The organism is Staphylococcus sp. GDB20D11A, assembly GCF_016893255.1.
GTDB lineage: Bacteria > Bacillota > Bacilli > Staphylococcales > Staphylococcaceae > Staphylococcus > Staphylococcus aureus.
Genome location: NZ_JAFEPJ010000007.1, coordinates 57,672 through 115,342, shown reverse-complemented (window position 1 = coordinate 115,342; position 57,671 = coordinate 57,672). Strand labels below are relative to the sequence as shown.

Sequence of the window (57,671 nt, the reverse complement as noted above, 5' to 3'; positions counted from 1 at the left end):
AAAAAGCAGCTACATGTAAATTAATATTGTAATTAACCGGCAATATAACCTGCACTTTACCTAAAATGTGTCTAACAACAATGGTATTATTTTCCTTAATATTTGCAGCTTTTGTTAAGTCAATATGTAGGTCGCCAATTCCATGTTGAATTTGCACATCTTCCCACTTATATACATAAACTGGTGTACGTTGCTCACCAAACCACTTTTGTTTAATAAAAGATGGTGAAGTCATAACCTCATCCGTCGCAACTACTTTTTTTGGTTTAAACTTGTGTATTAAATAACGCACAATAAGTAGTAATAAAAAGACGAACAAGATGATGATTGTATACTTATTAGACAATAATGTGAATGCAATTAATAGCGCGCCTATCCAAAACGCCAAAAGGCCACGTATTTTATGAAAATAAAGATATCCTACATAAACTAATACACATCCCAATAATAGAACGAGTAAAAAGCCAATTTTTTCAAAAAATATGTAGTAAAAATTGGCAATAATCATTAATGCAGTAAAAATGATCAACATTTGCGTTGATATATATTTGTGTGTCATGTTTCGCCGCCTTTCTATGCCACAGCGTTCATATAATTTATTAGATACGATGTTTTTTCTGTTTCTATTTTTTCAGTTGAAGTTTGTTGAATTTGAGTTTCAATTTGTGCATAATATGCTTCAACTTTATTCAACTCTGATTTAATATTTTCAATTTCTTGATTATTGATTTCTCTTGCACATTGAATTTGAAATGCTTCAGCAATATCAATATATTTATTTTCTAATGTTAGCATTAGACTGTCAATTAACTTGCTAAGTTGTTCTTTTTTAGTAATTAAATAACGCATATAGTCATCTAAATTTTTCATTTTTTCATCTAACATTAAAAGGTAGTGCTTGATATTATTTCTTACTGTTGCTCTCAAAAACTGTTCAATATAACGTTCAACATAGTTCATAACTATCACCTTTTATAATAAGTTTTAAAATACCAAATGCGCTATGTATCTTCGTTGATGTCGATGATATGTTTGCTTAAAAACTACTTTATTACAACATATTTTTGAAATGACGCATTGATTGTGTTCTTAATTATTATAAAACAGTTCCGAAACCAATATGAATAGGCTCCGGAACTAAATGATGTTCATACTTTAGTCTTAGTATATGTTGAACTATTCTTCTTCAATCTTTGTCGTTAAAATCGGACCATCCTTAGTCACGATAACCGTATGCTCAATTTGAGCGACAAAACTTTTATCGCTCGTTTCAAAAGCCCATTCATTTTTACCTTCTGTAACAAATGATGCATTTGATGAGATAAACGGTTCAATAGCTAATACCATACCTTCAGTTAATAATGTTTTATCTTTTGGATCAAAGTAATTAAGTACATGTGCTGGCGCTTCATGTAATGATAAACCAACACCATGACCTGTTAAGTTTTTAATGACTTTCAAATCATTTTGTCTAGCTGTATTATGCACCGCTTTACCAATGTTACTTAACTTAGTACCCGGTTTTACTTTTGCAATTGCATTCTCAAATGCCATCGTTGCTACGTCACATACTTTTTGTTTCATTGGATCGTCTGATTCTCCAACGACAAATGAAATGCCTGTATCTGCATAATAGCCATTCTTCAATGCCGATACATCAATATTTACTAAATCTCCTTCACGAATGACACGCTTACTTGGAATCCCATGTGCCACCTCTTCATTCACACTAATACACGTTTGACCAGGAAAATTTTCATCATGAATTGGCGCAGAAATAGCACCGTATTCTTCAAATAACTCTTTCGCAATATTATCAAGCTCTTTCGTAGTGATACCTGGTTTGGTTGCAGCTTGCATTGTATTGCGCACTTTAGCGCATATGTATCCAATTTCTTTTAACGCTTGTAATTCTTCTTCTGTTTTTACAATCATTTTATCCCGTTCCTTTTTTATATAATTATAACTTATTATAGCAAAAATTCTTTGATATACTAAAGATGTTACTTTAGTATTTTGGAAAATGAGTGGGACATTGTGTGATAAAGAAAAAATATTTCTTTATCGTCCCCAACTTGCATTGTCTGTAGAAATTGGTGTTCCAAATTCTCTATGTTGGGGCCCCGCCAACTTGCATTGTCTGCAGAAATTGGTGTTCCAATTTCTCTATGTTGGGGCCCACACCCCAACTTGCACATTATCGTAAGCTGACTTTTCGTCAGCTTCTGTGTTGGCGCCCCGGACTAGAATTGAAAAATGCTTGTTACAAGTGCATTTTATTTCAGTCAACTACTAACAATATAACATTGTGGAGCCCAGAGCTTTGATTAATGTATATGAAAATCAAAGTAATGCCTAAGCATGATTATTTCAAATGTTTTACATACATGAACTTTTCCACTGTACGATACTATTATTATAAAGCGCTCGCTAAGATTTTACGATGATTAGAGGTTAAAAAATGAACGATCAATGGTATAAACATTTAATTGGTGCCAGAACAATTAAAACTGGTATTGCCATTTTTTTAACAGCTGTCTTTTGTATGGCACTAGATTTAACTCCCATCTATGCCATTTTAACAGCTGTAGTCACAATTGAACCAACTGCCAAGGCATCACTTATTAAAGGTTATCGTAGATTACCTGCTACAGTAATTGGTGCAGGCTTTGCAGTATTATTTACATATTTATTCGGCGATCAATCACCTTTTACATATGCATTGAGTGCGACGTTCACGATTTTATTCTGTACAAAACTCAAATTGCAAGTTGGTACGAATGTTGCTGTACTAACATCATTAGCTATGATTCCGGGTATTCATGATGCCTACATATTCAACTTTTTGTCTCGAACATTGACGGCGATTATTGGACTCGTGACATCAGGTTTAATTAACTTCATGGTGTTCCCACCTAAGTATTATGGTCAAGTTGAAGAAAAATTAAGTAAGACAGATGCCTTGATGTATAAATTATTTTACAATCGCTGCCAAGAACTTATTTTATCAAGACTGCAATCTGATAAAAGCGAAAAAGCATATAAAAATATTTTCAATTTAAACAATCAAGTTGAAACGTTAATAAGTTATCAACGTGACGAATTAAGCTATCATAAGAAAAAAGAATGTGATTGGAAATTACTCAACCAATTAACTAAACGTGCATATACGAATCGTTTATTTATCACTCATTTATCAAATATCATTTACTTGCCTAAAAATACTCGTGTTAACTTTTCAGGTGACGAAAAAATGGCATTACTAAAAATTAGTAGTAGCATCAAAGATATATTTTATGATGGTTCATTTAAGAGAGAAGATGATTCTGTAGAAACTTTACGTTCGACAATAAAAGCACTTGAAATTAGTGGTGAAAATCAAATTAAAAGTCATATACTATACGAAGTTCTAATGATTTATCGACTGCTAGACAGCAGATATGCTTAATTTAAGCACCTTATGCTAATTGGCACCATTAGATATATTCTTACTTTATCAGTAACTTTATCGTATATAGCATGTCCCTTTTAAAAATTACAAGCATAAATATTCAGACTCAAATATAGCCACACACCTAAACTACGGAGGGATGTGGCTGTCTTTTTTGATTGTAATTATGTATCAGATTTAAATCATTAATGTAACGAGGCTAATTCATTAATAAATTTAGTAAAATCTGATTTAGTAACATTTATCCTTAATGAAATACCAGATTCTGTTGCCATGTTTGAATGCCTTAAACCAGAATCAAAATCAATATAAATACAAAGCAGTTCTTGATTAAAATCAATAATCATAAAATGTAAATCAGGTTCTATAAAATATATTTCGGTAACTGGATTATCGTATTCCATATGTTTTAAATTGTCCATGTCACTATCAAAAAGTGCAAATTCAAATTTAATTTCTTGATCTTCGAAAGTTGCACTAGTGTCGAAATAAAAAATTTTATTATCTTCTTCGATAACTACATCTTTTAAAATAAATGTTATCGATGTTTTACTATGTACATAAGATGCATCTCTTAAAATCACTTTAGTAGGCTTCATCGTCAAATTCCTTTCATCATTCATTTTTTCATGTTGCATAATCACCATTACTATTGATAATTCTAGGATAGATACTCATTGTATAATAATTATTCACTAGAACAAAAACACACACACATTATTTTGGTTGTTTCCATCCAAAATAATGTGTGTGTTTATACATATATAATTAATTACTAAACTTCATCGTTTATCAATTTTAAATCCATTGATGCGATGTTCAGAGTTAACGAGATTTCTTCTGTCTATTTGCTCTGTCTATTAATACTTGTTTCGCTTGCTTTTCCGCTTCATTATCTATTTCTTTAGGCTCAAACGGAATACCCTTACGTTCACAAGCTTTTTCTAACAGATAATCAGTGATTTCGTAATTTTTAGGTAAAATTGGTCCGTGTAAATAAGTACCTAATAAATTTTTATAATGAATGCCTTCTTTTTTATCTTCATCATTATTACCATAACCAAAAGTAACATGACCAAGTGTACCGAAATTATGATATGTTCTACCACCGTGATTTTCAAAACCTACAATAGTTCCAAAAGTATCACTTTCGATAACAATATCTCCTGTTAATCGGTTTGTCTTTGATTCAGTATAAAAGTCTAAAATACCTAACCCTTCTAATTCTGTACCATCAGGCGTGATATATTTTTTTCCTAAAAATTGATAGCCTCCACAAATCGTTAATCCCGGCATACCATCTTCAATCGCTTCTTTAAGTGGTGTCTTAATTTTACTTAATTCTTTTGTTGCTAATGCTTGTTCTCTATCACTTCCACCACCGATAAAGAAAATATCACATTCATCAAAGGTAATACCTTCTGTTTCATTGATTTCTACGACATTAACTTTAATATTTCGTTTTTTTGCACGTTGTCTTAAAGCAATAATATTTCCTATATCACTGTATAAATTCAATTTATCTGACATAAAATGATAAATAGTCAATTCATGCATATTATGATTGGCCTCCTTCAAACGAACGGTTTAATTGTTCAAGCATAGGCGCTAATGATGTATAGTTTGGTATTGCAACTGTAAAACCTTTATAATCCATAGTCTTTGCCGTTGCTTTATAAATATCACGCTCAACTATAATTGGTACTTCAACCTCTGCTAACTTCAATCGCAATTGAAGTTCTTCTGCTCGTGTACCTGTCACGATGATAGCTTCAATTTGTTGCTTAGATAATTTTTCAAAATCTGCATCATAAATCCATGAAGTATCTCGACCATCTGCAGCGTTATCATTTAGCGAAATAACATACACTTTTTCGCCCTCTAATTGTTCACCAACTGATAAACTTGCATTCATTCCTGCAGGGTTTTTAGCTAAATTAATCATCGCTTCTTTTCGTTCTTTTTTAAAGTACTGCATACGACCATTGTCTGATGTATACGTTTCAAAGCCATTTTTAATTGCTTGTTCATTTAACCCTAGCTCTCTTAAAACTGTATATGCTGCTAACGCGTTATAAGCGTTAAAGTCACCTGCAATTTTCATATCATATTTTTCATCATTGATATTTAAATGTAAAAACGGTGCCACATCAAAACTTGATATTTCATATTTTGCTTGCTCTCGTTTGAAACCACACTGACAGTGATAATGACCAATTTGATTATAATGAATATAATCGTATTGCAATAAGCGACCACAGTTTGGACAATATCTACTTTCATTCATCGTACTTTGCTCAAATTCATGTGCATGTGCTTTCATACCATAGTACACAATCGTATCACTTGCGATTTTCAAACGACTCACAAATGGATCATCAGCATTTAGCAATAATTTGATGCCTTTATTACTAATTGTCTCTGCAATGTTGTTAACCATAATATCAATTTCACCGAAGCGATCCATTTGATCTCTAAAGAAATTAGTAAATACCATCATTGAAGGTGTAACTTCTTTTAACACACGTGGAATCGAACCTTCATCAATTTCGATTACCGCAATTTTAGTCTTAGGTGTTGATTGCATGATGAATGCAGAAGTTATACCTGCAGCCATATTAGCACCTTCATTATTGTGTATAATTTGAATATTATTTGCTTGTAAAGTATGTCCAATTAAGTTTGAAGTCGTTGTTTTACCATTTGTTCCACTGATAAATACAATATCATCAACTTGCTCTGCTAATTTTCTTAATATATCTGTATCCACTTTTCTAGCGATTTGTCCAGGTAAATCTGTTCCTCTTTTACCTACTGCTCTACTTGCTTTACGCGCCAATTTCGCTAGATGGATTGCCGTCCACTGTCTCATGTGTTTCCTCCTCAAATTTCCACTCGCATCATTATAACATGACAAGGCAACTTCAAAAAAGTTTCTCAATCACAAATTGATACAGTGTTTCTAAATTATAATCATTCTCATTTAGATAATTAAAAATGATATTTATTCTCAATTAAATCTCGCTAAATGATACATTTTCTCAATTAGAACGCTGAAACCAGGCATTAAATTATAATTATTATTATTTACAATTGAGAATGAGTTTGTTATACTAAGTTTAATTCATAGTAATTTTAATTTACAAATAAGAGGTGTATCAAAATGTTAAGTAAAAATTTATTAGAAGCATTAAATGATCAAATGAACCATGAGTACTTTGCAGCACATGCATATATGGCAATGGCAGCATACTGTGATAAAGAATCGTACGAAGGATTTGCAAACTTCTTCATTCAACAAGCTAAAGAAGAACGTTTCCATGGACAAAAGATTTATAACTATATTAACGACAGAGGTGCACATGCAGAATTCAGAGCAGTTTCAGCACCAAAAATTGACTTTTCAAGCATACTAGAAACTTTCAAAGACAGCTTATCTCAAGAACAAGAAGTAACAAGACGTTTCTATAACTTATCTGAAATCGCTCGTCAAGATAAAGATTATGCAACTATCTCATTCTTAAACTGGTTCTTAGATGAACAAGTCGAAGAAGAATCAATGTTTGAAACTCACATCAATTATTTAACTCGTATCGGCGATGACAGCAATGCATTATATCTTTACGAAAAAGAACTTGGCGCTCGTACATTCGACGAAGAATAATTAAACATCACTACAATAGACAGATAAATATCATACGACATGATAGACATTTGGGTCACATACAATAACCCAATGTCTATATTATTTTGCTTTACGGAGATCACTAGATTCATTTTCTGAATCATTGATCTGCGTTTTTTCATTTTCAAGGCTAATTATTGTATTTTTAGTCATTTATTTTTTAAACTACTAATGTTAATAACTCTAAATTTAATGTTGAATTAATTTGACCGATTTTAAAGCATATCATCATTTACTTTTTAATCAGAGTTACATCCAAATGATAGATTTCACGTTATACCTTCACGTATAATATTATGTATCGTTTGTAAGCAAATGACTAAAAAGTCTATTAATATATACATTTAATTAATTGAAAGGATTGACTACATGATACAAGATGCGTTTGTTGCACTTGATTTTGAAACAGCAAATGGTAAACGTACAAGTATTTGTTCTGTCGGAATGGTTAAAGTCATTGATAGTCAAATAACAGAAACATTTCATACTCTTGTGAATCCTCAAGACTATTTTTCACAACAAAATATTAAAGTTCATGGCATACAACCAGAAGATGTTGAAAATGCACCTACGTTTGACTACGTATTTCCATATATGATGCAATTTATTGCAGATTTACCTGTTGTCGCACATAACGCGGCATTTGATATGAACGTCTTACATCAAAGCATTCAAAATATTGGTTTACCAACTCCAAATTTAACTTACTTTTGTAGTTATCAACTTGCTAAAAGAACCGTTGATTCGTATCGATACGGTTTAAAACATATGATGGAGTTTTATCAATTAGATTTTCATGGTCATCATGATGCATTGAATGATGCCAAAGCATGCGCAATGATTACTTTTAGGCTACTGAAAAATTATGAAAATTTAACATATGTAACTAATATTTATGGTAAAAATCTAAAAGATAAAGGCTAGGACTAAATAAAATACTCCCTTCAAAGTAAGCATTGTAAAAATGTAAACTTTGCAGGGAGCTTTATTTTATATAAAGTCATATATCGTCATATTTTTATAAGTCGATTGTTCTAAATTACCTACAGTGACACCAATAAGTCGAATTGGTACGTCAGGGTCTTTTAAATCGTTATAAAGTAAATATGCAATATTATAAATATCTTCTTCAGAACTAACCGAATCTCTTAAACTCATCTGTTTAGATAACGTTTCAAATTGATAAGTTTTAATTTTAACCGTTACAGTTTTAGCTGACTTCTGTAATTTATTTAGACGTTCAGCTGTTTTACCTGACAACTCCCATACTTTTCTTAAAATCTCTTCATCATCATTCACGTCTGTTGCAAATGTGCGTTCTGTCCCTACTGATTTTCTTACTCTTGATGATTTCACTTCACTATGGTCAATACCGCGTGCCTTGTTATATAAACCCCGACCTCTTTTTCCAAACAAACGTATTAATTCAAATTCCGTTTTCTCATATAAATCTCTACCGTTAAAAATACCATTATCATGCATTACTTTTTTGGAAGCTTTACCTACGCCTGGAAAATCTCCAATATCCAATGTCATCAAAATATCATGGACATTTTGATAATCAATCACAGTCATACCATCAGGTTTATTCATACCACTCGCTAATTTAGCTAAAAATTTGTTATAAGAAACACCTGCAGATGCTGTTAAATGTGTCTGCTCTAGAATATCTTTTCTAATATACTGAGCAATTTTCGAAGCAGGAAGGTCTGGTCTCACTAATTCTGTAATATCTAAATACGCTTCATCCAATGACATCGGTTCTACTTTGTCTGTATAACTTCGGAAAATAGACATAATCTGCGCAGATGTTTCTCGGTAAGCACCAAAATTACTTGTGACAAAGTATCCATTTGGACATAATTTATGCGCTTGTGACATAGGCATTGCTGAATGGACGCCGTATTTTCGTGCTTCATAAGATGCCGTAGAGACAACACCCCTACTACTTGCTTTACCACCAACAATGACTGGTTTCCCTTTCAATTTGGGGTTATCTCTCATTTCGACTTGTGCAAAAAAATAGTCCATATCTATATGAATAATTCGTCTCTCAGTCAAGTGCTCACCTCCCTCTAATTTTTACTTTTATAACGCACAAAAATATCTCAACATAATTATACGCTGTGTACGATTTTTTTACATAAATCTTGCACTTAGCGATAACTATATTGAGATAACTACAAGTTGTTATAAAATCAATTGCTATTTAAGCATGATGATGAAGACGATTGAGTAAGAAAACATAGGTAATCTGAAATAATTCAAGCAAATTCATTTTGTTGGTATCATCATATTTAAATTTATTATTGAGTCGGCTTTTGATGATACAAATAAATACTATCTTCATCTTGTTGAACATATTTAAAACTACTAGATATTGTTAATGCAACAAGCAAAATATCTATAAAGCAATAAGCGGTATGCATACTAAACATAAAAATAAGTGATGAATAACCAAATACCTTAATTAAAATAAGCAAGCCAGTACTTAATAGGATTAGTGGTGACAGCATAATAATTGAGAATTGCCATTTGTTGAAGCAAGCATCTGCTGTTTGGAATAAGATTCTGTCTTTTTTTATATTAAACATAGGTTTGCTATCTTTTTTAAATAAAAGAAATAATGCTCTATGGATAAGTTCATGTAAAATCAATAAAATAATGAATCCAGCAAACCCATATACAAGATTGATGATGATATTTTGATCGACAACCGCTGTGACACCTAACGCCCACTTATACGTAAATAAAATCACGAATAACGCAATAACAAGTTGCAAGATAATAAACCTTCGCATTTGAAAATTATTTGTCGTTAAATCAATTTTATGCATTGCCAACCCTCCTGATCATGACATTCTTATTCTTCTTTAAATATAGTATACAATGTCACATTTAATTTAAAAAGTTCATATCAAGAAAGTAAATTGGCTGTAATAAAATTTTAATATACGACTTCTTTCTTCACTTAATAAGGCGAAATTTTATCTCAAATCATGTGCGCTATTTCAAATTGAATAATGCAACTGTCTCAACATGTGTTGTTTGTGGAAACATATCTACCGGTGTTACCTCTTCAAGTTGATATTTTTCAGCTAATAATAATGCATCACGTTGCTGTGTTGCGGGATTACATGAAATATAGACAATACGCTTAGGTTCTAATGTAAGCAAAGTCTGAATAAACGTTTCGTCACAGCCCTTTCTTGGCGGATCAACCATTACAACATCTGGTTTAATCCCTTGTGCCTTCCATTGTAAAATAACTTCTTCAGCTTTCCCACAGACAAAAGTTGTATTATTGCATTGGTTTATAGTCGCATTTTGTTGTGCGTCTTCAATTGCAGAAGGTACTACTTCAACACCGTATACATGTTTTGCATGTGGTGCCATATATAGCCCTATTGTTCCAATACCACAATAGGTATCTAATACAACTTCATTACCTGTCAATTGCGCATACTCAATTGCTTTATTATATAATTTCTCTGTTTGTTCAGAATTAATTTGGTAGAATGACTGATCACTTATTTTAAATGTACTATCTGTTAATTGATCAATAATTGTATCTTTACCATATAGCGTTATAGACTGACGTCCCATAATAACATTAGAGTGGCTATCATTAATGTTTTGTTTAATGCTTGTCACATTAGGAAATGCATCTAATATCTTCTCAACAACAGCATTTTTTTGTGACCACTTTTTACCATTAGTTACAAAAATAATCATCATTTCGTCTGTATGATATCCTGTTCTTACAACCAAATGTCTCATTAAACCTTTTTTCAATTGTTCTTGATAAATACTTACATTTAAATCTTTTAAAATAGATTTAACTTCATTCATCACTTCTTGATGTTGTGAATCTTGTATTAAACAACTTTCCATGTCAATAATGTCATGGCTTCTTTGACGATAAAAGCCCATAATAACTTCATTCTGTTCATTCTTACCAACTGGAATCTGGGACTTGTTTCGATATCTCCAAGGATCTGTCATGCCAACTGTATCGTTAATCTTAGAATTATCAAAATGCGCTTTTCGCTGAAACAAATTAATCACTTGTTCCTTTTTCATTTCAAGTTGTGCTTCGTATGATAAGTGTTGAAGTTGGCACCCACCACAACGTTCATAATATATACATGGCGGTGCAACACGATTCTCACTTCTCGTATTTATATTAAGCAACTTACCTATCGCAAAGTTCTTTTTTACTTTGATAATTTTATATTCAATTTGTTCATTAATTAAAGCTTGTGGTATGAAAATAGGAAAGCGATCTATTTTTACGACACCATGGCCTTCATGCGTTAAATCAACAACTGTTCCCGTTTTAATGTCATTTTTAGCTATTGCTTGCAAAATTTTACCTCCAAAAGGAACAGGTTAGGAACAAAATTATGCGCTTCCTAACCTGCCATTATATATTTCACTACTTCTGTTTATTCTTCGATTAAATTGTCATCAACATGATCATTATTTATTAACTCTTCATTTACAATATCATTAGGTGCAAAGACATCTATATGACGTTCTAGATTCAAGAAATTCGCTGGTAATTTACCACCATATTCTCCATCTACATTTAGTTGTAAGTCTGTGAATGATGAAATATTAATTGCCTTTGCTTTTTCATAAATAACTTTAGGATGCTTAGTATGTTCTCCTCTTGAAGCTAAAGTCATAATATGACCAAGTTCTGCAAGGTTTGATTTTTCAACTATAATTAACGTAAAATAGCCGTCATCTAACTTAGCGTCCGGCACTAATTTTTCAAATCCTGCCATTGAATTTGTTAAACCTAAAAAGAATAATAATGCTTCTCCTTGGAAAACATTACCATCATATTCAATTCTTAAATCTACAGCTTTCATTTGAGGTAACATTTCGAAACCTTTGATGTAATAAGCAAATGGACCAACAATAGATTTCAATTTACTCGGTGTTTCATAAGAGACCTGCGTCAATTGTCCGCCTGCAGCTAAATTAATAAAGTATCGATTATTCATTTTACCAATATCTACTTTAGTAGAATGACCTTCAATGATGACATCAAGTGCCCCCATGATGTCATTAGGTATATGCAATGCACGTCCAAAGTCATTAACAGTACCCATAGGAATGACACCTAGCTTAGGACGATTAGGCTTTTCTGCGATACCATTAACTACTTCATTTAATGTTCCGTCACCACCTGCAGCGATTAATACATCATAATTTTCATGCATAGCTCTTTCTGCTTCAAGTGTGGCATCACCGATTTTCTCGGTTGCATATGCACTCGTTTCATATCCCGCTTTTTCTAATTTTATTAAGGCATCAGGTAATTCTCTTTTAAATTGCTCTTTACCTGATGTCGGGTTATAAATGATTCTAGCACGTTTCCTCATATCTTATCCCTCTACTTAAAATTCATATATTTTAACTTCATCTTGGTTTCGTCTAATAGGGAGTGGGACAGAAATAATATTTAACAAAAATTATTTCGTTCTACCCCAACTTGCATTGTCTGTAGAATTTCCTTTTGAAATTCTCTTTGTTGAGGGCCCCACCCCAACTTACACATTATTGTAAGCTGACAGAAAGTCAGCTTCTATGTTGGGGCCCCGCCAACTTGCATTGTTTGCTGAAATTGGGAATCCAACTTCTCTATGTTGGGGCCCACCCCAACTTGCATTGTCTGTAGAATTTCCTTTCGAAATTCTCTTTGTTGGGGCCCCACTAGAATTGAAAAAAGCTTGTTACAAGCGTATTTTCTTTCAGTCAACTACTGCCAATATAACATTGTAGTGCCTAGGACATTGAATTTATGACCCAGGCTCAGTCTTATTTCATCATTCTTAATATCGTTAAAGACCAACTTGTATCTCAAACAAATACTATCTCAATATGTACAAAGGTTGTTATTTATTCAGCATTTTTGCCGTTCTTCATTATATAGACTTCGTCAATTATGCTATTTTACCTTTAAAATGATGTTGTAAATATAATGTTGTCTTTATACAAAAATGTTTTATACCTTTTTATTATACAGTTTGCCTTAATATAATTAAAGCTAACGCATTAATAAAATTAATATTTTTACCAATAACATGTACAATGAATAAAGTTAAATGTAATATGACTTCTATAGATATAAATAAACCCTCGATTGCATCTAAGTCAGCAACCAAGGGTTCAGTGTTATATCATCATAGTCTGAGGATTAAAATTATCTTTTATCTAATTCTTGTTTTAATAGTTGATTTACTAATTGTGGATTAGCTTGACCTTTAGACGCTTTCATAATTTGACCAACTAAGAAGCCCATAGCTTTGCCTTTACCATTTTTGTAATCTTCAACTGATTGTTCATTATTGTCTAATGCTTCATTTACAAATTTTAGAAGTGTTGCTTCATCAGAAATTTGAACTAAGCCATTATCTTCCATAATCTGTTTAGCATTACCACCTTTAGCTGCTAACTCTGGGAAGACTTTCTTCGCAATTTTACTGCTCATTGTTCCGTCTTCGATAAGTTTAATCATACCTGCTAAATTTTCTGGTGTTAATTTAGTATCTAATAATTCTACTTGATTTTTATTTAAATATTCGTTTACGCCACCCATTAACCAGTTAGATGTTAATTTAACATCTGCACCGTGTTCAATTGTTGATTCAAAGAAATCTGACATTTCTTTAGTCAATGTTAATACGTGTGCATCGTATGCAGGTAAACCTAATTCATTTACATACTTAGCTTTACGCTCATCTGGTAATTCAGGAATTGTCTGACGAACACGCTCTTTCCAAGCATCATCAATATATAAAGGTACAATGTCAGGCTCTGGGAAGTAACGGTAATCATCAGAACCTTCTTTAACACGCATTAAAATTGTTTTACCTGTAGATTCATCAAATCGACGTGTTTCTTGTCCGATTTCTCCACCATTTAACAATTCTTCTTCTTGGCGTTTTTCTTCATATTCTAAACCTTTACGTACATAGTTAAATGAGTTTAAGTTTTTCAATTCGGCTTTAGTACCAAATTTTTCTTGACCATATGGACGCAAAGAGATGTTAGCATCACAACGTAAAGATCCTTCTTCCATCTTAACGTCTGATACACCAGTGTATTGAATAATTGAACGTAATTTTTCTAAATATGCATATGCTTCTTTAGGTGAACGAATATCTGGTTCAGATACGATTTCAATTAGCGGTGTACCTTGACGGTTCAAGTCAACTAATGAATACTCACCTTTATGTGTTGACTTACCAGCATCTTCTTCCATGTGAAGACGAGTAATACCAATTCGTTTTGTTTCACCGTCGACTTCGATATCGATATATCCATTTTCACCAATTGGTTGATCAAATTGAGAAATTTGATATGCCTTTGGATTATCTGGATAGAAATAGTTCTTACGGTCAAACTTAGATTCTGTTGCGATTTCCATATTTAGTGCCATTGCAGCACGCATTGCCCAGTCTACTGCACGCTTATTAACAACTGGTAAGACACCTGGATATGCTAAGTCGATAACATTTGTATTTGAGTTAGGTTCTGCTCCAAAATGCGCTGGTGATGGAGAAAACATTTTTGAGTCCGTTTTTAACTCTACGTGAACTTCAAGTCCTATAACTGTTTCAAAATGCATGATTTCCACTCCTTATAATTTTTCATAAACGTCATGTAAATTGTATTGTGTTTCATATTGATAAGCGACACGATATAACGTTTTTTCATCGAATGGTTTACCAATGAACTGTAAACCGATTGGTCGGCCATTTGATTGTCCACAAGGAACAGAAATACCAGGTAATCCAGCTAAGTTTACTGGTGTTGTTAATAAATCATTGGCATACATTGTTAATGGATCATCAATTTCTTCACCTAAATTAAACGCAGTTGTAGGCGCTGTTGGACCAACTACTACATCATAATTTTCGAATACTTTATCAAAGTCATTTTTAATCAATGTTCTAACTTTTTGAGATTTTTTATAGTAAGCATCGTAGTAACCTGAACTTAATGCAAATGTACCTAAGAAAATACGACGTTTTACTTCTTTACCGAAACCTTCAGATCTTGACATTTTATATAATTCTTCTAATGAATGAGCTTCTTTAGAATGATAACCATAACGAATTCCGTCAAAACGAGAAAGGTTTGACGAAGCTTCTGATGATGCAATCACGTAATATGATGGAATACCAAATTTAGTATTTGGCAATGATACTTCCTCAACGACAGCACCTAAAGATTTTAAAGTTTCTACAGCGTTTTGAACTGCTTCTTTTACGTCATCAGCTACACCTTCACCTAAGTATTCTTTAGGTAATGCAACTTTTAATCCTTTAATATCTTTACCAATTTCAGATGTAAAGTCTACATCATCAACAGGTGCACTTGTAGAGTCATTAACATCTGCACCAGAAATAGCTTCTAATACGATTGCATTATCTTTTACATTTCGAGTCAATGGACCAATTTGGTCTAATGAAGATGCAAAAGCAACTAATCCAAATCGAGATACACGACCGTATGTTGGTTTCATACCGACAACGCCACAATATGCAGCCGGTTGTCTAATTGAACCACCTGTGTCTGAACCTAAGCTAAATGGTACTAAGCCAGCTGCAACTGCTGCTGCAGATCCACCTGATGAACCACCTGGTACTGCTTTATGGTCAAATGGGTTAACTGTTTTTTTGAAATAAGATGTTTCTGTTGAACCACCCATTGCAAACTCATCCATATTTAATTTACCAATTAAAACGGCATTCTCATTATGTAGTTTTTCCATTACAGTAGATTCGTAAATTGGCACAAATCCTTCTAACATTTTACTTGCACATGTTGTTTCTAATCCGTTTGTAATAATGTTATCTTTTATACCCATTGGAATACCAAATAATTTGCCATCCATTTGGTCTTTTGCTTGTAATTCATCCAATTCTTGCGCTTTTTTAATTGCATTTTCTTTATCCAGCGCTAGAAAAGACTTAATTGTTGGATCAGTCTCTTCAATTGCATCATATATATCTTTAACAACATCAGATGGTTTGATTTTTTTGTCTTTTATTAAAGTTAATAAATTCTCAACCGATTCGTAGCGAATGCTCATCTTACGCGTCCTCCTCATTCATGATTGTAGGCACTTTAAATTGTCCATCTTCTGTTTCTTTGGCATTTTTCAAAGCTAATTCTTGCGGAATACCTTTAATTGCTTTATCTTCACGTAAAACGTTTTGTAAATCTAAAACGTGATATGTAGGTTCAACGCCTTCTGTATCAGCGCTATCATTTTGTTTTGCAAAATCTAAAATGCTTTCTAATGTGTTGGCCATTTCTTCCGTTTCTTCAGGAGAAATTTGAAGTCTTGCAAGATTCGCGATATGCTCAACTTCTTCACGTGTTACTTTTGTCATTAATAAAAGCCTCCTTTAAGTCATTCATCACTAAATTGTATCAAATTTCCAATTAAAAATCTAAGTATTTATGAGGTGCTACTTTAATTTCATATAAACTGTATAAACATTATCATTCGTTTACCAAATTATTTTTTATGAAAACAACACCCTTTAATATTAGACAACCCAATTCAATATTATGATTATGCAATTTTAATTATAAAAATTTGCCCATATCCAAAAAATACGAAAGCGCTTTCTATATTGGTATACAAGTATTTCAAAAAGAATAAATTTAATTTCCCTACTTTTCTAAACATTTATCTTTATGTATAATGTTTTCAAGTAACTAAATTATAAATTAAATAAAGGGAGTGTTTATCATGCTTACAATGGGGACAGCATTAAGTCAACAAGTAGATGCCAATTGGCAAACTTATATTATGATTGCCGTCTACTTCTTGATACTAATCGTTATTGGCTTTTACGGTTACAAGCAAGCAACTGGTAACTTAAGCGAGTACATGTTAGGTGGACGTAGTATTGGACCGTATATTACTGCATTATCAGCTGGAGCTTCAGATATGAGTGGATGGATGATTATGGGTCTACCTGGTTCTGTCTATAGCACTGGTCTATCAGCTATGTGGATTACAATCGGTTTAACATTAGGTGCTTATATAAATTACTTTGTTGTTGCTCCTAGACTTCGTGTTTATACCGAATTAGCTGGAGATGCAATTACATTACCAGATTTCTTTAAAAATCGTTTAAACGATAAAAATAATGTGTTAAAGATTATTTCTGGATTGATTATCGTAGTATTCTTTACATTATATACACATTCTGGTTTCGTATCTGGTGGTAAATTATTTGAAAGTGCTTTTGGATTAGATTATCATTTCGGTTTAATATTAGTTGCTTTCATTGTCATTTTCTATACTTTCTTTGGTGGATATTTAGCTGTATCAATTACAGATTTCTTCCAAGGTGTCATTATGTTAATTGCGATGGTTATGGTCCCTATTGTTGCTATGATGAATTTAAACGGCTGGGGAACGTTTCATGATGTAGCAGCTATGAAACCTACAAATTTAAATTTATTTAAAGGGTTATCATTTATAGGAATTATCTCTCTATTTTCATGGGGATTAGGTTATTTCGGTCAACCTCATATCATTGTAAGGTTTATGTCTATTAAATCACACAAGATGCTACCTAAAGCTAGACGTTTAGGTATTAGCTGGATGGCAGTTGGTTTATTAGGCGCTGTGGCTGTTGGTTTAACAGGTATTGCATTCGTACCTGCTTATCATATTAAACTAGAAGATCCTGAGACATTATTCATCGTGATGAGTCAAGTACTCTTCCATCCTCTTGTAGGTGGTTTCTTACTTGCTGCGATTCTAGCTGCAATTATGAGCACGATTTCTTCACAATTACTTGTAACATCTAGTTCATTAACGGAAGACTTTTATAAATTAATTCGTGGTGAAGAAAAAGCTAAAACGCACCAAAAAGAATTTGTTATGATTGGAAGATTATCTGTATTAGTTGTAGCAATTGTTGCCATCGCGATTGCATGGAATCCAAACGACACAATTCTAAACTTAGTCGGTAATGCTTGGGCCGGATTTGGTGCATCGTTCAGTCCACTTGTGCTATTTGCACTTTACTGGAAAGGTTTGACACGTGCCGGTGCTGTAAGTGGAATGGTTTCAGGTGCCTTAGTCGTTATCGTTTGGATTGCGTGGATTAAACCATTGGCACATATCAACGAAATATTCGGCTTATATGAAATTATTCCTGGATTTATTGTAAGTGTAATCGTTACATATGTTGTAAGTAAACTTACTAAAAAACCTGGTGCATTTGTTGAAACTGACTTAAACAAAGTTCGTGACATCGTTAGAGAAAAATAAAATTTTATGTCATATCTCGTGCATGAATGAAATATTAAATGCACCCTAATAATCGATTGTTGAAATAACCTGAAAGTTATTTCTCAATCGATTTTTCTATGTTAAAGTTTAATTTTTTAATTGCTATTCCATTAAAAATGTATCATCTAATTTAGAAGCTATTTATCACCATACATCCGACCGTATTTCTCCATCAAATCAATTAAGGGCAAGATATCTTTACCTTTGTCAGTCAAACTATATATAACTTTAGGCGGAACTTCTGCATATACTTCTCTATTTAAAATACCATCTGATTCTAATTCTTTAAGCTGTTTTGTTAGTGATCCTTGAGATATATTTGCGAAAAATTTCTTAATTTCACCAAATCGTTTTCCCTCTGTTTTTAAGTACCAAATAATTAGATTTTTATATCTTCCAGATAACACATTTTGTGTGTATGCAATGCTATATAGATTTCTATGTTCTTCAATAAAATTTTCATCAAATCCATCGTTACATATTTTAACCATTTAGCTCTACCTCTCCACATTAGTATGATTGTTAGTACTTAGTTAATTATTTTTGCCTACTTCCCTATTTATATCATATATACTAACGTATTTTATATATTTCGATTATAAAAGGAGGGTAATCATGGAAAATAGAGTTTCTAAAATTTTAAATATAGAGAAACCGATTATTCAAGGACCAATGAATGGATTAACCAATGCAAATTTTGTAGCATCAGTTAGTGAAGCAGGTGGTTTAGGCATTTTAGGTCCAAATGCAGGCGAAGCAAGAATTACGAATTCACCATTTGAAACCGCAGAAAAAATGAGATTGGAGGTAAAGAAAGTTAAAAAATTAACGAGTAAACCATTCGCCTCAACAATTATGGTAAGCGAAGATTTATCATATATTTCTTATCTTATCGACATGCTTATAGAAGAAAATATATCTGCCGTCTTAATTAACGGCATATTAGATCAAACTATCTTTAATAAACTTAAAGAAAATAATATTAAAATAATATTCAGACCACTAACACCTACAATTGAAAATGCCATTAAATCTGAAGAGTTAGGAGCAGATGTTTTTGTTGCTACAGGTTTTGATGAAGGCGGTACAGTTCCAGAAAAAATTATCGGTACTTTTTCGATTATTCCCATGATTGCTGATGCAATAAAAATTCCTGTAATCGCTGCGGGAGGTATCGGTGACGTACGAGGAGTTAGAGCTGCTTTTTGTCTAGGAGCTGAGGGCGTATTCGTTGGAAGTGTTTTAATCCCAACTTTTGAAAACCCAGCTGCGGAAAATGTTAAACAATATATTGTCGATTCAAATGCTGAAGATTTAATCTTATTTCGAACTATTCCATCCTATTATCGTTCACTACCTGGAAAACTAGCTAGAGAATTAGAAGAAATGGATAAAAATGGAGCAACTAATGAAGAATTAGCAAAACATATGGGTGGTGGTCGAAATATGCGTCTTGGAATGTTAAACGGAGATACAGAAAATGGGTATGTTTCTGTAGGTACTGGTATCAGTCCAATAAATTCTATAAGAAGCACTAAATCAGTAATTGATGACTTGATGCAAGATTTCAACTAGTTAATAATAAACGAACGTATTTATATTTATCCATGACTACTTTATTTAATAAACGATGAATATAATCATGGGTCTGTGACAGCATTCAATGACATGCTCCATTCAAAGTAAACTTTAAAGAAATCATTTTATAAATATGCCAGGCACTTTTATGGATTTATGTCCTAATCTCATCGATTTTATCATTTAACCACATTTAAAACTTTAACAAATTAAAAAGGTACTAATGTTAATCAAAATTCTGACTAACATTGGTACCTTTTTATTATCTTTAATTTACAATTAATTACTGTATATATGAACTTGCGGTTCTTTGTCATCTTTTGTCTTACTAATTAAAGCACGTGGTTGATTACCATCTTTAATACGAATTTCATAGTTATCGATTTTATCGAAATATTTATTCGCTTGTTCAGTAACGTACTGTGTAATACCAATTGTTTCAGCTTGTCCATAGTAATCGATTGGTAAATCTACTACTAATCGTTGTGGCTTTTTATCAATAAATTTAACTTTCCCTACTGCTTGTGTGAAATTAGAAAAATATGATTGCAAATTATCGTTAAATTGCTTGAAATTATTATTTAAATTTTCATCATAATCTGCTGCTGTTGAAGAAGGTAATAAAGCTGATTTTTCATTGATATTATGCCATTCATTAAGCTTTGTTTGACTCTTTTCTGCAGTCGCTTGAGTGATAAATTCACCTGGTGTGATTGAATCTTCACTTGATTGCTTATAAATTGCAAAATGAATTGGTATATCTTTTAAATCATCATTTTCACGTAACCTTGATAATATCTCACTAGCCATTTGTTTACCTTGCTTTTTAACTTCGCTATCATCTAGTTTTTTACTAAAAGTCGGTCCATCTTTTTCTTTTTTATAGTAATAAACACTATTCATAGCTAAACCAATCGTCATACCTTTAATATTCTTACCTTTTGTATCTCCACCACCATAAAAATCTTGCTCTAAAATGTTAGATAAATAGGCTGGTGACTTTTCTGCAATCTTTTCAGGATCTGTTTCACCTTCGTGTGATGGATTAAGTCCTAAATTTTCATTCGCTTTCTTGTCTTTTTTATCTTTTTCAGACATTTTATCGATTTCACGTTTTGTATACTTAGGATTTAAATAGGCATTAATTGTTTTCTTATCCAAAAATTGACCATCTTGATACAAATATTTGTCTGTTGGAAACACTTCTTTACTTAAGTTCAACAAACCATCTTCAAAGTCGCCGCCATTATAACTATTTGCCATGTTATCTTGTAAAAGTCCTCTTGCCTGGCTTTCTTTAAATGGTAACAATGTACGATAGTTATCACCTTGTACATTTTTATCCGTAGCAATTTCTTTTACTTGATTTGAACTATTGTTATGTTTTTGATTATCTTTTCCAGCCTGGTCATCCTTATGGTTACCACAAGCAGCGAGTATAAAGATAGCTGTAATCAATAATACTAATGTACGCTTCATCGACATACCCCTCTAACTATTTAATTCATTTTGCTTATCTACAAATTGTTGCTCTGTCCAAATTTCAATACCTAAACTTTGTGCTTTTGTTAATTTTGAACCTGCATCTTCACCAGCAATAACGACATCTGTATTTTTAGTAACGCTACTTGTAACTTTAGCACCTTGTGATGCAAGCCATTTAGATGCTTCATTGCGTGTCATTTGATGTAGCTTACCAGTTAGTACTATCGTTTTACCACTAAATTCAGGATGTCCTTCAATATCTGATGTTTTGATACCTTTATAAATCATATTAACATGTTTATCTTTTAATTTTTGAATTAAAGCACGAATATCTTCATTTTCTAAATAAGTAACTACAGATTGTGCTACTTTATCACCTATATCATGAATTTCTACTAATTCCGCTTCAGTTACCGTTAGTAATCGATCTATCGTTTCATATTTTTCTGCTAACACTTGGCTCGCTTTAACACCTAAATGCCTAATACCTAGACCAAATAATAAATTTTCTAAAGAGTTGTCCTTAGCTTGTTGAATGGCAGCTAATAAATTATCAACTTTTTTCTGCCCCATTCTATCTAAAGGTAATAAATCTTCTTCTGTTAAATAGAAAATATCAGCAACATCTTTAATTAATTCGCTTTGATAAAGCTGTTGAATAATTTTAGTGCCTAGTCCATCAATATTCATGGCTTGTCTTGATACAAAGTGAATCAATCCTTCAACAAGTTGTGCTTGGCATTTTGGATTAATGCAACGAAGTGCTACTTCGCCTTCAATACGTACTAATTCATGTCCGCAACTTGGACAATGGGTTGGCATATGATATGTGACAGCATCTTCAGGTCTACGTTCTGGAATACTACGTACAACTTCAGGTATGATGTCACCTGCTTTTTTCACTACAACACTATCACCAATTCGAATATCTCTGTCATGAATTAAATCTTCATTGTGCAAAGATGCTCTTGATACAGTTGTACCAGCTACTTTTACTGGTTCTAAAATAGCAGTAGGTGTGACTACACCTGTACGTCCAATACTTAATTCAATATCTAATAATTTAGTTACTACTTCCTCAGCTGGAAATTTATAAGCAATGGCCCATCTAGGAGATTTTTGTGTGAATCCCATCTCATCCTGTTGATCTAAATCATTAACCTTAATAACAATCCCATCAATATCATAAGGTAATGACTCTCTTTGGCTTGTCCATTTTTCAATATACTCTAAAACACCATCGATATTATTTACACGCGCTCTATTTTTATTCGTTGTAAAACCTAATTTATCTAACTCATCTAATGCTTCACTTTGCGAACGTGCATTGAAATCAGTGAAATCATTGACACTATATATAAATACGCTTAGCTTTCGTTTTGCCGTTAATTTAGAATCTAACTGTCTTAATGATCCCGCAGCAGCGTTTCTTGGATTTGCAAATAACTGCTCATCATTTTTTTCTTTTTCTTCATTTAATCGTAAAAATGAACGTCTCGGCATATATGCTTCACCACGAACTTCTACATTTAATGGTTCTTTCATTTTCAAAGGTATCGCATGAATTGTTTTTAAATTTTCGGTAATATCTTCACCTGTTGTTCCATCACCACGTGTTAAACCTTGAACGAAGTATCCATCAACATATTTCAATGATACTGCTAAGCCATCAATTTTTAATTCGCACATATATTCAACGTTGCCAATTTGTTCACGTATGCGTTGGTCGAATTTTCTCAAATCATCCTCATTAAATGCATTCCCTAAACTTAACATTGGCGTGTCATGGTTGACTTTATTGAAAGAGGCTTGGGCTTCACCGCCAACTCTAACTGTTGGAGAATCTACAGTCTTATACTCAGGATGCTCCTCTTCTATTTTAATCAGTTCATGAAGTAATTTGTCATATTCACTATCTGGTACAGATGGATTATCCTCTACATAGTATTCATAACTGTATTGATTTAATAAATCATGTAACTCGTTCACACGAGACGATAAATCAGCCATCCCTTAATCCTCCTTTTTTTCAATTGGTGCAAATTGCGCTAACAAACGTTTTGGCCCTTGTGATTTAAAGATAATATCTAGTTCGATTGAGCCATTTTTCTCGTTTACATTACTCACCATGCCTTCTCCCCAGGCTTTATGCATCACTTTGTCACCTACATTCCAATCAGATGACGATACTTGTTTTTTCGTTGACGTTGTTCGTTGACTAAATCCACGTTTAGCAAAAGGTTTTGCCTTAGGTTGTATCGTTTGTCGTTTGCCACTTGAATGATTTTCTAATAGTGATTCTGGAATTTCCTTTAAAAATCTAGATGGCATATTTGACTGAGGGCGACCAAATAACATTCTTGATGTCGCATGAGTGATATATAACACCTCTTCAGCCCTTGTGATTGCTACATAACAAATACGACGTTCTTCTTGCATTTCATGATCATCTTCACTCTTAATCGCTCTAATATGTGGGAATAAAGATTCTTCCATCCCCATTATAAAGACGATTGGAAATTCAAGGCCCTTAGCCGAGTGCATCGTCATTAGTGTTACGCCATTTTCAGTATCTGCCTCATCAATATCAGCTACTAACGATAAATCCGTTAAAAAGTTAATTAATGACTGTTCTTCTAATGGGGTGTTTTCCTCATAGTCTTTTGGTACTGACATAAATTCATCGATGTTTTCTAATCTACTTCGAGATTCTAGTGTATTTTCACGTTCAAGCATTTCTCGGTAGCCAGACTTTTGTAATACTTCATCAACTATTTCATGAATTTCTAAAAATTCTTGTTCTTTTATCAAGCTTTGGATTAACTCGTAAAAATTAAGACACTCTTGTGTCACCTTTTTTGACAATCCGATAAAATCAGCTTCTCCAAGTGCATCAAACATACTGATATTGTTTTGAAGTGCATAATTTTGAACTTTTTCAACAGATGAAGGACCTACACCTCTTTTTGGAACATTAATAATACGTTGCAAACTAATGTCATCATTACTATTGGCAATTATACGCAAATAACTTAATAAATCTTTGATTTCTTTACGGTCATAGAACTTTTGGCCACCAACCATTGTGTATGGCATATTAGATTTCATGAATGTTTCCTCAAGTACACGTGATTGTGCATTTGTTCTATATAAAATTGCCATATCTTGATATTTCTTACCATTACGTTGATGCTTCATAATTTCTCGTATTACAAATTCCGCTTCATCACGTTCTGTCATTGCTTCATAGTAATGAATTTTCTCACCATTCGTATTTGCAGTCCACAGTCCTTTTGGCTTACGTTCAGAATTATTTTTAATCACTTCGTTAGCCGCATTTAAAATCGTTTTCGTCGAACGATAATTTTGCTCTAGAAAGATTGTATTCGCTTCTGGGTAGTCTTTTTCAAATGATAAGATATTTTGAATATCAGCACCACGCCAACCATAAATTGACTGATCTGAGTCACCTACAACACATAAGTTTTTAAACTTACTTGCTAATAATTTAACTAATGTGTATTGTGCTTTATTGGTATCTTGATACTCATCTACATGAATATATTGGAATTTGTTCTGATAATATTCTAGAACTTCTGGTACACGCTCAAATAAGTTAATCGTTGTCATAATAAGGTCATCAAAATCTAACGCTTCATTACGTGACAATTGGCGTTGATATCCACTATAAACCGTTGCTACCATTTGCGAGTGATAATCTGTGGCTTCTTTTTGAGCATCTGCAGGTGTTTTAAGTTCATTTTTCAAATTACTGATTGCACCGATAAACATACGAGGTTCAAACTTTTTACTATCAATATTTTCATTTTTTAAGACGTCTTTAATAACAGATTTTTGGTCTGTAGGATCAATTATCGTAAAATTGCGTTCTATACCAATTCGATCTGCATCACGACGTAAAATACGAACACACATTGAGTGGAATGTTGACATCCAAATAACTTCTGCTTGATCACCTACTAATTTTTGAACACGTTCTTTCATTTCTCTTGCAGCTTTATTTGTAAAAGTAATAGCCAAAACATTGTATGGTGAGACATCTTTTTCGTCTAATAAATAAGCAATTCTATGTGTTAAAACACGTGTCTTCCCTGAACCAGCACCTGCCATAATTAACAATGGTCCTTCTGTTGTCTTTACAGCTTCACTTTGCTCTGTATTCATATGATTTAATAACGCATTCATTTACTAGACTCCTTTATTTTTACTGTTTTTAAAGCTTTTTTAATATCTTTATAAATAATATCACCGACGATAATTGTATCTGCAATAGCTGCCATCTCTGTCGCTTGTTGTTCTGAGGAAATACCGCCACCATAAAATAGTTGCGTTTCTGTTAGATGTTCTGAGACAGCTTGAACCTTTGATACGTCGCCATAAATGCCACTATACTCTATATACATAACCGGTAATCGATACATATGATTGACCATTTGGGCATATGCTTCTAAATCTTCTGTTGTTAAATCTGTATTTGCTTTGGTATGTTTTGCCACTTTGCTATCAGCATTGCACACGACATACCCTTCAAATATTACTTCTTCAAAATCTATACTATGTCCATATGTTTTAAGCGCTTCTAATAATGTACCATTGTGAAATGCAACATCTGTACTGTTCAGTACTGTAGGTACAAAATAAAAATCAAAACCAGGCATTACACTTTCGATGTTTGATATTTCAAGTACTAAAGGCAATGGGTATCTTCTTACTCTGCTCATTAAATGAATGACATTATCTTCAGTAACGTCATCAGTTCCACCAATCATAATTGCATCTGTTTGAGACATACAAATCGCATCTAAATCATCATCTGAAATATGTTTAGCTGGGTCTAATTTAAAAATATGGCGCCATTTTTTAATGTCATACATTTTCCGAAACTCCTTTTTTAACATACATATGATTATAGCATTTTTAAGTGTCGAGTTCTAAAGACTTAATATGAAATTTAAGTTCTTTTACTCTGTAAATTTTTTCGTGAAAAAACAATGATTATCTACCTTATTAGTGCAGATAGATAACCATTGTTTATCGTTCATTTATTATTCATTTGTTTCAATATTCATACGATCTAAAATCATTGTATAAGCATCATTACCCCATTGTAATGAACGCTTCACTCTAGAAATCGTTGCAGTCGATGCTCCAGATTCTTGTTCAATCGTTGCATAGGTATAACCTTGCTTAATCATTTTAGCAACTTGTAATCTTTGAGACAGTGATTGAATTTCATTTACAGTACACAAATCATCGAAAAATTGGTAACATTCTTCTCTATTTTCTAACGTTAGTATTGCATCAAACAATTCATCTAACGCTGCACCTCGTAATTTTTCAATTTGCATATCGAAACAACCCCTATAATTTTATTCTTTATGTCATTTTAACGCATTAACCTATTAAAGTGTAGCGATTTATATTTTATTAAATCTGAATCGTTACTTTATTTAATTTTATGCTAATCCAGCGCGTTCGAAAATAGTATCAACTTGATTCAAATGATGTTTAGGATCGAAACATTCATCCAATTCTTCTTTTGTTAAAACACTTGTAATAGACTCATCTTGTTCGATTAATTCACGGAAAGGTGTTTTCGTTTCCCAAGATGTCATCGCTTTTGGTTGTACTTTGTCGTATGCTTCTTCACGAACCATACCTTTATTAATTAATGCTAATAAGACACGTTGTGAGAAAATCAGACCAAATGTTTTATCTATGTTATTACGCATATTATCTTCAAATACAGTTAAACGGTCCACAATATTCGTGAAACGATTCAATGCATAATCTAGTGCTATTGTAACATCTGGTAACATAATACGCTCAGCTGAAGAATGAGAAATATCTCTTTCATGCCATAATGGCACATTCTCATAAGCTGTAGTAATATAACCACGAATTACTCTTGAAATACCTGTGATATTTTCAGAACCAATTGGATTTCGTTTATGAGGCATTGCAGATGAACCTTTTTGACCCTTTGCAAATGCTTCTTCAACTTCTCTTGTTTCGGTTTTTTGAAGGTTACGAATTTCAACGGCAAATTTTTCTAGTGACGTCGCGATTAATGCTAATGTCGCAATATAGTATGCATGTCGATCGCGTTGCAATGTTTGCGTTGATACAGGCGCTGTGCCAATACCTAAATGTTTACACACATAACTTTCTATTTCAGGAGGAATGTTAGCAAAAGTACCTACTGCACCACTCATTTTCCCTACTTCAATTTCTTCTCTTACTTGTTTGAAACGTTGTAAGTTACGTTGCATTTCCGTGTACCACAATGCCATTTTGACACCAAATGTAGTTGGTTCTGCATGCACTCCATGTGTACGTCCCATCATCAATGTATATTTATAATTTTTTGCTTTTTCAGCTAAAACGTCGATAAATCTTTCTAAATCTTTTTCAATAATGTCATTTGCTTGTTTAATAACGAAACTTAAAGCTGTATCTACAACATCAGTAGAAGTTAAACCATAATGTACCCACTTACGTTCTTCACCTAGCGTTTCAGAAACTTGTCTAGTAAAAGCTACAACATCATGGCGCGTTTCTTGTTCAATTTCTTGTGCACGTTCGACATTTACCTTTGCGTTTTGACGAATTTTTTGTACGTCAGCTTTCGGTATATGTCCTAATTCACTCCATGCCTCACATGCTAAAATTTCCACTTCTAACCATGCTTCATAGCGATTTTGATCAGTCCAAATATTAGACATTTCTTCTCTAGAATAGCGTTCAATCATTTTTTTAACTCCTATCGTATGTATACTCGAATTTTCAAAAACAGAACATTTTTAATAAAAATAAATAAAAAGTTCGTTTTTAACTCTACTCTTCACAGTTTAACAGAATTGGTTATAAATGTATAAAAAATTTCCGTATATTCTCATTCTATTTTATTTTTTACATTAATACAATTATCTATGGCAGATTAATACTGATTTCTAATTGCAAATGTTCGCAACACTTTAATCTAATTGGTATTTATAATGATCCATTAAGAATATATTATTACATTTTAGTTTTTCTCCCCTCACCTACACTATCCAACTTTTTATTACAATTAGGACAATCAAAAGCTTTAGTAATACCAGATAATATTCACTTTACTTCTCCTATTGTATGGAATTTTCAACAATCTACTTTTCCTAGTTTCATAATATTTCTTCTGACATTTCCATAATATGTTTTAAAATTATTCACTTCTAATATAACAAATTTTCTACTCACAAAAAGAATATATGTTCTATTGCATAGGTATAGCATTTTAAATATAAGCCATTATTATCGAACTCCAGAATCGTATAAATACGAAACTGTTTATAGAAAAATACGCAGAGATTTTCTTAATAGTAAATTTTTATAGCAAGACATAAATTGACTACGCCTCTTTCGAAATCAACTAATATATTTTCATGAAGCTTTCGATCATATTAATTATTGAATGAGATGTTTGCAATTTAGTAAATAAGCTACTAAATTATTACATAAACTGATAATGTGTAAAAATTAAATATTTTTTAAACATAGATTAAAAATTTATATTGAAACTCTTAACTAAATTTAATATAATTATTTTATAATAAAAGAAAGGAGTTTTTATATGAAAAGAAACTTTCCAAAATTAATAGCTTTAAGTTTAATACTTTCTTTAAGTGTTACCCCAATTGCAAACGCTGAGAGCAATTCAAATATCAAAGCAAAAGATAAGAAGCATGTGCAAGTTAATGTCGAGGACAAGAGTGTTCCTACTGACGTACGTAATTTAGCGCAAAAAGACTATCTTTCTTATGTTACTTCACTTGATAAAATCTATAATAAAGAGAAAGCCTCGTATACACTTGGTGAACCTTTTAAAATTTATAAATTCAACAAAAAGAGTGATGGTAATTATTATTTTCCAGTTTTGAACACTGAGGGTAATATCGATTATATAGTTACAATTTCACCAAAAGTCACTAAGTATTCTAGTTCATCTTCTAAATACACAATCAATGTTTCTCCATTTTTATCTAAAGTCTTAAATCAATATAAAGATCAACAAATTACTATTTTGACAAACTCAAAAGGTTACTATGTGGTTACTCAAAATCATAAAGCTAAACTCGTACTAAAAACACCACGTCTAGAAGATAAAAAGTTAAAAAAGACCGAGAGTATACCTACTGGCAATAATGTAACGCAACTAAAGCAAAAAGCTTCTGTCACTATGCCAACTAGTCAATTTAAAAGTAATAATTATACTTACAACGAGCAATATGTAAATAAACTTGAGAATTTCAGGATAAGAGAAACTCAAGGTAACAATGGTTGGTGTGCAGGCTATACGATGTCTGCATTACTAAATGCGACTTATAATACTAACAAATATCATGCAGAAGCTGTGATGAGATTTTTACACCCAAACTTACAAGGACAACGATTCCAATTTACTGGTTTAACGCCAAGAGAGATGATTTATTTTGGACAAACTCAGGGAAGAAGTCCACAACTTCTTAATAGAATGACTACATATAATGAAGTTGACAATCTTACTAAAAATAATAAAGGAATTGCTGTTTTAGGTAGTAGAGTAGAATCAAGAAATGGTATGCACGCAGGGCATGCCATGGCAGTTGTTGGGAACGCTAAATTAGATAATGGACAAGAGGTTATAATTATATGGAATCCATGGGATAATGGTTTTATGACTCAAGATGCTAAAAACAATGTTATTCCAGTATCCAATGGCGACCATTATCGATGGTATTCATCTATTTATGGTTATTAAAATTTGTATTTTAGAAAGGTAAATAATATTATGGAACAATTTGAATTATTTAGTATTGATAAATTCAAATGTAATTCAGAGGCTAAGTATTACCTTAATATTATTGAGGGAGAATGGCACCCTCAAGATTTAAATGATAGCCCTTTAAAATTTATTCTCAGTACCTCAGACGATTCTGATTACATTTGCAAATATATAAATACAGAACACAAACAACTCACATTATATAATAAAAATAATAGCTCAATTGTTATTGAAATATTTATACCAAATGATAATAAAATACTACTAACAATTATGAACACAGAAGCTTTGGGAACTTCTCCTAGAATGACTTTCATTAAGCATAAGTCATAAGACTATCTAGATATGATTAAGTAAACTATTAATCTTATTAAAGGTCTCTAGGAAGAAAAAATTTCATGCGATGAGATTGTTTTAGAAAAAGCGACGATATATATAATCTAACAATAATTTTAAAATATTAAGAACCCCCAGCATACGCTTTATATAGCTTGCTGGGGGTTTTTAATACAATATGGATTGAGCATCTTGCATGTATAAACACTTAGGCTATTCAAAGTAAAATTACTCAAACTTTGAATAGCCTTTCCTCTTCAAATAGTCTTTATTTAAATTGGATTATATTATTGGATTTTCTTACCTACAAAAATGATTTCTTGATGTGATACTTCAACCGTGCCATCTTTTTGCTCTTGAAACACGGGTTTTTCAATACGTTTTACCGGCATATACCCTTGCATTTTCATTCGTGACAAGCAATCAGCAATTGTTTCATTCTCATTTACTTTGAATTTCATGTTCTACTACACTTTCCAGTTCTTCTGGTTCATAATCTTTAAGCTTTCTACGACGAATGCCTTTAGTCCAGAATCCACCATGTATGTTTCGAGGTTCATACGCAATGATAAATGCTTTCGGATCTAAATTTTTTATCGTATCCATCAATTTACGTTCATATTTTCTTGGTGTTAAAATTTGCATCACCATACGACTACCATCTCTACCAAACGCAGCATAGTGCGTAACGCCATATCCTAAATTTCGAAGTTCATTCGGTAAATCTAACTCATATTCTGCTGAAGTTACATTTACAACTGTATAACCTAATGCCAGTTTTTCTTCTATTTTCATACCAACAATGATACCTATTGAAAAACCAAATGCGTAGGCAATAATATTTTGAATATGGTCTAAATTAGACATAACCAAACCTAAACCAACGATATAAACTAATACTTCTAAAAAACTAACTGATGCAGCAATATAACGATAACCTTTCAACGTTAAAATTGTTCGCATCGTTAAAAACGTTACATAACAAACGTTAATGATAAATATAGTTAGTACCATTAACCATGGATTTTCTGTTACGAATGACATAAGGCGCCCCACTCTCTTTCAATTACACTTTAAATACCAAACTGCTTCAAACTAACCTTAATGAATGCATATTAATATAATATAGTACGAAAACTCTCATAAATAAATAGCGAATTTGTCATAAATAAAAATTTATTCTTAAATGAACATACTTACTTTAGTTCATATACTTTCAATTTATATACTGAAGTAGCCTAGCTGAATGTGGTTTAACGTTATTAATTCTAACTCATATTTAATTTAAGTCACACGTTAGAAGAAAAATTAAATTAGGATTTTGGCCACGTGTATCTTGTATATGCAAGTTCACGTTTGTGTGCATTTCGTATATAATGATTTTCAATTACTTTTTGTTCTTCTGGCGTAACTGGCTTACCTTCTAAATAATTATCAATCGCCTCATAAGTTACACCTAATGCATCTTCATCTGGAAGCTGTGGTTTATCATCTTCTAAATCAGCAGTTGGCGTTTTTTCATATAATTCCTTTGGCGCACCAAGATACGCTAATAATTGACGACCTTGTCGTTTATTCAAACCAAATATAGGTGCGATATCTGCAGCACCATCACCGTACTTCGTATAAAAACCAGTTATATTTTCAGCTGAATGATCTGTTCCTACTACAATACCTTGTCGGTTTGAAGCAATTGAAAATTGTACTTTCATACGTTCACGCGCTTTTTCATTTCCTTTTTGGAAATCTGTAAGAACAATACCGGCTTCTTTTAATGATTGCACACTTTGATCAACTGCAGGTTTAATATTTACAGTAACTATTTCGTCTGGTTCAATGAATCGCAAAGCTTGCTCAACTTCATCAGCATCTTTTTGAACTCCATAAGGTAATTTAACTGCAATAAACGTACAATCAATGCCTTCTTCACGTAATTCGTTAACAGACATTTGTACTAATTTTCCAACTAATGTAGAATCTTGTCCTCCTGAAATACCTAACACTAAAGATTTTATAAATGAATGTGATTGTACATAATTTTTTATAAATTGCTTTAATTCCATAATTTCTTCAGCACTATCGATACACTTTTTCACTTTCATTTCTTGTACAATAACGTCTTGTAATTTACTCATTATCTTCTTCCATCTCCTTAACGTGTTCCGCAACTTCAAAAATACGTTTATGTTTATTATCCCAACATGCCTTGCTTAAATCGACTGGATATTCTTGTGGATTAAGGAAACGCTTATTTTCATCCCAAATAGATTGTAATCCTTGTGCTAAATATTCACGTGATTCATCTTCTGTTGGCATTTGATATACTAATTTACCATTTTCATAAATATTATGATGCAAATCAATGGCTTCGAAAGATTTTATAAATTTCATTTTATAAGTATGCACTGGATGGAATAATTTTAAAGGTTGTTCATCGTATGGATTTTCATTTTCCAAAGTAATATAATCGCCTTCTGCTTTACCTGTTTTCTTGTTTATAATGCGATATACATTTTTCTTACCTGGCGTCGTAACCTTTTCAGCGTTATTTGATAATTTAATACGATCACTATATGAACCATCTTCATTTTCAATAGCTACAAGTTTATATACTGCACCTAATGCTGGTTGATCGTATCCTGTAATTAGCTTTGTACCAACGCCCCAAGAATCTACTTTTGCACCTTGTGCTTTCAAACTCGTAATCGTTTCTTCATCCAAATCATTAGACGCGATAATTTTAGTTTCAGTAAATCCTGCTTCATCAAGCATACGTCTTGCCTCTTTAGATAAATAAGCGATATCTCCAGAATCCAATCGAATACCTACAAAGTTAATTTTGTCACCTAATTCTTTTGCAACTTTTATTGCATTTGGCACGCCAGATTTTAAAGTATGGAATGTATCTACTAGGAACACACAATTTTTATGTCTTTCAGCATATTTTTTGAAGGCAACATATTCGTCTCCATAAGTTTGGACAAATGCGTGTGCATGTGTACCAGACACAGGTATACCAAATAATTTACCTGCCCTAACATTACTTGTAGAATCAAAGCCCCCGATGTAAGCAGCTCTAGCGCCCCACAATGCTGCATCAATTTCTTGAGCACGACGTGTACCAAACTCCATTAATTTATCATTTGATGCAATTTGACGAATTCTACTAGCCTTTGTTGTAATTAGTGTATGGAAATTTACAATGTTTAATAAAATTGTTTCTATTAATTGCGCTTGAATCAATGGTGCTTCTACGCGTAACAATGGTTCGTTACCAAAGCATAATTCGCCTTCTTGCATCGAACGGATGCTGCCTGTGAATTTTAAATCTTTTAAATATGATAAGAAATCATCCTTGTAGCCAATAGACTTTAAATATTCCAAATCAGATTCTGAAAATCCAAAATGTTCTATAAAATCAATAACGCGTTTTAAACCATTAAAAACAGCATAGCCACTATTAAATGGCATTTTTCTAAAATACAAATCAAATACAGCCATTTTTTCATGAATATTATCATTCCAATAACTTTCAGCCATATTTATTTGATATAAGTCATTATGTAACATTAAACTGTCGTCTTCTAATTGGTACACCTGTATCTCTCCAATCGACCTAAATATTTTCTTACATTTTATCATAATTCATTTTTTTATATACATAAGAGCCCCTTAATTTCCATACTTTTAATTAAAATCAACCAACAATTTAATGACATATACATAATTTTTAAGAGTATTTTAATAATGTAGACTATAATATAAAGCGAGGTGTTGTTAATGTTATTTAAAGAGGCTCAAGCTTTCATAGAAAACATGTATAAAGAGTGTCATTATGAAACGCAAATTATCAATAAACGTTTACATGACATTGAACTAGAAATAAAAGAAACTGGGACATATACACATACAGAAGAAGAACTTATTTATGGTGCTAAAATGGCTTGGCGTAATTCAAATCGTTGCATTGGTCGTTTATTTTGGGATTCGTTAAATGTCATTGATGCAAGAGATGTTACTGACGAAGCATCGTTCTTATCATCAATTACTTATCATATTACACAGGCTACAAATGAAGGTAAATTAAAGCCGTATATTACTATATATGCTCCAAAGGATGGACCTAAAATTTTCAACAATCAATTAATTCGCTATGCTGGCTATGACAATTGTGGTGATCCTGCTGAAAAAGAAGTTACACGCTTAGCAAATCACTTAGGTTGGAAAGGAAAAGGTACTAATTTTGACGTGTTACCACTGATTTACCAATTACCTAATGAGTCAGTTAAATTTTACGAATATCCTACTTCATTAATTAAAGAAGTACCTATTGAACATAATCATTATCCAAAATTAAGAAAATTGAACTTAAAATGGTATGCAGTCCCTATCATTTCCAATATGGACTTAAAAATCGGTGGCATTGTATATCCAACTGCACCCTTTAACGGTTGGTATATGGTAACTGAAATTGGCGTACGTAACTTTATTGATGATTACCGTTACAATTTACTAGAAAAAGTTGCAGATGCGTTTGAATTTGATACACTTAAAAATAATTCATTTAATAAAGATCGAGCACTTGTTGAATTGAACTATGCTGTGTATCATTCCTTTAAAAAAGAAGGCATATCAATTGTCGATCATTTGACCGCTGCAAAGCAATTCGAACTATTCGAACGTAATGAAGCACAACAAGGTCGTCAAGTTACCGGAAAATGGTCTTGGCTAGCACCGCCATTATCTCCAACATTGACGTCAAATTATCATCACGGATATGACAATACAGTAAAAGATCCAAACTTTTTCTATAAAAAGAAAGAATCAAATGCTAACCAGTGCCCTTTCCATCATTAAGTTAGTAGAGGTGTAGCATATGCAATTATATTATTTAGGCCCTAAAGGTACATTTTCATATTTGGCTTGTCGTCAGTATTTTTCTGAAAATGAAGCAACTTTTCAACCAAAGTCAAATTTATTTGAAGTCATCAAGGCAGTTGCAGATGATGACACATCGATTGGTGTTGTCCCTATTGAAAATTCTATAGAAGGAACAATCAACATTGTGGCAGATGCACTTGCACAGCAAGATGTCTTTGCACACGGTGAAATACGTTTAGATATTAACTTTGCATTATATGGTAATGGAACAGATTCCATTTCTGATATTAAAAAAGTGTATTCTATTGCACCAGCGATCAGTCAAACAACAAATTACATACATCAACATCAATTTGACTATGATTATGTCGACAGTACAATTCAAAGTTTGACTAAAATTGAAAATGGCGTTGCAGCAATTGCACCTTTAGGTAGTGGTGAAGCTTATGGTTTTACACCTATTGATACACATATTGAAGACTATCCACATAACGTGACACGTTTTTTAGTTATAAAAAATCAGCAGCAATTTGATCAAAATGCGACATCATTGATGTTTTTAATTACACCAATGCATGATAAACCTGGGTTGTTAGCAAGTGTGCTTAATACATTTGCTTTGTTTAATATTAATTTATCTTGGATTGAGTCTCGTCCTTTAAAAACACAATTAGGTATGTATCGATTTTTCGTTCAGGCTGATTCAGCAATTACAACCGATATAAAGAAAGTCATTGCTATTTTAGAAACCTTGGATTTCAAAGTAGAAATGATTGGCGCTTTTAATTAAACTTTATTTTCTAGGTTCTACAATTTAAATAAAATAAAGAGTCAACCAAGGATTAAAATAGGAATCCATCCTTGGTTGACTTTCTTTTGTTTGTATTGTTTTTACACGATGCTGCGGTATACGTTTCGTTACCACTCGTTCAAGCAATTGCTAATGTAACTTTTTATTTTTCGTTCTAATCTGCAATTACTATTTCAATGGCAGTGGTTGATTTATATCAATACCTAAAACTATAGGCATTACATAATACACGACTAAAATAATAATTATTGCACTGATTAAGTTTACCCAGAATCCTACTGATGCCATTTGTTTGATAGATATTTTACCTGAACCAAAGATAATTGCATTCGGTGGTGTCCCTACTGGTAACATGTATGCACAGTTAGCCGCCATAGCTGCTGGTGCCATAAGTAGTAATGGATGCACTCCAACAGCAACAGACAACGTTGCTAAAATCGGTAAAATCATCGTTGCAGTTGCGGTATTAGATGTCACTTCAGTTAAAAATAAGACAAAGATCGTTATGACAATTACAATAAGAATCGGACTAACACCATTTAATGATTTCAACTGTTCGCCTAACCATTTTGCTAAACCACTTTCTGATATACCTTTTGCTAATGCTAAACCGCCACCAAATAAAATTAATACACCCCACGGGAGCTCTTTTGCAACTTCCCAGTCAATGATACGACGATGTTTTTCAGTATTTTTAGCTGGAATAACAAATAATAATATTGATATAAAAATAGCAATCGTACCATCTGCAACGGATGACGTAACTTCCCATTTTTTCAGAAGAAACTCTCTTGTAATCCATAATAAGCTGGCAAGTACAAAGATAGTTTGTACTACCTTTTCTTCATACTTCATTTTGCCAAGCTCGTCTAACTTTTGTTTAATTAACGTCTGACCACCAGGTAAATATTTCAAATCATGTCTAAACGCAACATATCTTAAATAGAGCCAAGTAATACCTAACAAAACAATGACCGTTGGAATCCCTACAATCATCCATTTAGCAAAACTAATTTCATGTCCAAAATGTTGCATGTATTGTCCTTTTAAAATAATTAGCGGCGGCGTTCCGATAAGTGTACCTAATCCGCCAATCGTACCTGCATAGCCAATTGCTAAAACTAGAGATTTTTCAAACTTTTGAATACTTGTTTGATTCGTATTGGCTTCTTGTAAATCATGTGCTTCCTTAATAATTGCTAAACCAATAGGAATCATGATCATTACAGCTGCAGTGTTCGATACAAACATAGATAAGAATCCTGTTGCCACCATGAATCCAAGTAATATTTTTGAAGTGCTTGCACCAATTAAATTAATAATTGTCAAAGCTACTCTCGTATGTAAATTCCATCTTTCCATTGCAATTGCCAAAATAAATCCACCTAAAAACAAAAAGATAATATCATTGCCATATTCGGATGATACTTGTTCTGGTGTAAGTATGTGACCTAATGGTAATAACACAATTGGTAATAAGCTCGTTGCTGCAATAGGAATTGCTTCAGTAATCCACCAAGTCGCAATCCATAAAGTAATCGCTAAGACATAGACGCCTTTCCAAGGTAAGTCTTGTGGATGAAAGAACAATAATGTTAATAGGAAAAGTAATGGACCTAATATTAGTCCAATAAGTTGTCCCGCACTAAACGGTTTCTTTTTCTTTGATTTTGAAAAGAATGTTAAATACCTTTTCGATATCATTGATTGATGTTGATTGAAATAAGCCATAAATTTCCCCCTCATGATGATTATGATAAGCTACTTCAACTCACTATATTAGAGTATAGAAAGTTGTCTATCTTGTATTATCATTACCGTCAAAATACCCCTTTTATCAGATAATTGGGTTTATTATAGCATATTTATACCGTTTTATGAATGCGCTTTCAAAAAATTATCTACTATTCTTAATCTTAATGTCATGCGAAACTTTTTACTTTTTTATTTCATCTACATTGATTGTAGTAACTTGAATACCCGCTTCAACAGGACTTAAAAACACTGTATCAATATCTTCCATATGAATTGATTGAGTCGAATTATTGAATGTATTCCCAACGATTAATACATCTTTATGTTTAACATTATTATAATTACGTACATGTATCGCATCTTTAGACATTGATCCTTTAAATTCATTTCCAATTATATTCATATTTATTCCTGCTTGGGAACCTAAGTCTTTTCCTGTCATCACATCTGCAGCATTTTTACCATCTCTAACTCCTAAATATCTAATACCACCCTCACAGTTAATAAACTTATTATTAATAATGAAAGCATCTTTATACTTCAAGGGAGTTAATGCATAACCTTGTATATCTTCAAATATATTATTTCTAATATGAATATTCTCATAGTAACGATTATGTCTACTTGCATGTGAGCCAATAGCACGATTCCAACTTCCCATTTCGGGCAATTCTGAAGGTCCAAAATAACAATCTTCGATAATGACATTTTTCGTTATCGTACCATCTGTCGTTCCGAATTTTGGAAAAGCACCAGGTACTTGAATGTCTAATTGTATTGCTTCAGAATAAAAGCGTTCGCCACTATTGTCTACGAATCCTTCAAATGAACAGTTTTTAATATAGAGTCCATTAATCCCACAAGCATCAATTGCATGACCACTCACTACATTCTTAATGGTTACACCTATTAATTGAATATCTTCAGCATGCCCAATGCACATAGCTGTATTGTTATAAGGATACGATACGCCATTCATATCAAACTTGCCGCCTTTGATATGAATATGACTGTGTCCATTATAACCACGATAAAAACCAAAGCGATGACCATTTTTTAATAAAGGACCCGAATGACATCGGCGTAAAATAGTTTCATTATCTAACAAAAGTGTTGTATTGCCATATATCGTTAATGGTTTGCAAATATCATACGTCCCTTTCGGTATATAAACTGTCGTTGGTTTACATCTTCCATGATTTAACGCACGTTGTATTGCTCGAGTATCTTTAGTTTTGTTTATGCCTGTTAACCCATAATCTTTCATATTGATATACATAAATCGTCATCCTTTGTCTATTTTTTAATCACTCATATATTAACCAATTATTCAAATTATAATCGTGTTAGGTTGATTTAGCAGATAGTCATAAATCTCGTGATGTCATCTATTAGCATTTTTATATTCAAAACATCATCACTTGATATTAGTTCTAAGTTTGTCACATTTAGTATTCTATTACAGCTATTTTAAAACTACCGTAAAAACATCTTATAATATTTGTTGATTGCGTGATTTGCTCTTCCAAAAAAGTTGATTAATCTATATACTTAATCTATATTTATATATTAACCATTAGGGTTAAAAATTACTCTAGCATTTATGAATAGATGGGAGTTTATTTTATTATTATATAGGAGAGATGTTGAATGACACATCGCGCACTATTAGTTGTTGACTATTCATATGACTTTATCGCAGACGACGGCTTACTAACATGCGGTAAACCTGGACAAAATATTGAAGATTTTATTGTTTCTCGTATCAATGACTTTAATTATTATCAAGACCATATATTCTTTTTAATGGATTTACATTATTTACATGACATTCATCATCCTGAAAGTAAATTATTCCCACCACACAATATCGTAGATACAAGTGGTAGAGAATTATACGGTAAAGTAGGTAAATTATACGAAACAATTAAAGCGCAACCTAATGTACATTTCATTGATAAAACGCGCTATGATTCGTTCTTTGGTACCCCGCTTGATAGTTTATTGAGAGAAAGAAGTATTAATCAAGTCGAAATCGTTGGTGTATGTACCGATATTTGCGTGTTACATACAGCAATTTCTGCATACAACTTAGGTTATAAAATTTCAGTACCTGCTGAGGGAGTGGCTTCATTTAATCAAAAAGGGCATGAATGGGCACTTGCACATTTCAAAAACTCATTAGGTGCAGAGGTAGAACAACACGTTTAAATCGTGCTAAAATAATTATAAAGAATACAATATACAAGGGAGATATTTGACAATGGCTAAAACATATATTTTCGGACATAAGAATCCAGACACTGATGCAATTTCATCTGCGATTATTATGGCAGAATTTGAACAACTTAGAGGTAATTCAGGAGCCAAAGCATACCGTTTAGGTGATGTGAGTGCAGAAACTCAATTCGCGTTAGATACATTTAATGTACCTGCTCCGGAATTATTAACGGATGCTTTAGATGGTCAAGATGTTATCTTAGTTGATCATAACGAATTCCAACAAAGTTCTGATACGATTGCCTCTGCTACAATTAAGCATGTAATTGATCATCACAGAATTGCAAATTTCGAAACTGCTGGTCCTTTATGTTATCGTGCTGAACCAGTTGGTTGTACAGCTACAATTTTATACAAAATGTTTAGAGAACGTGGCTTTGAAATTAAACCTGAAATTGCTGGTTTAATGTTATCAGCAATTATTTCAGATAGCTTACTTTTCAAATCACCAACATGTACACAACAAGATGTTAAAGCAGCTGAAGAATTAAAAGATATTGCTAAAGTTGATATTCAAAAGTACGGCTTAGATATGTTAAAAGCAGGTGCTTCAACAACTGATAAATCAGTTGAATTCTTATTAAACATGGATGCTAAATCATTTACTATGGGTGACTATGTGACTCGTATTGCACAAGTTAATGCTGTTGACCTTGACGAAGTGTTAAATCGTAAAGAAGATTTAGAAAAAGAAATGTTAGCTGTAAGTGCACAAGAAAAATATGACTTATTTGTACTTGTTGTTACTGACATCATTAATAGTGATTCTAAAATTTTAGTTGTAGGTGCTGAAAAAGATAAAGTTGGCGAAGCATTCAATGTTCAATTAGAAGATGACATGGCCTTCTTATCTGGTGTTGTTTCTCGAAAAAAACAAATCGTACCTCAAATCACTGAAGCATTAACAAAATAATACTATATTACTGTCTAATTATAGACATGTTGTTTTTAACTAACAGTTCATTAAAGTAGAATTTATTTCACTTTCAATGAACTGTTTTTTATTTACGTTTGACTAATTTACAACCTTTTCAATAGCAGTTTTCATTTCTTTAGCTATCCTAACCCACAGATTAGTGATTTCTATACAATTTCCCTTTTGTCTTAACATTTTCTTAAAATATTTGCGATGTTGAGTATAAATTTTTGTTTTCTTCCTACCTTTTTCGTTATGATTAAAGTTATAAATATTATTATGTACACGATTCATCGCTCTATTTTCAACTTTCAACATATATAATTCGAAAGACCATTTAAAATTAACGGCCACAACATTCAAATCAATTAATCACTTTTTCCAAAATAATCATATAAGGAGGTTCTTTTCATTATGAATATCATTGAGCAAAAATTTTATGACAGTAAAGCTTTTTTCAATACACAACAAACTAAAGATATTAGTTTTAGAAAAGAGCAATTAAAGAAGTTAAGCAAAGCTATTAAATCATATGAGAGCGATATTTTAGAAGCACTATATACAGATTTAGGAAAAAATAAAGTCGAAGCTTATGCTACTGAAATTGGCATAACTTTGAAAAGTATCAAAAATGCCCGTAAGGAACTTAAAAACTGGACTAAAACAAAAAATGTAGACACACCTTTATATTTATTTCCAACAAAAAGCTATATCAAAAAAGAACCTTATGGAACAGTTTTGATCATTGCACCATTTAACTATCCTTTTCAACTAGTGTTCGAACCTTTAATCGGTGCTATTGCAGCAGGTAATACAGCAATTATTAAACCATCTGAGTTGACACCAAATGTTGCACGAGTGATTAAACGATTAATCAATGAAACATTTGATGCAAATTACATTGAAGTTATTGAGGGAGGAATTGAAGAAACGCAAACGTTAATTCACTTACCTTTCGACTATGTCTTCTTTACAGGAAGTGAAAATGTAGGCAAAATCGTTTATCAAGCTGCCAGCGAAAATTTAGTTCCTGTGACATTAGAAATGGGCGGTAAATCTCCAGTCATCGTTGATGAAACAGCGAATATTAAAGTTGCCAGTGAGCGCATTTGTTTTGGGAAATTTACTAATGCCGGCCAAACATGTGTTGCACCAGATTACATTTTAGTACACGAATCTGTAAAAGATGATTTAATCACAGCCCTATCAAAAACGTTGCGTGAATTTTATGGTCAAAATATACAACAAAGTCCAGATTATGGCCGCATTGTAAACCTTAAACATTATCATCGTCTGACGTCATTACTTAACAGTGCACAAATGAATATTGTATTTGGTGGTCATAGTGATGAGGATGAACGTTATATAGAACCAACATTGTTAGATCACGTTACAAGTGATTCAGCAATTATGCAAGAAGAAATTTTTGGTCCTATCTTACCGATTTTAACATATCAGTCATTGGATGAAGCAATAGCCTTTATTCACCAAAGACCAAAACCTTTGAGTTTATATTTATTTAGCGAAGATGAAAATGCTACACAACGTGTAATAAACGAGCTATCATTTGGCGGCGGCGCTATTAATGATACATTGATGCACCTAGCGAATCCTAAATTACCATTTGGTGGTGTCGGCGCCTCAGGTATGGGACGCTATCATGGTAAATATTCATTCGACACTTTTACACATGAAAAAAGCTACATTTTCAAATCTACACGATTAGAATCAGGTGTCCATTTACCACCATATAAAGGTAAATTTAAATACATCAAGGCTTTCTTTAAAAATTAATTTTTGAGACAAAAATAAACCATGCTTCCATAATTTGATGTTCTTGAAAACAATAAATTTCAAGGTATACACAAATTTTTTGGAAACATGGTTTTCTTTTTATCATAATTAATTAAAGATTAAAATATGACACATACACCTTCAGATGCTACACGAGTGTTATCACATAGCGTAATTTTACCTGTTTCTTTATTTCTTTCGAAAACAGTTACAACTGAATCTCCTTGCTCATGAGCACAAACTAAAAGGTCATCTGATGAGGCAATATTAAAATCTCTTGGGAATTGACCACCACTTTCAGTAATTGTTACTAGTTCTAAGTGTTGACCATTATCAAGAACTTTAAAAATTGCAATGCTATCATGCCCTCTATTAGATACATATAAGAATTGTTGATCATGAGATAAACGCACTGCTGCAAGTTTAGTATCTCCATCAAAGTTTTCAGGAATTGTTAAATGACGCTCGAGCTCTTCAAATTTACCGTCATTATATTCTGCAACACTCACAGTATTGGATAATTCGTGTACGACATAAGCAAATTTTCTATTATCATGAAATTCAATATGTCTTGTCCCATCACTATCTTTAAATAAAGATTCTTTATAAAATTCAAACCCGTTGTCATCAAATTTATAAGTAACGATACGATCAGCACCTAAATCTGTTACTGCAACATACTTACCATCTGGAGTTTGATTAATATAATGTGCGTGTGGATGATCTTGTCTTTCATGTGTACCTGTTGGAAAATCATGCGCAAGTTCTTGAATTAGACGTATAATTTCACCTGTGTGCGTATTTAATTCATACATACGTATGATGCCAGCACCATATACCGCTTCAAATAAATATCGTTTATCTTCTGAAATCGATACATAACAACCTGTACCAGCTTTTGAAGACAAACATTTATTTAATAAATGCAATTCACCATTGTCATCAATTTTCAAACTCGCAACACCGCATTGTTCTCCTTCTTTGTTGATTCCATATAAAACTTCGTTATTACGCACCAAATATGTAGACGCTTCTAATTCAAATCCTGTTTCTAATAAATCAATACGTGACTGATTTTCGTTTAATTCAAAACGATAAATCCCTTTACCATTCTTTTTAGTGTAAGAACCAATATATCCATTTGTCATTACTTTTACCCCTCCATGTTAGTCTTATTTTCATTTTATTAAATTTTAGCTAGAATTAACAATCATTTATCATTCCCTTAAAGCTAAAACTGTTTAACTACTTTAAAAGAACTATTTGCTGGTGATATGTCATTATTCGATTTTAATTAATCCCCCTTTTTTACTTACACGAGCATTCATTATTAACGCGTTTATGCTTCTACAAAATTTTTGTCGCAAAACAGAACGCATGTTCGTATAATGTAATTATCAGATTGGGGTGAATTAAGGATGACAAGTTATGAAGAAGAAACTGATTATCGTAACGTTCCAAGAGAATTACTAGATAACAATATACCTATGGGAAGAGGCATGATTAAGTGGGCTCCATTCATTATATGTACTAATCTCATAAAAAATCTAATTTAATAGGGTTCAAACATAATTTATATATGTATTATGTTTGAACCCTATATCTATTTATTTTTTACTAATATCATTTAAAATGTCTCGCAATTCTTCAATTTCTTTGTTATTTAATTCTTCATTTTTCGCAAAATTAAGCACTAAACTTTTCATATCCCCTCCATACAATTTATTAAGAAAGGTTTTAGCAGTTTTCATTTTAATATCATCTTCTTTAATAATTGATGAGTAAAAATAAATATTATTATATTTATAGCGTTTTATAATCTCTTTTTTATATAGTCTTGTAATTAATGTTCTAATCGTCTTATCGCTAACTTCTTTATTTTTTTGAATCTCAACTACAATTTCATTAGCTGATACTGATTTTTTATTCCATATTATATTCATAACATCCCATTCAGCCATAGATATTTCAACTTGCTTATTGGCCATTTAAAACACCCATTTCTTTTAATATTTTTTCATTTATGAATTTAGCATTTTCACCAGAGGCTTTTTCATCTGATAAATGTGTAGAAAAATAATACTTATCATGATTTGTAATTACGTAACCTACAAACCACCCATTATTATATTTCCCGTTTACTATACCTGTACCTGTTTTCCCATACAATTCATAATTTTCATTTTTTCTAATCAATAACGAAGAAGATAATTGTTTCTTTTCATTTTTACTAAAATGGTTATTTTGTTCCATCATATTTTTTAAAACTATTACTTGTTCAAGATTAGATATTTTCAAACTATCTTCCAACCAATAGGCTTTATAACTTCCCAAATTTTTATTACCATAATTTAATTGCTTGAGTTGATCAGAAGTATAGTTCTTTGATAATTGATTACTAATACGTTCGAAGTACCAATTAACTGAGTTTTGTATTGCCGTATTTAAATCTTGATCCTTATTCCAAGAATCGAAAGGATAATGATTATGATTCCATGACATACGTGAATTTTTATCACTTATAATATGACGGTCAAGTCCAAACAGTGCTAAATAAATTTTGTAAGTTGAATCAGGAGAATATCTTTTTCTACTTTCTTTTTCATTATAAATATAGTATTTGTCTTTCTTCATGCTGTACATAACGAAAGATCCACTATTTGAACCAAAATTTTTACTTTCATCTAAAATTTGGTAATCGCTTTGTAAGGGCTTTTTATAATTATAATCAGTTAAGGATTGCCCCATTAAAAACTGGCTTTGAATTATCATGATAAAAAAAGTAAAAATACAAATAAAAATTAGAATTAATTTTGACTGCTTCTTCAGATTGCCTTCTTTTATATTAATTAATCTTCTTTTGAGTAATGATTTTTTACCATTAAATGAATGGCTTAATATATTTTTGTTGAAAAATGAGGTTTTTAATACGGAATCCATAATAGCTTCCGCATAAGACTTAAATTCATTTTTGTTAATATTATTAAGGACAAATCTATCGGCTTCTACTTCATTGTCATGAATCATCTTTCTTTTTACAATTTGTATTAGTGGATTATAACTCATAGCAATAGAAAAAATATGAAAGATAATTAAATGCAAAGTATCTCTGTTTTTAGCATGAGCATACTCGTGCAATATTATATATTTTAGTTTTTTGTCATTTATACTTTTAAAATATAAACTGGGAATCAAAATAATATATTTTCCATACCAAAAAGTTATTGGAGAATGAATAGATTCTGCTTTTCGAATCACAATATTTCTTTTATATTGATGATTGAAAAGTATCTTGTTTATTTTATCTTTTTCTTTTTCATTTAGATAAAGTGACTGTTTCTTTAAATACTTAAGATATAATAAAGAATTTAAAAATTTAAAACTTAAAATAATAACTAAAACTATCCAAATAACTGTGCAGATATTATCTATTGAATCCCAATTAAACTTATGGATGTCTGTTGTAAACTCATGAACAGGTTTAGTGGTATTTATGTTAGGATTCAAATTGTGTGAATTACTTTCAACTGTGGGCTCTTGATTATTCAAATTATTAAATTTAAAAAAAGAGAATTTAATAGGGATGAAAGGAATTAATCCTGCAAGAAGAGTTAGATACCAAACTTTATAATTTAACATATAATTAAAATAGCGTTTTAATATGTACCTAAAAAATAATAACAATAGAAATATAAAACAAAAGCTTACTATGCTCATTATTAATAACTTAGCCATTTCAACACCTTCTTTCAAATATTTATAATAAACTATTGACGCGAATATTACAATTGTAATATTATTGATTTATAGAAATTACAACTGTAATATTGGAGGGTATATTTTGAAAAAGTTAATACTTTTAATTGCAATTGCTTTAGTTTTAAGTGCATGTAATTCAACCAGTTCACATGCTAAAGAGTTAAATAATTTAGAAAAGAAATATAATGCTAATATTGGTGTCTATACATTAGATACTAAAAGTGGTAAGGAAGTAAAATTTAATGCCGATAAGAGATTTGCCTATGCTTCAACTTCAAAAGCGATAAATAGTGCTATTTTGTTAGAACAAGTACCTTATAATAAGTTAAATAAAAAAGTACATATTAACAAAGATGATATAGTTGCTTATTCTCCTATTTTAGAAAAATATGTAGGAAAAGATATCACTTTAAAAGAACTTATTGAGGCTTCAATGAAGTATAGTGATAATACAGCAAACAATAAAATTATAAACGAAATCGGTGGAATCAAAAAAATTAAAAAACGTTTAAAAAAATTGGGAGATAAAGTAACAAATCCAGTTAGATATGAAATAGAATTAAATTACTATTCACCAAAGAGCAAAAAAGATACTTCAACGCCTGCTGCTTTCGGCAAGACTTTAAATAAACTTATCGCAAATGGAAAATTAAGCAAAAAAAATAAAAATTTCTTACTTGATTTAATGTTAAATAATAAAAACGGAGACACTTTAATTAAAGATGGTGTTCCAAAAGACTATAAGGTTGCTGATAAAAGTGGTCAAGCAATAACATATGCTTCTAGAAATGATGTAGCTTTTGTTTATCCTAAGAACCAATCTGAACCTATTATTTTAGTCATTTTTACGAATAAAGACAATAAAAGTGATAAACCTAATGATAAATTGATAAGTGAAACCGCCAAGAATGTAATAAACAAATTTTAATAGTCTAAATGTACTACAAAAACTGATATAATTCTATCTTTCATAAAACTTCATAATATCGAAGAACATATATATTATTTATAATTATATATGTTCTATTTTTTTATGTTCACATTTTTTAAAAGAGAAAATACTATTAACATACCAAACATCATAATTCCAGTTACTATAATTATAAATGCTCGATAATCTTACTCAACTTTTCCATATAGAAAATAACTTATTTTAAATTAATTAATTAATCACATTAAAAAATTATATAATCCTTGCCAAAAAAAGAACATACGTTCTACAATGATGATGAGGTGGTAAACATGATTCCAAATCCTAATGCGCCAGATGAATATAAATATGAAACTGATTATAGAAAAATACCAAGAAAATATTTAAACCCTAAAATCCCTCAAGGGCGTGGAAAAATCAAATGGCAAGCTTTTGCGACTCTCCCGCAACAGTTTGAAATTTTAGAACAAATTATAAAGGATCAAAATAAAATAGAAAAACCATTGCTAACACATGATTCATTAGATAATTTAGATCAGATTTTTCAAATAAAAATTCAAAATGATGAGTTATGTACAATCTCATATTGGGAAGACGGTAACATTTCAAAATATACAGGAAAAATTTTAAAAAAGGATGAAATTAGTAATACATTTTCCTTTTCTGATACTAACAATAATATATATAATTTAAATAATGCTAACGTTTGTAGTATCACTTAACACTATTTAAACTTTTAAAAAGTTTAAATAGTGTTCTTATAATTACCTTTTTCGAAATACTTCTAGCAAAATCATTATAAGTATCATACTGATATTAAATATATTATTTTTATCACTGAAAAAAATTTCTACTACTTGGAAAATTGATAAAAGACTTATTATTAACAAAAGTTTATTTAATTTTTCGCTTCTTTCTTCTTCCTTATATGACTGCTCCAATTCAATTAGTGATAATTCTTCTTTGTTTAATTCTTCAATATATTGTGGAGATTTAAAATCATTATTATTCTTTAGATACAAATATAAATATAAACTAGGTAAAAGCTCTGTTCTATAAATAATTGCAATAGATCTCTTGAAATTTAGTATCCATTGTCTAAAATATAGGGCTTCTTTTTTTCCATTTAAATTATATTGTTGATACCCATACAATTGTAATTCATTTAACATAGTTTCTAAGAAAAAGAAATTAGCAGAACTATTGAAATAAAGTGCCATTTGAGAACATTTTTCTAAAACATCTTCTTCTTGCTCATCCATCCAAACTACAAAAACAGATGCTTTATTCAAGAAGTTTATATAATTATCGCTATAACCATCTTGCCTAAAATGTTTACTTTTTCCTTCAAATGAAAAAATAGGCGCATTTACTAACCACTCTTGAATCTTCACGTCCTCATAGAAAGGATCATCAGTAAATTCATTTTCATTAGCTAAATAATAAACTTCAAAACCCATATTTTTAGATACTTTATATTCAAAAATATCCTTACTATTAATTTTTATAATTCTATTAATTTGTCTAGAAACATCTCTAATATTTTTACAATGTCTATTACCATACAATTGATACTGTCTTTGTCTATTATTTTTTTCTTGATTAATTAGAGGATATATCTTATCTTTTACACATGAGAAAGTACTATACAAGTCGCTTCCAAAGTTTATACTCTCTAAGTCTTCAATGATTTCTTTAACAAATGTACCATTGTTAAATATAGTTAAGGTTAAAAAAAATAAATTCAAAGTGTTCTCATGAGTAATTTCAATATGTGGAGTGAATATATATTTTTTATATTTGTATCCATGTATATTATTTTGATCAAACAATCCATCATTAATATTTGCATTAGTAGCAAATTTTTCTAAAAATTTTTCTAGTTTTTCGTGATATTCTTTTGTATGTCTTTTATATCTTCCAGGTAAAATCCAATAATCATAATTTACCGGGGGGTTGTCAGGAGATAAAATGCGTATAACTCCTTTTACATTCAATAGAATTTCCTCAATTTTTTCAAACCAAGGGTTCATGTTATTATCTTTTATATTTATAGCAGTAGCATATTGATATGTTACTTTATAGCCTTGTAATTTATTAATATCTTCTAGAATCTTTTCAATTTTATTGTCCATTATTTTAAATATCCTCATACAGCCTAGAATATAAAACGCTAATTTCTTCTTTCAACATTTTTTTCTCTTTTTCTAAAGAATTTACTTTTCTTTTTAAAGAGGAGATTAACGCATCTTTACCGTCATTTTTATTTTTATGAACAAATATTTCTCTGTTTTGTTCACGTAACTTCTCTATTTTCTTTCGAATTTTATTATTTTTATATAATGTAGCTTTCGAAACTTTTGAATGTTTAGAAACGATGTTAAAGTTAATTTCTTTATTTTTTTGAACTAAATCATTTATTGCTTTATCAACTTTTTTCTCGGTTTTAACTTTTCGTTCTGCATGCAACTGTTTTAATTGTTCTTGTCTATTAAATTTTTCCATCTTAACCTCTATACTTTTATTCTATTACTTCTCCCGAATATAATGTTTCCATCTTTTATATTACCTAGTATTTCTTCATATTTATTTAATATATTTATATGCTTTTCAACCATATCTTGTCTATTATTATTTTTAGCTAATTCTATAGATTTGACCGTTGATTTGATATGTAATTCATATTTTTCAACATCTAAATCAGAAAATCCAATAGCTAAATCCTTACATGGTTTCCCAGAATTACAAGTCAGGCATGGCGGAGCTTCCATGTATGGACAATCACCACTCAATCTAGCATGACAAGTGCCATAAGGATTGTCCATTGCGTTTAATTTATGTTCTTGCCATAAAGAATTCAATGCTTTTTCAGATAGTTCACTACTATGCTGTATATTTTTAATTTTACCGTCAACATCAAAACTAAAAGCTCCTTGATCAATAACTGATTCAAAAGCCTTTCTCTTTGTATCATCAAGTAACTTAGCATATCTTAGAGTCATTTCTGGTGAGGAGTGTGCTAATAATTCTTGTATCGTTAATATATCTGCTCCACCATTTAACAATTTTACTGCATAGGTATGTCTAAATTGATGAGTTTTGAAATGGAAGATTTCTCCTTGTTCATCAATAATATTTTTAGTCTTTGATAAATGATTTAAGTGTGCTCTGACCATATGTTGTGTAAAGGGCATTCCCTTTCTTTTTCCTTTATAAATAGCAAAAATATAATTATTAGGATTATTATCTTTTGTACTTTTACTTTTAGAATCGGCTATTAAAACTGCTATTATATCAGCTAATTTATTATCAATTGGTATTCTATGTCCTTTAACAAAAGTTTTAGCAATATCTGTGATTATTGAATACTTTCCATTAACTTTTGCAAGGCAATTATTTTGTAATGTCAATACATCAGAAATTCTTAATCCTGTTTTAAAAGCTATCCAAACTACAGGTATTAAATCTTTATGCAAATCATTTATATGCTCAAAAAGCTGTTCCAATACAAAATCTGGGATATAATCAATTTGGCTACTATTTTTCTTTTCGTGTTTAGGTAAGTCTTGAGGATAAATTAAAAATCGTATATCTTGGTACGGTGCTATAGCATAGTTTTGAGTTATAATATCGTTTAAGAACCTTCTAATTGTTTTTAATTCTTCTCTCACAAAATTCTTAGTACTTTGCAAATGTTTATTAGCTGCATATTCAAACAAAAATTCTATATATGCTTCGATATGACATCTATCTAGTTCATTTAAACTATTCCTTGTTTCTTTATTTTTAGATATATTTTGAAAAAACCTAGTTAAAACTCTTATATAAAACCTTGCTGTAGCAAATGCTATATCACCAGTTATCAAACGATTTTTTAAATATTTTTTTGCTAATTCTCGCATTTTAATTGACTCAATTTTTTCAAAGTTTAAATAATTGCCAGTTAGTGTTTTATTATAACTCAATCCATATTTTTCTAAATTTCTAATATCCCATTTATCTTTTTCCCATTCTTCTCGCTTATCAATGAACTTAATTAGATTAATGTACATATTCTTTAAAAAAGAAGCCAGTCCGCTTTTGTATTCATAATCACCAAAAACTATTGTTGATGATCTTCTTTTTATTGGTATATTATTTTCAGTCAGCCAATTAAACCAGTGCTTTTCTAATGTATTTATATCACAATCAAGTAAAGAATTTAAATTTGGATAAACTTCATTAAAGAACTTAGCAATCTTATTAAGCTTTACTGCTCCAGTATTAAATAAATTAGATAAGGACCAATCCTCTTTAACTATCAGTTTCAAAAAAAGGTATTTAAATTCTAAATTCAAATTTTTACTTTTAATCCTAAAGAAAACATTTTTTCTTTTGTCTCTATAGTTCTTGATACTATCTTGAAATTGCTTGAATTTGTTAAAAGCTGTAATGTGCCACTCATCATTTTTAAAAAAGTAATCATCATATATTTCAGTTATTAAAACCTCTCCTTTTATATTGATGGTTCTACTTTGTAATGTACATAATTCATTAATCATAGTACTGTTTGTAGGTAAATTAATTGGTATTGACATAGTCATTCCCCTTTATTAAAAACTTGAAATTGATGCTTTACTTTATTCCAATCTTCACGTATATCTTCTTCAGTGGGATGAACATATAAATTAATAGTCGTTTGTATATTACTATGACCAAGTCTTTCTTGAACTTGTTTTATATCCTTAGTTTCATTATAAAAAACAGTTGCATGTGTATGGCGAAATAAATGAGGATGAACATTTATAGATGTTTTATGTTTTAGCCTTTTAAATAATGAATATATATCACTATAATTCATAGCTTCTCCTACATTTCTCCCCTTTATTTTTACAAAAAGATAATCAGAACATATTGAAAGTTCGTCAATTATTTCGTAGACATAATCATCGTATAAATCAATTAACGATTGGGAAATAAATATTTTTCTTTCCCCAGTTTTCAAATAAGTACCATTATCATTAAATCTATTTTTCAAAACTATTTGATGGCCTTTTCTAAAGTCAAATTTAATATCATCAATACGTAATGATAATACCTCACCTATACGTAATCCGGTTTCATATAGTAATTGTATTAAGAATTTATCTCTAATATTATTAGCTTCCTCTAATAATTTCTTAACCTCCGCATTAGTTAACACTTCTATTTTTTTCTTTGGTTCTTTAACTTTCAAAATATTTTTCAACGTTCTATAGTCCTTATTTATGTGATGCATGAAACTTTTATATTTTTTAGAGTATTTACTTTCCATATGCATAAAATCATAGAAATTAACATCTAATTTTTTACTCCTATAGAGATAATCATAAAAATTAGATACTACAGTCATAGTCAGATTAATTGTCTTAGGACTAATGCTTTTTTCTTTTCGGTGATAAGAGAGGACATTCTCATATTCAAAAGGTGTTTTCATCCATCTTATAAAATCAACAAAGTTATCAAAACTAACTTCTTTATAGCATATCTTTTTACTTTCTAAGTAAACAAAAAAATTTTTTAGTGCATAGGCATAGGTTTTCTTGGTATTTAAACTTTTCTTAACACTATCCAGATACTTCAAATATCTTACTGCATCTACTATAGGTTCATTATTACCATCTAAAATCATAAAATTGGTACCATTCTTAGATTTTACTTCTACTATTTTCATAATAATCTCATTTCTAATTTTAATAGTATAAGTATACACTATTCAAATTCTTTTTACATCATACATATTAAACTTATTACACGTAATAAAAAAAGACTATTTAATATTTTTACTTTGTTCATTTTTTCTTAAAATATGATTCATTTTAAACAAAATAGTCTATATTCTTCAACATATATATAACCTTTTGCAACATTACCCGAACAATTCGAAACGATTCAACAATACATTATCGACCAAAACAAAATTACACGTCCTGTATTATCAGATGATCAATTGGCTGAGCTAAACATTCGGTTACACGAGGCGCTACAATATGCCCAACCTGTAGAAGTTAAATTTTATAATAATGGCTTTGTAGATTCAGTACGCTTAACCATTTATCGTATTGATGCTATTAATTATGAAATTGATGGTTATGTTTACAATCAGCAACAACGTCAAAAAATTTCTATCTTTGATATCTTAGATATTGTCTTGTTACCTTAATGCTTTGAACATAATTAAAGGCAAGAACAATCTATATTGTCCTTGCCTAAATGTTATTAGTTATTTTTACTTTCAATATCAGAAATAATTTCTTTAGTTTTTCTTTCAATATCTTCAAAATCTTTTTTAAAGATATAAGCAAATGCTACTACACCAACACCAGCAACTAATGTTGTAATAGCAACTAAGCTAAATACGAATTTAAACACACATTTAATAAAATTCCACATCTCAATTTCACCTCTGTTAAATTAAATACCTATCTACATTTCATTATACTATCATATATAGAATAATCATTAAATAAATACCCACTTTTACGAAATATATTCATCAAATTATATAGCGAGCAAGCTAATGATTATTTTCAAAAATGCCGAGGAACCTCTGTTTCAACGTGACATGACCTTATATGCTAATGTTAACAATGACTATTATCGTGAATGCTAACTTAAGATTGATATTTATGATAAGATGATTTTAAGTTTTTAACTTAATATCCCCACCATCTATAAAAATATGTTTTAACTGATTGATAAGTCTTATACACCGAGAAATCACCTCAAACAATTTTATATTTCATTTAGTAAAATATAACTTTATTTAACATGACATTCAATATACATACGATTACTATTTATTTACAATATATTACAACTAAAAAGAAAGGGGCCGATGATATGCAACAAGTGACATCAGATATCATGACTTTTAGAGGTTCACATTTCGAGTTAGGTGTTAAAACTGGTAAATGGCTTCAACAAACACCTCTGCTAAAAAATCGAGAAAAAGAATGGAAAAAACGTGTCCCACGTTTCGATATAGATGTAAATGAAACTTATCAAATATTCCAAACTTACGCACCTCAAATATGGGAAGAATTAATGGGACTACAAAGTATACTCAAAATGCCAACACGCCAAATTATTTTAAACTTTGGACATTATCGTTTTACCGATTTAAAAGAAAGTGGTTGCACGGTCTTTCAAGGCAAAGACTTCATGGTTAGAAATTATGATTATCACCCTGCAACTTATGATGGTCGCTACTTACTTTATCAACCTACAGATAGCGGTTTAGCTCAAATTGGTCCTGTATCAAGGGTAACTGGAAGAATGGATGGTATGAATGAGTCAGGATTAACTATGGGCTATAACTTTATGCACCGGAAGAAACCAGCAAATGGTTTTGTATGTTATATGATTGGTCGTCTAATTCTTGAAAATTGCCGGAATGTAACAGAAGCAATCCAATTATTGAAAGAAATACCACACAGAAGCTCATTTAGCTACATACTGATGGACAAATCATTGAACCATGCAATTGTTGAAGTGACGCCGAGATCAATAGATGTTCGTTATGATAATATATGTACAAATCATTTTGAAATATTAACACATGAAAATCGCAATTATACAAAAGAATCTAAAGAAAGACTAGCGCGTACCATTTCACAAACTAATGATAATTTAGATATGACTACAGCATTTAAGTTATTCAATAATCCTCAGTATGAAATTTACAGTAAACTATTCAAAAGCTGGTCTGGCACCATCCATACATCAATGTATCACCCTGAAACATTAACTGCATATTTTACATTGGGAGAAAACGCGCCACCAGAAATAATAGATTTCAAATCATGGTTAGATGGTCAAGACCTTAATATCACTCACTTTACTGGCAATATAGATACCGACTTAACTTTTGCCAACAAATAAATAACACCGATATTAGAGAAATTATGCTTCCTAATATCGGTGCTTACATCCTTTATTTATTCAACTTTGATATTACCATCAATCGTATAAAATTCTAAAACATTGTCGCTTTTCCCAACTTTACCATTAGTAAATGTTTTATTTTTAACTACGCTATCACCCGTTCCCGGATTTAGCTTTAGTATAGTATCTTCAGGTTTACTATCATACTTAAAACGAATATCTCCTTGTTTAGTAGAAGCTTTTGCATCTACTTTTGATGGCATGTTTTTAAATTCAATGTCACCATGATCGTTTAAAAATATGGATTGTTTAATTTGACTCTTGTCGATTTGTAGCGTACCAATAACAACTTTAATATTACTATTTTTAATGTTACTTTTACTAATATAAGTAGGACTATTATTTGTCTTTGAATCTAGTGCGTCAAGATTTGAGTTTTTAATAACTACTTCACCGTTAATGCTTTGAATACTTGTGTTCTCTAAATCAACATCACTGATTCTAACACTTCCTGCTCCAGACGATATATTTAAACGTTTGATCATTTTATCAGGCATTTCAATCGTTAACGTTTTCTTATTCTCATGAAAAGGATTCATATCAATTGCATATCCTCTTGTCTTAGACCTTTTATCACTAACCTTCAACGTCTTATCTACTATATTAATTAATATATCATTGTCACCATCATATTTAACTCTAAATTGATTCCCCCGTTTTATACGAAGTTCTGTACTATCCAAATTTATAGATACATTGTCAAAAGCATCGTCTTTGAATGTTTTATCATATTGTTTAGTACCATATTTGTTTTTATCATAGCTGAACCAAATAATGGTTGCTGCTGTAAAAAAGACAACAAACACTAAAAGCCCAATAAAAAAGAATTTCTTCATTTTCTAACGCTTCCTTTGACAGTTTTAATATACCAAAGTAAATATTTTAAGATTAAACGATAAATGTATTCTAAAATCTTAAATATGACAATGATAAATACTAATCCTAATCCTGAATATGATATGGCAAAAAATACATTACTAATTGAGTCTACAATTCCTCTGGATATTGCTGATGCTAATAAAATAATTGGACAAAACAGCAGCAAAAGTGATATTAAAAATAATGCTAATACAAATAATCCAACTATAGATACTGGTATAAGGATGACAAAAATAGATAGAATGCCTAAACTTAATGAAGCAGCAACAGCTCTTGAAATATTTTCAAATGTTGGTTTAGATTCAGCATAATCAATAACACTTCTAGCTTTTGTTTCAGCTGCAACATCTTGTGGGTCTTTTAACTTCTTTAAAATTTCCTCTTCATCAACGCCATTAAGTTCTTGCTCATAAAAATAACGTTCATATTCATACATTTTTTGATCTCTTAAATGCCTAGGTAGCGCATCAAGTGCTGTTTCTAATTCATTTAAATAAGTAATCTTGTTCATATAGGTCACTCATCCCAATAAAATTATTCATTCGTTTTTTATAACTTTAAGACCTAAAGCTATTTACTAAAAAATTCAATACGTTTAATTTCTAAATCTTGATAAAGTAAGTTTAATTTTAAATGGTTATCTCTATCAATATACTTTACCGATGAGAAATCATTGCCAACTTTTGTTCTTTTATATCCGAATCCAAGATTTTCAATCGCGTTATTTATCGGCGAACCAATTCCCCCATCAAAATTAGTATGTATCTTTTCATCTCTTACTAATATTATCCCCTTAACGATGTTATCCTTTTCTCTCACTTTAACGGTAAGGTCAGGGTGAGCTTTACTGTTATAAAATTTAAAACGATCAAACTTAATTTTTTTATTTACTCCATAGCCTTTTTTATCAAACTTCACATTTAATTTAATATCGTTTATTTCAAGATTAGACAAATCCACAGTTTTCGTATGACGATATTGATATAAACCAATTAAT

55 protein-coding genes and 4 pseudogenes (2 of these 59 cut by a window edge) are annotated in these 57,671 nt (G+C 31.1%); 18 read left to right on the top strand and 41 right to left on the bottom strand.

Annotated features, from left to right (window positions below; genetic code table 11):
- From vraT to map, 3 genes are all read right to left on the bottom strand, one after another.
- On the bottom strand, window positions 1-559 hold the 5' portion of the coding sequence (vraT, locus tag JV528_RS05700; RefSeq protein ID WP_000149064.1) for a cell wall-active antibiotics response protein VraT. It extends 143 nt beyond the left edge of the window; 559 of the gene's 702 nt are visible here — the first part of the coding sequence; its start codon is at window positions 557-559; the stop codon falls past the left edge of the window.
- A gap of 14 nt (window positions 560-573) precedes the next feature.
- Entirely contained in the window at window positions 574-960 is a 387-nt protein-coding gene (locus JV528_RS05695) for a hypothetical protein (protein ID WP_001110180.1), read from the bottom strand.
- 216 nt (window positions 961-1,176) lie between these two features.
- A complete protein-coding gene (gene map, locus JV528_RS05690) occupies window positions 1,177-1,935 on the bottom strand; it encodes a type I methionyl aminopeptidase (RefSeq protein ID WP_000636142.1) in 759 nt (252 codons plus the stop codon).
- Between the two features lie 526 nt (window positions 1,936-2,461).
- Here map and JV528_RS05685 point away from each other — a divergent pair.
- Window positions 2,462-3,448 (top strand): FUSC family protein, encoded by a 987-nt coding sequence (locus tag JV528_RS05685; protein WP_000999713.1) that lies wholly within the window; start codon window positions 2,462-2,464, stop codon window positions 3,446-3,448.
- A 188-nt stretch (window positions 3,449-3,636) separates the two neighbouring features.
- On the opposite strand, the gene JV528_RS05680 is transcribed toward JV528_RS05685, so the two are convergent.
- From JV528_RS05680 to murT, 4 genes and pseudogenes are all read right to left on the bottom strand, one after another.
- Entirely contained in the window at window positions 3,637-4,050 is a 414-nt protein-coding gene (locus JV528_RS05680; RefSeq protein WP_014532664.1) for a hypothetical protein, read from the bottom strand.
- A 28-nt stretch (window positions 4,051-4,078) separates the two neighbouring features.
- Window positions 4,079-4,191 (bottom strand): annotated as a pseudogene (locus tag JV528_RS05675) (hypothetical protein).
- Between the two features lie 85 nt (window positions 4,192-4,276).
- Window positions 4,277-5,008 (bottom strand): lipid II isoglutaminyl synthase subunit GatD, encoded by a 732-nt coding sequence (gatD, locus tag JV528_RS05670; protein WP_000544973.1) that lies wholly within the window; start codon window positions 5,006-5,008, stop codon window positions 4,277-4,279.
- 1 nt (window position 5,009) lies between these two features.
- The gene (gene murT, locus JV528_RS05665) at window positions 5,010-6,323 is read right to left on the bottom strand and encodes a lipid II isoglutaminyl synthase subunit MurT (RefSeq protein ID WP_001250341.1); all 1,314 of its coding nucleotides are present in this window, start codon (window positions 6,321-6,323) and stop codon (window positions 5,010-5,012) included.
- A 291-nt stretch (window positions 6,324-6,614) separates the two neighbouring features.
- Here murT and ftnA point away from each other — a divergent pair, with 291 nt between their 5' ends.
- On the top strand, window positions 6,615-7,115 hold the full coding sequence (ftnA, locus tag JV528_RS05660; protein ID WP_000949467.1) for an H-type ferritin FtnA: 501 nt from the start codon (window positions 6,615-6,617) through the stop codon (window positions 7,113-7,115).
- 81 nt (window positions 7,116-7,196) lie between these two features.
- Here the strand turns inward: ftnA and JV528_RS05655 are convergent, their stop codons facing one another.
- On the bottom strand, window positions 7,197-7,289 hold the full coding sequence (locus tag JV528_RS05655; protein ID WP_001790679.1) for a hypothetical protein: 93 nt from the start codon (window positions 7,287-7,289) through the stop codon (window positions 7,197-7,199).
- Between the two features lie 216 nt (window positions 7,290-7,505).
- On the opposite strand from JV528_RS05655, the gene JV528_RS05650 reads away from it, so the two are divergent.
- Window positions 7,506-8,060, top strand: a complete 555-nt coding sequence (locus JV528_RS05650) for a 3'-5' exonuclease (RefSeq protein WP_000613738.1) — start codon at window positions 7,506-7,508, stop codon at window positions 8,058-8,060.
- 66 nt (window positions 8,061-8,126) lie between these two features.
- Here the strand turns inward: JV528_RS05650 and dinB are convergent, their stop codons facing one another.
- From dinB to gatC, 8 genes are all read right to left on the bottom strand, one after another.
- Window positions 8,127-9,197 carry a DNA polymerase IV gene (dinB, locus tag JV528_RS05645; RefSeq protein WP_000140176.1) on the bottom strand — a complete coding sequence of 357 codons (1,071 nt, stop codon included), beginning with the start codon at window positions 9,195-9,197 and terminating at the stop codon, window positions 8,127-8,129.
- A 245-nt stretch (window positions 9,198-9,442) separates the two neighbouring features.
- On the bottom strand, window positions 9,443-9,973 hold the full coding sequence (locus JV528_RS05640; protein WP_000548781.1) for a DUF3267 domain-containing protein: 531 nt from the start codon (window positions 9,971-9,973) through the stop codon (window positions 9,443-9,445).
- A 169-nt stretch (window positions 9,974-10,142) separates the two neighbouring features.
- A complete protein-coding gene (gene rlmD, locus JV528_RS05635; protein WP_001147870.1) occupies window positions 10,143-11,504 on the bottom strand; it encodes a 23S rRNA (uracil(1939)-C(5))-methyltransferase RlmD in 1,362 nt (453 codons plus the stop codon).
- Between the two features lie 80 nt (window positions 11,505-11,584).
- Window positions 11,585-12,532 carry a diacylglycerol kinase gene (locus JV528_RS05630; protein ID WP_001231458.1) on the bottom strand — a complete coding sequence of 316 codons (948 nt, stop codon included), beginning with the start codon at window positions 12,530-12,532 and terminating at the stop codon, window positions 11,585-11,587.
- A 636-nt stretch (window positions 12,533-13,168) separates the two neighbouring features.
- Window positions 13,169-13,315: a hypothetical protein gene (locus tag JV528_RS05625; protein WP_000225074.1), complete on the bottom strand. Its 147-nt coding sequence runs from the start codon at window positions 13,313-13,315 to the stop codon at window positions 13,169-13,171.
- 38 nt (window positions 13,316-13,353) lie between these two features.
- A complete protein-coding gene (gatB, locus tag JV528_RS05620; RefSeq protein ID WP_000545370.1) occupies window positions 13,354-14,781 on the bottom strand; it encodes an Asp-tRNA(Asn)/Glu-tRNA(Gln) amidotransferase subunit GatB in 1,428 nt (475 codons plus the stop codon).
- Between the two features lie 12 nt (window positions 14,782-14,793).
- Window positions 14,794-16,251, bottom strand: a complete 1,458-nt coding sequence (gene gatA / locus JV528_RS05615; protein ID WP_000027928.1) for an Asp-tRNA(Asn)/Glu-tRNA(Gln) amidotransferase subunit GatA — start codon at window positions 16,249-16,251, stop codon at window positions 14,794-14,796.
- Between the two features lies 1 nt (window position 16,252).
- Complete coding sequence (gene gatC, locus JV528_RS05610) at window positions 16,253-16,555, bottom strand: Asp-tRNA(Asn)/Glu-tRNA(Gln) amidotransferase subunit GatC (RefSeq protein ID WP_000170162.1); 303 nt, start codon at window positions 16,553-16,555, stop codon at window positions 16,253-16,255.
- Between the two features lie 365 nt (window positions 16,556-16,920).
- Between gatC and putP the strand changes: the two genes are divergently transcribed.
- Window positions 16,921-18,459: a sodium/proline symporter PutP gene (putP, locus tag JV528_RS05605; RefSeq protein WP_000957020.1), complete on the top strand. Its 1,539-nt coding sequence runs from the start codon at window positions 16,921-16,923 to the stop codon at window positions 18,457-18,459.
- A 158-nt stretch (window positions 18,460-18,617) separates the two neighbouring features.
- On the opposite strand, the gene JV528_RS05600 is transcribed toward putP, so the two are convergent.
- Complete coding sequence (locus JV528_RS05600; protein WP_000238681.1) at window positions 18,618-18,971, bottom strand: winged helix-turn-helix transcriptional regulator; 354 nt, start codon at window positions 18,969-18,971, stop codon at window positions 18,618-18,620.
- Between the two features lie 124 nt (window positions 18,972-19,095).
- Between JV528_RS05600 and JV528_RS05595 the strand changes: the two genes are divergently transcribed.
- On the top strand, window positions 19,096-20,055 hold the full coding sequence (locus JV528_RS05595) for an NAD(P)H-dependent flavin oxidoreductase (RefSeq protein WP_204177530.1): 960 nt from the start codon (window positions 19,096-19,098) through the stop codon (window positions 20,053-20,055).
- 282 nt (window positions 20,056-20,337) lie between these two features.
- Here JV528_RS05595 and JV528_RS05590 read toward each other — a convergent pair whose 3' ends face one another.
- The 6 genes from JV528_RS05590 to purB all read right to left on the bottom strand — a co-directional run bounded on the left by JV528_RS05590 (window position 20,338) and on the right by purB (window position 28,316).
- Window positions 20,338-21,537, bottom strand: coding sequence for a CamS family sex pheromone protein (locus JV528_RS05590; RefSeq protein ID WP_000831693.1), 1,200 nt, complete (start codon window positions 21,535-21,537; stop codon window positions 20,338-20,340).
- Window positions 21,538-21,549: 12 nt separating this feature from the next.
- Entirely contained in the window at window positions 21,550-23,553 is a 2,004-nt protein-coding gene (gene ligA / locus JV528_RS05585; RefSeq protein WP_000774565.1) for an NAD-dependent DNA ligase LigA, read from the bottom strand.
- Window positions 23,554-23,556: 3 nt separating this feature from the next.
- Window positions 23,557-25,749 carry a DNA helicase PcrA gene (gene pcrA, locus JV528_RS05580; protein ID WP_000992924.1) on the bottom strand — a complete coding sequence of 731 codons (2,193 nt, stop codon included), beginning with the start codon at window positions 25,747-25,749 and terminating at the stop codon, window positions 23,557-23,559.
- Window positions 25,746-26,438 (bottom strand): heptaprenylglyceryl phosphate synthase, encoded by a 693-nt coding sequence (gene pcrB, locus JV528_RS05575; protein WP_000272064.1) that lies wholly within the window; start codon window positions 26,436-26,438, stop codon window positions 25,746-25,748. The genes pcrA and pcrB overlap by 4 nt, the downstream gene beginning before the upstream one ends.
- Before the next feature lie 171 nt (window positions 26,439-26,609).
- A complete protein-coding gene (locus tag JV528_RS05570) occupies window positions 26,610-26,912 on the bottom strand; it encodes a YerC/YecD family TrpR-related protein (protein ID WP_001165363.1) in 303 nt (100 codons plus the stop codon).
- Between the two features lie 108 nt (window positions 26,913-27,020).
- The gene (gene purB, locus JV528_RS05565; RefSeq protein WP_000572880.1) at window positions 27,021-28,316 is read right to left on the bottom strand and encodes an adenylosuccinate lyase; all 1,296 of its coding nucleotides are present in this window, start codon (window positions 28,314-28,316) and stop codon (window positions 27,021-27,023) included.
- 860 nt (window positions 28,317-29,176) lie between these two features.
- On the opposite strand from purB, the gene scpA reads away from it, so the two are divergent.
- Both scpA and JV528_RS05555 read left to right on the top strand, forming a co-directional pair.
- Entirely contained in the window at window positions 29,177-30,343 is a 1,167-nt protein-coding gene (gene scpA / locus JV528_RS05560) for a cysteine protease staphopain A (RefSeq protein WP_000827765.1), read from the top strand.
- Between the two features lie 30 nt (window positions 30,344-30,373).
- Window positions 30,374-30,700 carry a staphostatin A gene (locus JV528_RS05555; protein WP_000434533.1) on the top strand — a complete coding sequence of 109 codons (327 nt, stop codon included), beginning with the start codon at window positions 30,374-30,376 and terminating at the stop codon, window positions 30,698-30,700.
- Between the two features lie 290 nt (window positions 30,701-30,990).
- Here the strand turns inward: JV528_RS05555 and JV528_RS05550 are convergent, their stop codons facing one another.
- The 4 genes from JV528_RS05550 to JV528_RS05535 all read right to left on the bottom strand — a co-directional run bounded on the left by JV528_RS05550 (window position 30,991) and on the right by JV528_RS05535 (window position 34,300).
- On the bottom strand, window positions 30,991-31,164 hold the full coding sequence (locus tag JV528_RS05550; protein WP_000669861.1) for an NETI motif-containing protein: 174 nt from the start codon (window positions 31,162-31,164) through the stop codon (window positions 30,991-30,993).
- Entirely contained in the window at window positions 31,145-31,747 is a 603-nt protein-coding gene (locus JV528_RS05545; protein ID WP_000011542.1) for a DUF2179 domain-containing protein, read from the bottom strand. Before JV528_RS05545 ends, JV528_RS05550 begins: the two co-directional genes overlap by 20 nt.
- A gap of 269 nt (window positions 31,748-32,016) precedes the next feature.
- Window positions 32,017-32,838, bottom strand: a complete 822-nt coding sequence (nadE, locus tag JV528_RS05540) for an ammonia-dependent NAD(+) synthetase (protein WP_000040860.1) — start codon at window positions 32,836-32,838, stop codon at window positions 32,017-32,019.
- Window positions 32,831-34,300, bottom strand: coding sequence for a nicotinate phosphoribosyltransferase (locus tag JV528_RS05535; protein WP_000284433.1), 1,470 nt, complete (start codon window positions 34,298-34,300; stop codon window positions 32,831-32,833). The genes nadE and JV528_RS05535 overlap by 8 nt, the downstream gene beginning before the upstream one ends.
- Window positions 34,301-34,483: 183 nt before the next feature.
- Between JV528_RS05535 and JV528_RS05530 the strand changes: the two genes are divergently transcribed.
- The 3 genes from JV528_RS05530 (at window position 34,484) to JV528_RS05520 (ending at window position 36,553) form a co-directional block, all read left to right on the top strand.
- Window positions 34,484-35,560: a nitric oxide synthase oxygenase gene (locus JV528_RS05530; protein WP_204177531.1), complete on the top strand. Its 1,077-nt coding sequence runs from the start codon at window positions 34,484-34,486 to the stop codon at window positions 35,558-35,560.
- Between the two features lie 19 nt (window positions 35,561-35,579).
- Window positions 35,580-36,374, top strand: coding sequence for a prephenate dehydratase (locus JV528_RS05525; RefSeq protein WP_001177828.1), 795 nt, complete (start codon window positions 35,580-35,582; stop codon window positions 36,372-36,374).
- A gap of 71 nt (window positions 36,375-36,445) precedes the next feature.
- The gene (locus JV528_RS05520) at window positions 36,446-36,553 is read left to right on the top strand and encodes a hypothetical protein (RefSeq protein ID WP_001802312.1); all 108 of its coding nucleotides are present in this window, start codon (window positions 36,446-36,448) and stop codon (window positions 36,551-36,553) included.
- A gap of 10 nt (window positions 36,554-36,563) precedes the next feature.
- Here JV528_RS05520 and JV528_RS05515 read toward each other — a convergent pair whose 3' ends face one another.
- Window positions 36,564-38,126, bottom strand: a complete 1,563-nt coding sequence (locus JV528_RS05515) for an SLC13 family permease (protein ID WP_000323164.1) — start codon at window positions 38,124-38,126, stop codon at window positions 36,564-36,566.
- Window positions 38,127-38,331: 205 nt separating this feature from the next.
- Window positions 38,332-39,429: a glycosyl hydrolase family 28-related protein gene (locus tag JV528_RS05510; protein ID WP_204177532.1), complete on the bottom strand. Its 1,098-nt coding sequence runs from the start codon at window positions 39,427-39,429 to the stop codon at window positions 38,332-38,334.
- A 371-nt stretch (window positions 39,430-39,800) separates the two neighbouring features.
- On the opposite strand from JV528_RS05510, the gene JV528_RS05505 reads away from it, so the two are divergent.
- Window positions 39,801-40,361 carry a cysteine hydrolase family protein gene (locus JV528_RS05505; protein WP_000149686.1) on the top strand — a complete coding sequence of 187 codons (561 nt, stop codon included), beginning with the start codon at window positions 39,801-39,803 and terminating at the stop codon, window positions 40,359-40,361.
- A gap of 52 nt (window positions 40,362-40,413) precedes the next feature.
- Window positions 40,414-41,343, top strand: coding sequence for a manganese-dependent inorganic pyrophosphatase (locus tag JV528_RS05500; RefSeq protein ID WP_204177534.1), 930 nt, complete (start codon window positions 40,414-40,416; stop codon window positions 41,341-41,343).
- Window positions 41,344-41,538: 195 nt separating this feature from the next.
- Here the strand turns inward: JV528_RS05500 and JV528_RS14645 are convergent.
- A pseudogene (locus JV528_RS14645) lies at window positions 41,539-41,709 on the bottom strand (hypothetical protein); the annotation flags it as partial.
- A 51-nt stretch (window positions 41,710-41,760) separates the two neighbouring features.
- Here JV528_RS14645 and JV528_RS05490 point away from each other — a divergent pair.
- Window positions 41,761-43,140 carry an aldehyde dehydrogenase gene (locus tag JV528_RS05490; RefSeq protein WP_001021226.1) on the top strand — a complete coding sequence of 460 codons (1,380 nt, stop codon included), beginning with the start codon at window positions 41,761-41,763 and terminating at the stop codon, window positions 43,138-43,140.
- Window positions 43,141-43,259: 119 nt separating this feature from the next.
- On the opposite strand, the gene pglS is transcribed toward JV528_RS05490, so the two are convergent.
- Complete coding sequence (pglS, locus tag JV528_RS05485; protein ID WP_204177536.1) at window positions 43,260-44,288, bottom strand: 6-phosphogluconolactonase; 1,029 nt, start codon at window positions 44,286-44,288, stop codon at window positions 43,260-43,262.
- A 270-nt stretch (window positions 44,289-44,558) separates the two neighbouring features.
- Between pglS and JV528_RS14640 the strand changes: the two are divergent.
- Window positions 44,559-44,660: pseudogene (locus tag JV528_RS14640) on the top strand (hypothetical protein); the annotation flags it as partial.
- An 87-nt stretch (window positions 44,661-44,747) separates the two neighbouring features.
- Here the strand turns inward: JV528_RS14640 and blaI are convergent.
- Together blaI and blaR1 are read right to left on the bottom strand one after the other, a co-directional pair.
- Complete coding sequence (gene blaI, locus JV528_RS05480; RefSeq protein WP_001284658.1) at window positions 44,748-45,128, bottom strand: penicillinase repressor BlaI; 381 nt, start codon at window positions 45,126-45,128, stop codon at window positions 44,748-44,750.
- A complete protein-coding gene (blaR1, locus tag JV528_RS05475; RefSeq protein WP_001096367.1) occupies window positions 45,118-46,875 on the bottom strand; it encodes a beta-lactam sensor/signal transducer BlaR1 in 1,758 nt (585 codons plus the stop codon). Before blaR1 ends, blaI begins: the two co-directional genes overlap by 11 nt.
- Window positions 46,876-46,981: 106 nt before the next feature.
- Here blaR1 and blaZ point away from each other — a divergent pair, with 106 nt between their 5' ends.
- Window positions 46,982-47,827, top strand: a complete 846-nt coding sequence (blaZ, locus tag JV528_RS05470) for a penicillin-hydrolyzing class A beta-lactamase BlaZ (protein ID WP_204177537.1) — start codon at window positions 46,982-46,984, stop codon at window positions 47,825-47,827.
- A 314-nt stretch (window positions 47,828-48,141) separates the two neighbouring features.
- Complete coding sequence (locus JV528_RS05465; protein WP_000612779.1) at window positions 48,142-48,552, top strand: YolD-like family protein; 411 nt, start codon at window positions 48,142-48,144, stop codon at window positions 48,550-48,552.
- Between the two features lie 42 nt (window positions 48,553-48,594).
- On the opposite strand, the gene JV528_RS05460 is transcribed toward JV528_RS05465, so the two are convergent.
- Genes JV528_RS05460 through JV528_RS05445 form a run of 4 tightly spaced genes read right to left on the bottom strand, consistent with a single transcriptional unit; the run spans window position 48,595 to window position 53,522 of the window.
- Window positions 48,595-49,965 (bottom strand): hypothetical protein, encoded by a 1,371-nt coding sequence (locus JV528_RS05460; protein ID WP_204177539.1) that lies wholly within the window; start codon window positions 49,963-49,965, stop codon window positions 48,595-48,597.
- A 4-nt stretch (window positions 49,966-49,969) separates the two neighbouring features.
- On the bottom strand, window positions 49,970-50,335 hold the full coding sequence (locus JV528_RS05455; protein ID WP_000410574.1) for a DUF6262 family protein: 366 nt from the start codon (window positions 50,333-50,335) through the stop codon (window positions 49,970-49,972).
- 8 nt (window positions 50,336-50,343) lie between these two features.
- Window positions 50,344-52,407 (bottom strand): tyrosine-type recombinase/integrase, encoded by a 2,064-nt coding sequence (locus tag JV528_RS05450; protein WP_000026850.1) that lies wholly within the window; start codon window positions 52,405-52,407, stop codon window positions 50,344-50,346.
- 2 nt (window positions 52,408-52,409) lie between these two features.
- Window positions 52,410-53,522, bottom strand: coding sequence for a tyrosine-type recombinase/integrase (locus JV528_RS05445; RefSeq protein WP_000706213.1), 1,113 nt, complete (start codon window positions 53,520-53,522; stop codon window positions 52,410-52,412).
- Window positions 53,523-53,705: 183 nt separating this feature from the next.
- Here JV528_RS05445 and JV528_RS05440 point away from each other — a divergent pair.
- Window positions 53,706-54,011, top strand: a pseudogene (locus JV528_RS05440) (YolD-like family protein); the annotation flags it as partial.
- Window positions 54,012-54,067: 56 nt separating this feature from the next.
- Here JV528_RS05440 and JV528_RS05435 read toward each other — a convergent pair.
- Window positions 54,068-54,241 carry a hypothetical protein gene (locus tag JV528_RS05435; protein ID WP_000267034.1) on the bottom strand — a complete coding sequence of 58 codons (174 nt, stop codon included), beginning with the start codon at window positions 54,239-54,241 and terminating at the stop codon, window positions 54,068-54,070.
- A 450-nt stretch (window positions 54,242-54,691) separates the two neighbouring features.
- Here JV528_RS05435 and JV528_RS05430 point away from each other — a divergent pair, with 450 nt between their 5' ends.
- Window positions 54,692-55,732, top strand: a complete 1,041-nt coding sequence (locus JV528_RS05430; RefSeq protein ID WP_001188074.1) for a C45 family autoproteolytic acyltransferase/hydrolase — start codon at window positions 54,692-54,694, stop codon at window positions 55,730-55,732.
- A 56-nt stretch (window positions 55,733-55,788) separates the two neighbouring features.
- Here JV528_RS05430 and JV528_RS05425 read toward each other — a convergent pair whose 3' ends face one another.
- The 3 genes in view from JV528_RS05425 to JV528_RS05415 are tightly spaced (at most 59 nt apart) and all read right to left on the bottom strand, a layout consistent with a single transcriptional unit that may run on beyond the window.
- Window positions 55,789-56,631: a DUF4097 family beta strand repeat-containing protein gene (locus JV528_RS05425; RefSeq protein ID WP_000713075.1), complete on the bottom strand. Its 843-nt coding sequence runs from the start codon at window positions 56,629-56,631 to the stop codon at window positions 55,789-55,791.
- Entirely contained in the window at window positions 56,628-57,185 is a 558-nt protein-coding gene (locus JV528_RS05420) for an HAAS signaling domain-containing protein (protein ID WP_001033968.1), read from the bottom strand. Before JV528_RS05420 ends, JV528_RS05425 begins: the two co-directional genes overlap by 4 nt.
- Window positions 57,186-57,244: 59 nt before the next feature.
- On the bottom strand, window positions 57,245-57,671 hold the 3' portion of the coding sequence (locus tag JV528_RS05415) for a hypothetical protein (protein WP_204177541.1). The gene runs 98 nt beyond the window's last position; the window shows 427 of its 525 coding nt (coding positions 99-525); the start codon falls outside the window, past its right edge; the stop codon is at window positions 57,245-57,247.

What these genes read in the sequence shown, in the direction of transcription:
- JV528_RS05695 (WP_001110180.1), bottom strand. Translation starts at nt 960, where the DNA reads ATGAACTATGTTGAACGTTATATTGAACAGTTTTTGAGAGCAACAGTA.
- map (WP_000636142.1), bottom strand. Translation starts at nt 1,935, where the DNA reads ATGATTGTAAAAACAGAAGAAGAATTACAAGCGTTAAAAGAAATTGGA.
- JV528_RS05685 (WP_000999713.1), top strand. Translation starts at nt 2,462, where the DNA reads ATGAACGATCAATGGTATAAACATTTAATTGGTGCCAGAACAATTAAA.
- JV528_RS05680 (WP_014532664.1), bottom strand. Translation starts at nt 4,050, where the DNA reads ATGAAGCCTACTAAAGTGATTTTAAGAGATGCATCTTATGTACATAGT.
- gatD (WP_000544973.1), bottom strand. Translation starts at nt 5,008, where the DNA reads ATGCATGAATTGACTATTTATCATTTTATGTCAGATAAATTGAATTTA.
- murT (WP_001250341.1), bottom strand. Translation starts at nt 6,323, where the DNA reads ATGAGACAGTGGACGGCAATCCATCTAGCGAAATTGGCGCGTAAAGCA.
- ftnA (WP_000949467.1), top strand. Translation starts at nt 6,615, where the DNA reads ATGTTAAGTAAAAATTTATTAGAAGCATTAAATGATCAAATGAACCAT.
- JV528_RS05655 (WP_001790679.1), bottom strand. Translation starts at nt 7,289, where the DNA reads ATGACTAAAAATACAATAATTAGCCTTGAAAATGAAAAAACGCAGATC.
- JV528_RS05650 (WP_000613738.1), top strand. Translation starts at nt 7,506, where the DNA reads ATGATACAAGATGCGTTTGTTGCACTTGATTTTGAAACAGCAAATGGT.
- JV528_RS05640 (WP_000548781.1), bottom strand. Translation starts at nt 9,973, where the DNA reads ATGCATAAAATTGATTTAACGACAAATAATTTTCAAATGCGAAGGTTT.
- JV528_RS05630 (WP_001231458.1), bottom strand. Translation starts at nt 12,532, where the DNA reads ATGAGGAAACGTGCTAGAATCATTTATAACCCGACATCAGGTAAAGAG.
- gatB (WP_000545370.1), bottom strand. Translation starts at nt 14,781, where the DNA reads ATGCATTTTGAAACAGTTATAGGACTTGAAGTTCACGTAGAGTTAAAA.
- gatA (WP_000027928.1), bottom strand. Translation starts at nt 16,251, where the DNA reads ATGAGCATTCGCTACGAATCGGTTGAGAATTTATTAACTTTAATAAAA.
- gatC (WP_000170162.1), bottom strand. Translation starts at nt 16,555, where the DNA reads ATGACAAAAGTAACACGTGAAGAAGTTGAGCATATCGCGAATCTTGCA.
- putP (WP_000957020.1), top strand. Translation starts at nt 16,921, where the DNA reads ATGCTTACAATGGGGACAGCATTAAGTCAACAAGTAGATGCCAATTGG.
- JV528_RS05600 (WP_000238681.1), bottom strand. Translation starts at nt 18,971, where the DNA reads ATGGTTAAAATATGTAACGATGGATTTGATGAAAATTTTATTGAAGAA.
- JV528_RS05595 (WP_204177530.1), top strand. Translation starts at nt 19,096, where the DNA reads ATGGAAAATAGAGTTTCTAAAATTTTAAATATAGAGAAACCGATTATT.
- JV528_RS05590 (WP_000831693.1), bottom strand. Translation starts at nt 21,537, where the DNA reads ATGAAGCGTACATTAGTATTATTGATTACAGCTATCTTTATACTCGCT.
- ligA (WP_000774565.1), bottom strand. Translation starts at nt 23,553, where the DNA reads ATGGCTGATTTATCGTCTCGTGTGAACGAGTTACATGATTTATTAAAT.
- pcrA (WP_000992924.1), bottom strand. Translation starts at nt 25,749, where the DNA reads ATGAATGCGTTATTAAATCATATGAATACAGAGCAAAGTGAAGCTGTA.
- pcrB (WP_000272064.1), bottom strand. Translation starts at nt 26,438, where the DNA reads ATGTATGACATTAAAAAATGGCGCCATATTTTTAAATTAGACCCAGCT.
- JV528_RS05570 (WP_001165363.1), bottom strand. Translation starts at nt 26,912, where the DNA reads ATGCAAATTGAAAAATTACGAGGTGCAGCGTTAGATGAATTGTTTGAT.
- purB (WP_000572880.1), bottom strand. Translation starts at nt 28,316, where the DNA reads ATGATTGAACGCTATTCTAGAGAAGAAATGTCTAATATTTGGACTGAT.
- scpA (WP_000827765.1), top strand. Translation starts at nt 29,177, where the DNA reads ATGAAAAGAAACTTTCCAAAATTAATAGCTTTAAGTTTAATACTTTCT.
- JV528_RS05555 (WP_000434533.1), top strand. Translation starts at nt 30,374, where the DNA reads ATGGAACAATTTGAATTATTTAGTATTGATAAATTCAAATGTAATTCA.
- JV528_RS05550 (WP_000669861.1), bottom strand. Translation starts at nt 31,164, where the DNA reads ATGAAATTCAAAGTAAATGAGAATGAAACAATTGCTGATTGCTTGTCA.
- JV528_RS05545 (WP_000011542.1), bottom strand. Translation starts at nt 31,747, where the DNA reads ATGTCATTCGTAACAGAAAATCCATGGTTAATGGTACTAACTATATTT.
- nadE (WP_000040860.1), bottom strand. Translation starts at nt 32,838, where the DNA reads ATGAGTAAATTACAAGACGTTATTGTACAAGAAATGAAAGTGAAAAAG.
- JV528_RS05530 (WP_204177531.1), top strand. Translation starts at nt 34,484, where the DNA reads ATGTTATTTAAAGAGGCTCAAGCTTTCATAGAAAACATGTATAAAGAG.
- JV528_RS05525 (WP_001177828.1), top strand. Translation starts at nt 35,580, where the DNA reads ATGCAATTATATTATTTAGGCCCTAAAGGTACATTTTCATATTTGGCT.
- JV528_RS05515 (WP_000323164.1), bottom strand. Translation starts at nt 38,126, where the DNA reads ATGGCTTATTTCAATCAACATCAATCAATGATATCGAAAAGGTATTTA.
- JV528_RS05510 (WP_204177532.1), bottom strand. Translation starts at nt 39,429, where the DNA reads ATGTATATCAATATGAAAGATTATGGGTTAACAGGCATAAACAAAACT.
- JV528_RS05505 (WP_000149686.1), top strand. Translation starts at nt 39,801, where the DNA reads ATGACACATCGCGCACTATTAGTTGTTGACTATTCATATGACTTTATC.
- JV528_RS05500 (WP_204177534.1), top strand. Translation starts at nt 40,414, where the DNA reads ATGGCTAAAACATATATTTTCGGACATAAGAATCCAGACACTGATGCA.
- JV528_RS05490 (WP_001021226.1), top strand. Translation starts at nt 41,761, where the DNA reads ATGAATATCATTGAGCAAAAATTTTATGACAGTAAAGCTTTTTTCAAT.
- pglS (WP_204177536.1), bottom strand. Translation starts at nt 44,288, where the DNA reads ATGACAAATGGATATATTGGTTCTTACACTAAAAAGAATGGTAAAGGG.
- blaI (WP_001284658.1), bottom strand. Translation starts at nt 45,128, where the DNA reads ATGGCCAATAAGCAAGTTGAAATATCTATGGCTGAATGGGATGTTATG.
- blaR1 (WP_001096367.1), bottom strand. Translation starts at nt 46,875, where the DNA reads ATGGCTAAGTTATTAATAATGAGCATAGTAAGCTTTTGTTTTATATTT.
- JV528_RS05465 (WP_000612779.1), top strand. Translation starts at nt 48,142, where the DNA reads ATGATTCCAAATCCTAATGCGCCAGATGAATATAAATATGAAACTGAT.
- JV528_RS05460 (WP_204177539.1), bottom strand. Translation starts at nt 49,965, where the DNA reads ATGGACAATAAAATTGAAAAGATTCTAGAAGATATTAATAAATTACAA.
- JV528_RS05455 (WP_000410574.1), bottom strand. Translation starts at nt 50,335, where the DNA reads ATGGAAAAATTTAATAGACAAGAACAATTAAAACAGTTGCATGCAGAA.
- JV528_RS05450 (WP_000026850.1), bottom strand. Translation starts at nt 52,407, where the DNA reads ATGTCAATACCAATTAATTTACCTACAAACAGTACTATGATTAATGAA.
- JV528_RS05445 (WP_000706213.1), bottom strand. Translation starts at nt 53,522, where the DNA reads ATGAAAATAGTAGAAGTAAAATCTAAGAATGGTACCAATTTTATGATT.
- JV528_RS05435 (WP_000267034.1), bottom strand. Translation starts at nt 54,241, where the DNA reads ATGTGGAATTTTATTAAATGTGTGTTTAAATTCGTATTTAGCTTAGTT.
- JV528_RS05430 (WP_001188074.1), top strand. Translation starts at nt 54,692, where the DNA reads ATGCAACAAGTGACATCAGATATCATGACTTTTAGAGGTTCACATTTC.
- JV528_RS05425 (WP_000713075.1), bottom strand. Translation starts at nt 56,631, where the DNA reads ATGAAGAAATTCTTTTTTATTGGGCTTTTAGTGTTTGTTGTCTTTTTT.
- JV528_RS05420 (WP_001033968.1), bottom strand. Translation starts at nt 57,185, where the DNA reads ATGAACAAGATTACTTATTTAAATGAATTAGAAACAGCACTTGATGCG.